Raw genomic sequence first — 56,279 nt, 5'->3', positions numbered from 1 at the left:
GCACCGGGCGGTCCTCGTCCGGCCAGGGCGCCACACACACCATGGCGTGCAGCCCGTCCGCGCCCGGCCCCAGCGCCGTACGCAGCGCGGCCACCGCCATGTCGCGCGGCCAGCCGCTCTCGGCGGTGAGCACCGCCCGGAACTCACGGGACAGCCCGGCGCCCGCCTGCGCCTCCTCGAACAGCAGGTCACCGATGCGGGCGGTCACCTCCATGGCCGCCGCCAGCCGGCTGTCGGTGGGGCCGGGGTCGGAGTCCAGCAGCCAGACATAGCCGTACACCGTGCCCCGATGGCGTACCGGCAGACAGATCCGGCCACGGAAGACCCCGGCCTCCGGCGCCGCGGGGATACGGACCGGGCCGGTGGCACGGGCGATGCCGAAGTCCTCGAACCAGGAGCGGACGGCCGGGGTGGAGCGCCGGGTGAGGATCGAGCGGGTGCGGACCGGGTCCATCTCGCTGTCGTCCTCGCTGTTGTGCGCCCCGAAAGCGATCAGCCCGAAATCCCGGTTCTCCAGGGTCGCGGGGGCGCCGAGCAGCGCCGAGATCTCGTCGGCCAGTTCCTGGTAGTCACCCTTCACCCTGGCATTCTCCCACCCCCTTCAGACATATGTCTGAGATCCAGTCCACGGATGCGTGACAGCTGTCGATGGCAGAACACCGGAGCGGTCCTTAAGTTTCGAAGTGGTTCTCCGTGCTGTACCGGTCCGATTCGGTCGTGCCGCTACGGTCCTCGTTCGTACTTCTGGTTTGGAGGTGCCCCGTGCTGGCTCCCGTGATCCTCGCCGCGGCGCGAAGTGACAAGATGCGCCGGTTCATTTCGGCCGCCCCGGGTACCAAGCAGGTCGTCGACCGCTTCATCGCCGGTGAGACGGTCGAACAGGTCGTCCCGGTCATCGAGGACGCCGCCGACAAGGGCCTTGAGGTCACCCTCGACGTGGTGGGTGAGGACATCACCACCCCCGCGCAGGCCACCGCCGCCCGCGACGCCTACCTGGAGCTGGTCGGCCGCCTCAAGGACCTCGGCCTGGGCGGGAAGGCCGAGGTGTCGGTCAAGCTGTCGATGTTCGGCCAGGGCCTGGAGGGCGGCCACGAGCTGGCGCTCGCCAACGTCCGCCGGGTCGTCGAGGCCGCCGCAGCCATCGGCACCACGGTTACGCTGGACGCAGAGGACCACACCACGCTCGACTCGATGTTCGCCATCCACGAGGAGCTGCGGAAGGACTTCCCGCAGACCGGCTGTGTCATCCAGGCATATCTGTTCCGTACCGAGGACGACGCCCGCAGGCTCGCGGCGGCCGGCAGCCGGGTCCGGATCGTGAAGGGCGCCTACAAGGAGCCCGCATCCGTCGCGTACCAGGTCAAGGCCGAGATCGACAAGGCGTACGTCCGGATCCTGAAGATCCTCATGGACGGCGACGGCTACCCGATGATCGGGTCCCACGACCCGCGTCTGATCGCCATCGGCCAGGAGCTGGCCCGCAGGGCCGGGCGCAAACTGGATGAGTACGAGTTCCAGATGCTGTACGGCATCCGCAGCGACGAGCACATCCGGCTCGCGGCCGAGGGCCACCGGATGCGCGTCTACACGGCGTACGGCACCGACTGGTACGGCTATTTCATGCGCCGCCTCGCGGAGAAGCCGGCCAACCTGCTGTTCTTCGGCCGCTCCGTGCTCACCAAGGGCTGACCTGCCCGGCTGACCACACCACCTCAGACACAAAGGAGACAAGGCACTCATGGACGCTGTGACCCAGGTCCCCGCGCCGGTCAACGAGCCGGTTCACTCCTACGCGCCGGGCTCCCCGGAGCGCGCGCGTCTCGAAGCCAAGCTCAAGGAACTGGCCGAGAACCCCATCGACCTCACCATGACCATCGCCGGTGAGAAGCGGATGGGCGGCGGCGAGCCGTTCACGGTCGTCCAGCCGCACGACCACCGGTCCGTCATCGGCACCGGTGCGCACGCCACGCAGGCCGACGCCCAGGACGCGATCGACGCCGCGCTGGCCGCCGCCCCCGCCTGGCGCGCGATGTCCTTCGACGACCGCGCCGCGATCATCCTGCGCGCCGCAGAGCTGCTCTCCGGCCCGTGGCGCGAGACGATGGCGGCCTCGACCATGCTCGGCCAGGGCAAGACGGCCCAGCAGGCCGAGATCGACACCCCCTGCGAGCTGGTCGACTTCTGGCGCTTCAACGTCAAGTACGCCCGTGACCTGCTGGCCGAGCAGCCCCCGGCCAACTCCGCGGGTGTCTGGAACCGGCTGGACCACCGGCCGCTCGAAGGCTTCGTCTACGCGATCACGCCGTTCAACTTCACGGCCATCGCGGGCAACCTGCCGACCGCCCCGGCCCTGATGGGCAACGTGGTCGTCTGGAAGCCGTCCCCGACGCAGACCCACGCGGCCGTCCTGCTGATGGAGCTGCTCACGGAGGCCGGCCTCCCCAAGGGCGTCATCAACCTGGTGACGGGCGACGGCATCGCGGTCTCCGAGGTCGCGCTGAACCACCGTGACCTCGCGGGCATCCACTTCACCGGTTCCACCCCCACCTTCCAGTACCTGTGGAAGACGGTCGGCGAGAACATCGGCAAGTACCGCACCTACCCGCGCCTTGTCGGTGAGACCGGCGGCAAGGACTTCGTGGTCGCGCACCCCAGCGCCGACCGCGCCGTGCTGAAGACCGCGCTGACCCGCGGCTCGTTCGAGTACCAGGGCCAGAAGTGCTCCGCGTCCTCGCGCGCGTACGTCCCGGCCTCGATCTGGAACAGCGGCTTCCGCGAGGAGTTCGCCGCCGAGGTCGACGGCATCGCCGTGGGCGACGTCACCGACCTGTCGAACTTCATGGGCGCCGTCATCGACGACCGGGCGTTCGCCAAGAACAAGGCCGCGATCGACCGGGCCAAGGCCGACCCGACCTGCACGGTCGTCGCGGGCGGTACGTACGACGACTCCGTCGGCTACTTCGTACGGCCCACGGTCATCGAGTGCACCGACCCGGCGAACGAGGTGTTCACGACCGAGTACTTCGGCCCGATCCTCGCCGTCCACGTCTACGACGACAGCCAGGACGGTTCGTACGACGCCATGCTGGAGCAGATGGAGTCGGCCTCCGACTACGCGCTGACCGGCTCGGTCATCGCCTCGGACCGCGCCGCTGCCGCGCACACGATGGAGAAGCTGCGCTACGCGGCGGGCAACTTCTACATCAACGACAAGTCGACCGGTGCCGTGGTCGGCCAGCAGCCCTTCGGCGGCGGCCGCGCTTCGGGCACCAACGACAAGGCCGGCGCCCCGCAGAACCTCCAGCGGTGGACCCTGACCCGGGCCATCAAGGAGACCCTGGTCCCGCCGACCGAGTACACGTACCCCCACCAGGGCTGATCACCGGCCCACCCTGAGACACCGCCCCCTCCCGGTCCCCCGCCGCGAGGGGGCGGTTCCATGCCGGGCGCCGGGTACCCCATGGACCTCCTGTGCCCGCCGGTCTGCAATCCGGTGGCCCGCACGGGCGGTGACGGCGCACTCTTGCGGCATGGCAGAACAGACGACAGGGCACCGCGACGCCACGATGCCCACCACGACACCGCACACCGCCGAGCCCCGTACCGGCGGGCCGCACACCGCCGAGCCCCTTACCGCCGGGCCGCCCGCCGACGAGCCGCACACCGCCGAGCCCCTTACCGCCGGTCCGCCCGCCGACGAGCCGAAGCACCGCATCCGGGCGCTGTACACCGAGTCGACGGTCACGGTCTACCAGGCGTACACCCCGGCGATCGGCATCCCGGCGGCCCGCGACGGGCGGTTCCCCGCGGCCTGGAAGCGGGACCGGATGACCTGGGTCAAGCCCTCGTTCCTGTGGATGATGTACCGCTGCGGCTGGGCGGCGAAGGAGGGCCAGGAGACCGTACTGGCCGTCGAGATCAGCCGGTCCGGGTTCGACTGGGCGCTGCGCCACGCCTGCCTCTCCTCGTACGAGCCGACCGTCCACGCCGACCAGGCCGTCTGGAAGCGGGAGTTGAAGCAGTCCCCGGCGCGGGTGCAGTGGGACCCCGAGCGGGACCTGCGGCTCCGGCCGCTGCCGCACCGCTCGCTGCAGCTCGGACTCTCCGGTGACGCCGCCCGCCGGTACGCCGACGAGTGGACCGTGTCGATCACCGATGTGACCCCGCTGGTCCACCGGATCCATGGGCTGGTCCTGGCCGGTGACGAGAGCGGTGCGGCCGCGCTGCTGCCCCCGGAGCGGCCCTATCCGTCGCACGGCGGGCTGCCGTCGGCGGTGCTTCCCGGCGGTGCGGACGGGGCCGGCGGTGCGCGCGGTCCGGGCGGGTCCGGTGTGCGTGGTGCGGGCGCCGATGGCGGTACGGACACCCCCGGCGCCCCCGCTCCGAGCGGCCGGTAGTCCCCAACAGGGGGCGTACGGTGAACCGTTCGGGGCGCGCGTGGCGTCCTTCACACCGGGCGCGCGCCCGCCGCATCCGGGCGCCCCGCCCGCCCGCCGGTCTGTCGGCCGGTGCGTCGCAGTCAGGGGGAGAACGCTGTGGAGCCCGCAACACTCGCCACCAAACTTGCCTCAAGTGTCGTCGTACCGCTGGTGAAGAAGCTCTTCGTCCAGGAGGGGCCGGGCGCGGGGGTGGTCGACCGTCCCGTACGGATCTCCGGCCTGGTCTCCTTCCGGGGCGAGAAGCGGACCCTCGGCCGCCGTGACCTCACCGCACTCGCGCAGACCCTGGTCGAACGCGCGCTGCAGTCCGCAGGCCCCGGGGAGCGGCCCATCGGCGCGGACGAGGAGCAGGCGGTCGCCGACGCGGTGTCCAGGACCCTGGGCGCACTCGGCACCATCGAGATCGACGACCTGCAGGCGGTGCGGCTGGGCACCAGGGAGTTCGCGGGGCTGCTCACCGCCGCCGAACCGGGGGCCGGCCGCGAGCTGTCCGCCGACGGAGCGCGGTTCCACGCGGCTCTCGTGGAGACCGCCTGCCTGCACATCCTGCACTTCTTCACCCAGCGCTCCACCTTCGTCGCGTCGTCGCTCGTGGAGCAGACCCGCCAACTGGGGCGGCTGAGCGAGCAGATGGGCGTGCTGACCCGGCGCTTTCCCGGCCGGTCGGCCGAGGACACCGCCTTCGAGGAGAGGTACGCGCGCGACATCATCGCGGGCCACAACCACCTGACCATCTTCGGGATAGAGCTCGCCCACTCGCCGGACAGCTGGCCGCTGGACACCGCCTACCTCAGCCTGGAGGCGGAGTTCGGCGCCACCGGGGCCGCCCCGCCGCAGCCCGCGCTCCCGGCCGAACAGGCGCTGTCCGGCCGGGACCGGGTGCTGCTGCGCGGGGTGGCGGGCTCCGGGAAGACGACCCTCGTGCAGTGGCTGGCGGTGGCGATCGCCCGGGACGCCCTGCCCGCGAAGCTGGCCGGGCTGCGCGGCCGGGTGCCTTTCGTGCTGCCCGTACGGCGGTTCGGCGACGGCGGGTTCCCGGTGCCCGACGAGTTCCTCTCCGCCGCCCGCTACCCCGGCGCGGGCTCCCAGCCGGCGGGCTGGGCCGACCACGTCATGTCCGACGGGCGTGGGCTGCTCCTGGTCGACGGCATAGACGAGTCGTCCGAGGAGGACCGCGAGCAGCTCCGCCACGAACTGCGCAGGCTGCTCGCCCTCTACCCGGGCAATGTCTGGCTGCTGACCTCGCGGCCCTCCGCCGTACGGGAGAACTGGCTGGCGTCCGAGGGCTTCACCGAACTGGTGCTCTCGCCGCTCAGCCGCGAGGGGGTCGCCGCGTTCATCCAGCGCTGGCACCGGGCGGCCCGGGAGGGGGCCACCGACCTCGACCGGCTGGAGAACTACGAGCAGACCCTGCTGGGCGCGGTCCGGCTCAACCGCGATCTGGGCCGGCTCGCCACCAACCCGCTGATGTGCGGGCTGATCTGCGCCCTGCACCGGGACCGCCGCGGCTATCTGCCGCGCGGCCGCAAGGCGCTGTACGACGCGGCCCTGTCCATGCTGCTCGAACGGCGCGACCGGGAACGCGACATGCACCCCACCGACGGCATCGACCTCACCCAGGAGCCGAAGGTCCAGCTGCTCCAGAAGCTCGCCCACTGGATGCTCGTCAACGGCCGCTCCGAGATGGACCGTTCGGTCGCGGTGGACACCCTCGCCCAGCATCTGCCGGCCATCCCGCACGCAGCCGAGCAGGGCGGTCCCGAGGAGATCTACCGCCATCTGCTCAACCGGACGGGGCTGCTGCGTGAGCCCACACCCGGCTCGGTGGACTTCGTGCACCGGACCTTCCAGGACTATCTGAGCGCCCGCGCCGCCGTGGAACGGCACGACTTCGACTTCCTGATCAACCACGCCCACCAGGACGACTGGGAGGAGGTGGTCCGGATGTCGGTGGCACTCGCCAGGCCCGACGAGTGCGCCTATCTGCTGGACGGACTGATCGCCGCACGCAAGGGCGCGCGCCCGGTGGAGTCCCGGCACCGCAAACTGCTCGCGGCGGCCAGCCTCGAACACGCGACGGAGCTCGACCCCGCCGTACGGGCCAGGGTGCACCGCTACACCCGGGACCTCGCCAGGCCGACCACGCTCGAAGGGGCCCGTGCGCTCGGCTGGATCGGGCCGATCGTCCTGGAGATGCTCCCCGACCCGGCCACGGTCTCCGACGACGAGGCGCACCGGCTCGCGGTCACCGCGACATCGGTGGCGGACGACCGGGCCATCGGCTATCTCGTGCGGATGCGGGACCGCTCGTCGTGGGCCGTGCGCTCCCAGTTGGCGGGGGCCTGGCGGCGCTATGACACCGACACGTACGCGGACGAGATCATCGCCCATCTCGACGAGGACGGGCTCGACTTCCCGGTGTCGGACCTGTCGGAGCTGCATGCGCTGCGGCGGCTGGGCGGACGGCCGCGGGTGCAGATCTCCGGGATGTTCACACCGGACCAACTGCTGGAGGAGATCGTCGCCGAACGGCTGACCGGGCTGTGGCTCGCGTACGACCTGGGGGTGGGCCTCGACTGGCTGAGCGCGTTCCCGCACCTCACCACGCTCCGGGTGAGCGAGGGGGTGGTGCGGAGCCTCGACGGCGTACCCGACGGGATCGAGACCGTCACGGTGTGAATGTGACCGTGAGGTGCCGCGATGGTGATGGTCCGGTGTTCACGCGCAACTTCGTTCACCTTTCGCGCATCCAAGTGTTGATACGCGTTCATGACCTCATACAGGAGAATCATTTTGCGTCACCGCATCAGCTCCGTGTCCGCCGTCGCGGCCGCTCTGCTTGCCGTAACCCTCGCACCGGCCGTCCAGGCGCAGGCCGCTGACGCGGCAGGCCCGTCCCTCGTGGTGTCCGAGCTGTCCAGCGATCCCTGGAAGCCGGGCGAGGTCCGGACGGACTCCCTGACCTTCACCAACCAGGGCGACGCACCCGCGGACGGTGTCACGATGCGCCTGCGGATCACGCGCGGTCTGGCCTTCCCCGAGCACGCCGCCGGCTGCACGTACTCCACCGACAGCGACCAGGTCTCCGTGGCCGTCTGCCACTACGACAAGGTGCTTGAGCCCGGTCAGCACTTCACGGCGCCCGTCGACTTCAAGGTGCTGCCGAAGGCGCTGCTGGAGAACGTGGAGTACGGCACGGGCACCGCGGGCGGCGACCCGGCGTCCGGGTCGACCGACACCAGCTACCGCTCGCTCCCGGTCACCGCCGACAACACGGCCGACCTCGCCGCGGTCGGCGACACCGCGAAGGGCAAGCCGGGCGACCAGGTCACCGTCACGGCCGGGCTGCGCAACGACGGCCCCGGCTGGATCGACGACAACACCAGCGACGACCAGCCCGCCGTGATGGTCGACATCCCCGAGGGCACGACGGCTGTCGAGGTCCCGAAGGACTGCATGCCCTTCGGTATCGACGGCCCGAGCGGGCCTTCCGCACCGGGCAAGCGGAAGTACGTCTGCCTGCCGCCCGAGCACATCTACGAGGTGGGCTCGCTCAACGCGTACAAGTTCGTGCTGCGGATCGAGAAGGGCGCGAAGGACACGTCGAGCGAGGTCAAGGCCACGTCGGTGTACGACATCCACCCGGCCTTCGACAAGAACCCCTCCAACGACAAGGCGAAGCTCACCCTCGACGTCACGGACCCCGCACCGGGCAACGGCTCGGGCTCCGGTTCGTCGAGCAGCACCAACGGCAGCTCGTCGACGGGCGGTTCGTCCTCGGGCACGACGACGGATGGTGCGCACACCGGAGGCACGGCCACACAGAGCGGAACCCACGCCCAGTCCACCGGCGGCACGGGCACCTCGGGCTCCACCTCCACCACGGGCGGCGCCACGACGGGCGGTGACGCGACCGGCACGATGGCGTCGACCGGCGCCTCCAGCAACACCCCGCTGCTCACGGGAGCCGGCGTGGCCGCGGTGGCGGCGGGCGGCGCCCTGGTGTTCGCCCTGCGCCGCAGGAACGCGGCCAAGGTGCAGTAGCCCGCACTTGGCGGGTCCTGAAGAGCGCAGGGTGACGAGTGGCGAGGGACGCCCCGGATTGCTCCGACAGCTATGCAAAGTCGGGGCGAGCCGGGGCGTTCTGGTGTCTGGGCGGCCCCTGTAACGAGGTGTCGGAGGGACATCGCCGCAGGTGCGTCCAGACAGGCGCATGGCTTCCTCGCGGGTGTGCGGCGGCAGCGCGCAGCTCACCTCAAGGAGGTCACGGAGGCCGAAGCCGACACCGAGCGGCGATTTCTCGCCGGGCGGATGGGCTGAGAGCCCCTGTGGCACGCCGGTACGAGTACGATCCTCTGACTCAAAGGACCCTCGCCTCACCGGGAGTTACGAGTGAACCGCAGTCATGTCCTGCCCGCCGTCGTCTCGCTCACGGCGGCCGCTGCGCTGTTGCTGACCGGATGCGGAGGCGGAAGCAAGGGGTCGGACAACGACAAGGGTGCGGGCGCGGATGACGGGGGAACGAAGAAGACGGCGGCGCCGAGTAAGCCTGAGGCGAGTAACGCTCCCGCTATCGACCGGCCGGATGTGAGCCTTCCTGGAGACGTCAAGTTTGTGTTCACCACACCCCGTCTGAAGGACCCGGTCCGGACCGCGGCTCTGGGAGACGCGGAGAACTTCATCCGTGCCGTCGAGCACGGAATCGTCAAGCAAAACAAGAACGACCCCGCGTACAAGTTCTACTCCGAATTCCAGAGTCCCGCCCAGGAGTATGCGCGGGATCAGATCACTCAGCATGCTGATGCGGGATGACTGTCACCGGGGAGCGGAAATACTACGACCCCAAGGTGCAGTCGGTCGGAGGCAAGAAGAGCCTTGTTGTTACTTTCTGCAGCGACGGATCGAAGCTCTACAGCAAGAACGTCAAGAGCGGAGAAGTCACCCGGACCACCAAGAGCGTCAAGGACTTCTACTTCTGGCAGATCGGCATGAGTGCTGCGGACGGCGTCACTGGCCTCTGGCGTGCCGAGGAGGTCAAGGTGCAGGGGGAGGCCGCGCAGTGCATGTGACGGGGATACGCAAGCCGGTCCTGGTCTGCTATCGGTAGCGCGCGGCTTTGGGTGATCGCTGTCCCTGCCCGTGCTGAAGACTCCAGCAATTCCGGTAAGGCGTCAGAGTGTCCGCCACCCATGACCCGGATCTCGCAATGATGTCCGGAAGGGAGAGCGGCAGATGCAGGTCCCAGGGATCAAGGTCAGTCTCGCCCCGGCCGGTGCCAGCAAGGTGAATCTGCCGACCTGGGCATGGCTGGACAAGGCCGACTTCAAGCCTGTCTCCGTCACCGCCTCGCTCGATGTCGCCGGCTTTCATGCCGAGGCCACCACCACGGCCGAGCCGGACGCGCTCCGTCTGGACCCCGGCGTCGACGACGCGCAGGTGCTTCCCGCGTCCGGTGAATGTGCCATGAAGAACGGCTCCATCGGTCAGCCGTATGCGCCGGGCAAGGCGAATCTGACTCCGCCGTGCGGCGTTGTCTACCAGCGCTCTTCGGGAGATGGCACCTTCAACCTGCGCCACCGCCACCTGGAAGATCAGCTGGACGGGGACCGGTGGTGCGGGAGGCACCCTGCCCGACGGTGAGTACGGCGACGATCAGCCCGTCAGGGTCCAGGAGATCCAGGCCGTCAACCGCTGAGCCCGCCGCGCGTCAACGGCCCGGGGAGAAGGGTGTTCGTTCCCGGCCCCTCAGTCCTCGATGCCCCGGATCACATCCCGTTTGACCCGGTGCCAGCCGAGGAAGCCGCCGATCGGTACCGCGATCGCGGCACCGATCAGGATCGGGAGTGCGGCGGCATCGGCGCCGAAGTGGATGACCGTGAACGTCGCCGCGCCCGAGACAGCCGCCGCCAGGCCCGCCTGTTTCAGTTTTCCGCGGGAGCGGTCACCGAAGAACAGGTGCTGGTCCGGGGGGCCCGGGGCGGCGTTCAGGGCGGCGTCCGGGCCCGCTTCGGCGGCCCTGGGGCGCTTGAAGTACATGAAGAAGAACCAGTGCCCGCACGGTTCCCAGCCGTCGGGTGCGAGGCCGGTCGTGAGGGTGTCGCGCTCCGCCGCGTTGTTCGCGGCCTCCCGCCGGTACTCCCAGCGCAGTGCCGCGTCCCGGTCGCGGCGGCAGACGAAACGGCCCAGCCGGTCCAGGCCTTCGACCTCCCAGCCCTGGTCCCCGTAGAAGTTCAGATGCCTGCGGTCCGTGTAGATGTCGCAGGTCCACTTCCAGGTCTCGGCTCCGGCTCCCGGTTCCCCCGTCCCGCCGCCCCCGGTGAGTCGTTCCGCGAAGAGTCCTGCCGGGCCGAACTCCTCCTCCGGGCCCCTGCCGGTCTCCGCGAGATAGCCCGAGAGGTCCGCGACGGTGGCCGCCACCTCTTCCCCGGGTCTGCCGTGCGAGCGCAGTGCGGCGGCGAGTTCGTCGAAGTATCGCGTCATGACATGTCCCCTGTTCCCCCTGGATACAGCGTGGCCTGCACGGCTCTGTGGAACTCCAGCCAGGAGGCGCTCTGTTCGGCAAGGGCCCGCCGGCCGGCCGCGGTGAGGCGGTAGTAGCGCCGCCCCGGCCCCCGCTCCGTGGCCCGGAACTCCCCGGAGGCCAGTCCGGCCTCTTCGAGCCTGTTCAGTACGGGATAGAGCGTCCCGCCCTTGATCTCGCCGAGCCCGGCGGAGGCAAGCGCCTTGGTGATCTCGTATCCGTAGCTCTCGCCGTTGGTGAGGCAGGAGAGAACGAGGAGGTCCAGAACGCCCTTGAGCCAGCTGGATCTGCGGTCGGCGGCCATACGAACAGTGGACCACTACCTAGATAGGTATGCAACCTAGATCGCCATGCCGGTTCATGATCGCGTCTCAGATAGTAGGAAGTCCGAGTAATTGTGGAGACAGGACGGCCCGGCTCCCCTAGCTTTATAGAAGCCGAACGTCTCGCTCGACCCAGCGACTGGCGGTCGTGAGCAGCGCCCCTGTGCAGGTAACCCCTGCGGCGCCCGCTCCCCGCCTCCTCCGGCGCATCGATATCCCCCTTGCTTCAAGGAGTCGATCCCCATGGCCGAGACGACAGTCCGCCGCGTCCGTCACACCGCCCGCGCAGCTCGTTCGGGCGAGTCCGACCGCAAGAACGCGGCAGCCGCCCTCCAGCGTGCACTCGACCGCCGTGACAACGGCGGCTCCACCGGGCACTGAAACCGCCCCGCGCCTTGCGGCGCAGGGCGGTTGCGAAGGTCCTCGCCGGAGCCGTTCGTAGAGCGTTCAGCGGCCCCGGCGGATCTCGAAGTGGTCGATGCGCTCGCCTGATTCGGCGAGCGCGCTGACCTTGAGCGCCGCCTGCCGGCCGGTCGTCACCTCTACCGCGAGGAACGAGTAGCCGGTGTAGCGCACCCGCGACCACTCCACGGTCTCGGTCGCCTTCGCGCCGCCCTTCACCCAGTGATAGGTGGGCACGCTCTCCTGCTCGTGGAGGTGGCCCTCGTAGCTGTCCGGCGCCGGGAAGTCGTACAGCGACTTGCCCGCACCGCCCGCGGTCACGTACACGATGCCGTCCCGCGTCGGGTCCGTCCGCTCGCCGACCGGCACCTTGCGCGCGACCTTGTTCCGCAGGATCGCGTCCGTGCGCTCGTACACATGGTTGTGGCCGTTGATGACCAGGTCCACCTGGTGCTTCTCGAAGAGCGGCACCCACTCGTCCCGCACCCCGCCCTCCGACGCGTGCGAGTTCGTCGTCGAGAACGCGCAGTGGTGGAAGAAGACCACGACGAAGTCGATGTCGCGGTTCGCGCGGAGTTCGGCCAGGCGGCGGTCAAGCCAGCGGGTCTGCTTGCCGCCGCTGATGCCGTAGTTGGCGGGGATCTCGTACGAGACGTCGTTGGCGTCCAGCGCCACGACCCCGACATTGCCGTGCACGAACGAGTACACACCGGGCTGGTTGACCGGGTCGGGGCCGTTGTCCGGCAGTGTCCAGCGGGCGTTCTGGCCGCCGTAGCCGTCGGGGGAGTACCAGGCTTCCATGTCGTGGTTGCCGGTGGTCACCATCCACGGCACCGTCTTCGCGACGGTCTCCGTCTGCGCCAGGAACTGGTCCCAGGTGCGGGCGTCGTAGGCGTCCGTCTCCTGGCCCGAGCCCGACGGGTCCGCGTAGCAGATGTCGCCCGCGTGCAGATGGAACGCCGGGTTCTGGCCCAGGAGCAGCTGGTCGTTGCCGAGCGCGTGGTAGCTGACGCCCTGGTCGCCGAAGGCCGTGAAGGTGAAGGACTCGGCGCGGGACGGCGCGGTGCGGAAGGTGCCGAGCGTGCCCAGATTGCGGCGGTCGGCCGGGTCGAAGCCGTCGTGCCCGACGCCGTAGTAGTACGTCGTCCCCGCCCGCAGCCGGTCGAGTCCGGCGTGTACGTAGAACTGCTCGGCTGCGGCGATCTTGCCGCCGTTCAGGCTGGGCGTCGTCAGGTGCCGCACCTCGGCGCTGATCTTCCGGCTCAGGTCCCAGGGCGATGTGCCGATCCGGATGTACGGCCGCTTCACCGCGAACGGGACCTGCCAGGAGACCCGCATCTGTGTCCTGGGGTCGGCGCCGTAGGCGAGGTGCCTGCCGAACGGTGCGACCAGCGAGCCGTCGACGGCCGGCGTGGAGTGGGCGGGGGCGTGCGCCGGAGCCGACCGCACGGGTGCGGCGTACGCGGACTGCGCGCCCAGCGCGGTGCCGGCACCGGCGACGGTGACCGCGGCACCCGCCGCTGTCGTACGGAGCACTCCGCGCCGGCTGAGCCGGGTGCGGAGGTACTCGTGCTGCTCGGCCATACTCATCCGGCCGGCGAGCTTCTCGGGGATACCGAAACGAGGTGTGTCCATGGCCGCCAAGGTGCCCGGTCCGGCTGTCGGGCTCCTGCCGCACGGGTGAACGGCGCCCGTACAGCAGATCACATGTCCGGATACTGGACATGTGATGTCATCCCCTGGGACGCGCAGTAGGGTGCCGTCATGTCTCGCAGCCTCAATCTCGCAGTGATCCCCGGTGACGGCATCGGCCAGGAAGTCGTGGCCCAGGGCCTCAAGGTCCTGAACGCGGTCCTTCCTCAGGATGTGAAGCTGGAGACCGAGGAGTACGACCTCGGCGCCCAGCGCTGGCACCGCACCGGTGAGACCCTCCCGGACGCCGAACTGGAGTCGCTGAAGCGGCACGACGCGATCCTGCTCGGCGCGATCGGTGACCCGTCGGTCCCGTCGGGCGTCCTGGAGCGCGGTCTGCTGCTCAAGCTCCGCTTCGCCTTCGACCACTTCGTCAACCTCCGCCCCTCGAAGCTGTTCCCGAACACCGCGACCCCGCTCGCCGGCCGCCCGGACATCGACTTCATCGTGGTCCGTGAGGGCACCGAGGGTCCGTACACCGGCAACGGCGGCAGCCTCCGTACCGGCACGCCCGCCGAGATCGCGACCGAGGTCAGCGTGAACACGGCGTACGGCGTCGAGCGCGTCGTCCGCGACGCGTTCGCCCGCGCCCAGGCACGTCCGCGCAAGAAGCTGACGCTGGTGCACAAGAACAACGTCCTCGTCTACGCCGGCCACATGTGGAAGAACATCTTCGACAAGGTGAGCCAGGAGTTCCCGGACGTCACCACCGACTATCTGCACGTCGACGCCGCGACGATCTTCTTCGTCACCCAGCCCGAGCGCTTCGACGTCATCGTCACCGACAACCTCTTCGGTGACATCCTGACCGACCTTGCCGCTGCCGTGACCGGCGGCATCGGCCTGGCGGCATCCGGCAACATCAACCCGACGGGTGCCTTCCCGTCGATGTTCGAGCCGGTGCACGGTTCGGCGCCCGACATCGCGGGCACCGGCAAGGCCGACCCGACGGCCACGATCCTCTCCGTCGCCCTGCTGCTGCGCCACCTCGGCCACGAGTCCGAGGCCGCCCGCATCGAGGAAGCGGTCTCCGCCGACCTGGCGGAGCGCGGTACCGAGCCGCGTACGACCGACGAGATCGGCGACGCGCTCGCGGTACGAGTAGCGGGCTGACCCGTCGACTGATACACCACAGCCGCCGGGTCTCCCAAGACACCCGGCGGCTGTGTTTTGCGGTCCCGGGTGCGACCATCGAAGCCTGGACCGCATTCACGCCTTTCATCCGCGGCCATCCACGAGCGATAATCGGACGTGGGGCCGCGGTATGTGGGGAAGCTCGGACGTCCTAGTAGTGGCGTGAGCGCGGTCCGTCACAAACAACCGGTGAAGGACATACCACTCATGACGACGCTCCCGATCGAGCTCAAGCCCTCTTCCAACCCGTTGTCCGACGCGGAGCGGGAGGCGCTGCTGGCCCATCCCGGATTCGGCCGCCATTTCACCGACCACATGGTCACCATCAAGTGGACCGAGGGACGCGGCTGGCACGACGCCCAGCTCGTTCCCTACGCGCCGCTCTCCCTGGACCCGGCGAACATGACCCTGCACTACGGGCAGGAGATCTTCGAGGGCCTCAAGGCATACCGCCAGCCCGACGGATCGGTGGCGACCTTCCGCCCCGAGGCCAATGCGAAGCGCTTCCAGCTCTCCGCGCGCCGTCTCGCCATGGCCGAGCTGCCGGTCGAGATCTTCCTCGACGCGTGCGACGCGCTGGTCCAGCAGGACAAGGCATGGGTCCCGCCGCACGGTGGCGAGGAGTCCCTCTACCTGCGTCCGTTCATGATCGCCACCGAGGTCGGTCTCGGGGTGAAGCCCGCCAACGAGTACCTCTTCATCGTGATCGCCTCGCCGGCCGGCGCCTACTTCGAGGGCGGCGTCAAGCCGGTCTCGATCTGGCTCTCCGAGGACCGGGTGCGTGCCGTGCCCGGCGGCATGGGCGAGGCCAAGACCGGCGGGAACTACGCCGCGTCCCTGCTGGCCCAGGCCGAGGCCGCCCGGCAGGGCTGCGACCAGGTCGCCTACCTCGACGCCGTCGAGCACAAGTGGGTCGAGGAGCTGGGCGGCATGAACCTGTGCTTCGTGTACGGGGGCGGCGAAGGCCGCAAGCCGAAGATCGTCACGCCGCGGCTCACCGGCTCGCTGCTGGCGGGTGTCACCCGTGACTCGCTGCTCTCCGTCGCCCGTGACCTCGGCTACGAGGCCGAGGAGGGCCGGGTCTCCATCGACCAGTGGCGCCGTGACACGGAGAACGGCTCGCTGACCGAGGTCTTCGCCTGCGGTACGGCCGCGGTCATCACGCCCGTCGGCACGGTGAAGTCGGCCAGTGGGGAGTGGACGCAGGGCGACGGTACGCCCGGTGAGGTCACGCTGGCTCTGCGGGCCGCGCTGCTCGACGTTCAGCGGGGGATCGGCGAGGACAAGCACGGGTGGATGCATCCGCTGGGCTGAGCGCTCTTGTTTCCGGGGCGCTGCCCCGGACCCCGCTCCCCGCGCTCCGCTGCCCGATTGCCGGAGGGGCTTGGTTGTGCGGCGCACTCCGGACCCCGCTTCCCGCGCTCCGCTGCCCGATTGCCGGAGGGGCTTGGTTGTGCGGCGCACTCCGGACCCCGCTCCCCGCGCTCCGCTGCCCGATTGCCGGAGGGGCTTGGTTGTGCCCCTCCGGCTTGGGTCATTCCTCCCCGAGCGCCGTCTCGATGGCCGCGCCCCAGGCCAGTACCCGCTCGTCGTCCCCCGCCGCGCCCACGCACTGGAGCCCCAGCGGCAGTCCGTTGCCCGCGTGGCCCGCGGGGAGGGTCAGGGACGGCAGGCCTGCGTTGCTCCAGGGCAGGCACATGACGGAGCTGCCCGTCGTCGTCAGTCCCAGCGGGGCCGGGCCCGTCGCCGACGGGGTGATCCACAGGTCGGCGCCGGCCATCGCCGCCGCCATCCGGTCCCGGAACACCACCCGCTCCCGCTGCGCCCTCACGTACTCCACCTCTGTGATCAGCCGGCCCTCCCGGATCGCCCGTACCGTCTCCGGCCGGTAGCGCTCCCCGTACTCGGCGAACCACTCCGCGTGCGTACGGGCCACCTCGTAGCGGTTCATCGTGAAGAGCTGGGCCCTGACCTGCTCGAAGTCGGCCATCACGGGGATCCGCCGCACCGTGAACCCGGCCGCGCGCAGCCGCTCAACCCGGGTCGCGAAGACATCGAGCGCCTCCGGTTCGGCGCGTTGCAGATACGGGCCTTCGGGGACCGCGAGCACCGGCAGGTCCGGTGAGCCGTGGGCCGGGTGCGCGGGCGGCTCGCGCGGGTGCCAGTTGTCGCAGACCACCGCCAGCGCGGGCAGCAGGCCCGCCACGTCCGCGGCGAAGAGGCCGAGGGTGTCGAAGCTCGGGGCGTTCGCGATGACGCCGTCCACCGGGATGCGCCCGTACGTCGGTTTGAAGGCGGTCACCCCGCAGTACGCCGCGGGGCGGATCATCGAGCCGACGGTCTGGGTCCCCACGGCCAGCGGCACCATCCCGGCCGCGACCGCCGCCGCCGAGCCGCTGCTCGAACCGCCGGGCGTGTGGGCGAGGTTGCGCGGGTTACGCGTCGGACCGGGGGCCAGTACCGCGAACTCGGCCGTCACCGTCTTGCCCGCGATCACCGCCCCCGCCGCGCGCAGCCGGTCGACGACGGTGGCCTGCCGTCCGGCGAGGGCCTCGGGCGGGAGGGCCGAACCCGCCCTGGTGGGCAGGGCGTCGACATGGATGATGTCCTTGATGCCGACCGGGACGCCGAAGAGCGGCGGCCGGTCCGTGGGGTCGGGCCAGCGGGCTGTGACTGCCGCCGTCTCGGCCGCGATCCGTTCGGTGCGGCCCGGTTCGGGGACGAAAGCCTGTATCTCACGCTCCATGGGCCACGACGCTACAACTCCGCGAGCGCTCCGGCAGGGGTCTCGGAAGGGTCGGAAGGGTCCGCCGTGCGGCTGCCGGCCGGGGCTGTGCGGGCGGTCAGGGCCGCGTGGACCAGCCCGCCGACCGCGCCGGAGAAGAGGAAGCTGCAGTCCACCCCGCCGGTGAGATGCAGCAGGGGGCCTTCGTAGAAGGGGGTGGAGACCGCGCACAGTCCGACGGCGGCGCCGGTCGCCCACGCCACGGACGCCCGGACGTTCCAGCCCGAGCGGTACCAGTAGATCCCGCCCACGGACCGGCGGTTGAAGACCTGGAGGGCCTCGGAGTCGTACTGGCCGCCGCACCGCACGTACCCGATGACGGTGATCACGGCCCAGGGCGTGCCGATGGCGGTGAGCAGCAGGACGAACGAGGTCATCGCCGACTGCGCGTCCCAGGCGAAGTGGCCGACGAAGACGAAGAAGGTGGCCACGGCGGCCACCACCAGGGTCGCCCGCGCCCGGGTGGCGCGGGGCAGGATCGCGTCCAGGTCGAGGCCCATCGAGTAGAGCATCAGCCCGGCGTTGCCGACCGAGCCGGCCGAAGCGGCGAGCAGCAGCGGGATCAGATACCAGAAGGGCGATGCGCTGACCAGCGGCCCCGCGAAGTCGACGGCCGAGCGGGCGGCGAGCGCGGTGTACGTGCCGAAGAGCTGCGGGACCAGCAGCCCGAGTACCAGGCCGCAACAGGTGGCGGTCAGGACGGCGCGGGAGGTGTGGCGGCGCGGTGAGACATAGCGGGTGTAGTCGCCGAGCAGGGTGATGAAGGCGATGGGGCCGCTGAGCCCGGCGGCGACGGTGGAGAGGAACCAGGTGGGCCAGAAGGAGCCGAGCAGATACCCGGTGTGCGGGGCGGCGGCCGTGGTGAAGTCCGGGGCGTACGCGAAGAGTCCGAGCACCAGCAGGACCGTCATCCCGATCGCGAGCGCCTTGCTGAGGCGCAGCAGGATCCGGTACCCGTACACCGCGCCGGTGACGGTCAGGGCGGCGAGCAGCGCGTAGACCACGGCGTGCATCAGACCGTTGTCCGGCAGCCCGGTGAGCCGGGACAGCGTCCCGATCATCACGTCGCCGCCGGTCCACAGGGTCAGCGCCGTGTAACCGAGCGAGAGCAGCAGTCCGACGATCGAGCCGATGAGCCGGCCGCGTACGCCGAACTGCGCGCCGCTGGATGTGGAGAGATTGGTGCCGGTCCGCAGCGACACCAGGGCGAGCGGCGCGGTGAGCAGCGTGCCGACGACCGTGCCGGAGACTACGGAGGTGACCGCCGGCCACAGTCCGAGGCCGAAGGAGACCGGCAGCCAGCCGAAGATGATCACTCCCAGGCAGAGGTTGGACCCCAGCAGGATGCTGATGAGATCGCGCGGACCGCTGGTGCGCTCCGCGTCCGGGATGGTGTCGACTCCGCGCTGTTCGATCGGCACGAGGTACCTCTCCGCTCGTCTGTTTGAGTGCCGCTCAATCTGATGTCCTCCGGTTTGGCGTGTCAATGGTTTCTGGTCTTTCTATAGCCGATGTTTAAAGTTAGAGTGGCGTTCTAATCGATGATCAATGGAAGCGAGTGGGCGTGAGACTGACCTCGACGGAGCGCGACCGGCTGCTGCTGTTCGGCGCCGCTGAGCTGGCGCGGGCGCGCCGGGCGCGCGGGCTGCTGCTCAATGTTCCGGAGGCGACCGCGCTGATCGCCGACACGGTCTGTGAGGCGGCCCGCGACGGGCGCCGCCTGGCCGAGGCGATCGAGGCGGCGCGCGCGGTGCTCGGCACCGATGACGTGCTGCCCGGTGTCGCCGATGTCGTCACCGAGGTGCATGTCGAGGCCGTCTTCGACGACGGTTCGCGGCTGGCCGTGGTCAGCGACCCCATCGGCGGCGGCTCCCTGGGCGATGAGGCACCCGGCGCCGTGGTGTCCGGGCCCGGCTACCCCGACCCCGTCCCCGAGGTGACGCTGACCGTGCGCAACACCGCGTCGGTGCCGGTCAGCGTCACCTCCCACTTCCACTTCTTCGAGGTCAACCCGCGGCTGGACTTCGACCGCGCCGCCGGTTACGGCATGCGGCTGTGCGTGCCCGCCGGCTCATCCGTACGGTTCGGGCCCGGCGAGAGCGCCGATGTGGAGCTGGTCCCCATCGGCGGAGACCGGATCGCGATCGGGTTCGCGGGTCTTGTCGACGGGGCGCTGGACGCGCCGGGCGCGAAGGAAGAGGCCCTGCGGCGCGCGGCGGCCTGCGGATATCTGGGAGCCGAACCGGGAGCCGGACGATGAGTGAGTACGCAGCCGTGCACGGCCCCAGGGCCGGTGACCTGGTCCGCCTCGGTGACTCCGGGCTGACCGTCCGCGTCGAGTCCGACGCGCAGCGCCCCGGCGACGAGTTCCTGGCCGGATTCGGCAAGACCGCCCGCGACGGGCTGCACCTCAAGGCGGCCGCCGTACGCGAGACCTGCGACGTCGTGATCAGCAACGTGCTGGTCATCGATGCGGTGCAGGGCATCCGCAAGGTCTCCATCGGCATCCGGGAGGGCCGGATCGCGGCGATCGGCCGGGCCGGCAACCCCGACACCCTGGACGGCGTCGACGTCGTGGTCGGCACCGGCACGTCGATCGTCTCGGGCGAGGGGCTGATCGCCACCGCCGGAGCCGTCGACGCGCATGTCCATCTGCTCTCGCCGCGCATCATGGAAGCCTCGCTCGCCTCCGGGGTGACGACGATCATCGGGCAGGAGTTCGGCCCGGTCTGGGGCGTCGGCGTCAACTCGCCCTGGGCGCTGCGCCACGCCTTCAACGCCTTCGACGCCTGGCCGGTCAACATCGGCTTCCTGGCCCGCGGTTCGTCGTCCGACCCGGCCCCACTGGTCGAAGCGCTCGCCGAGGGCGGTGCGTCCGGCTTCAAGGTGCACGAGGACATGGGCGCGCACACCCGCGCCCTGGACACCGCGCTGCGCGTCGCCGAGGAGTACGACGTCCAGGTCGCCCTGCACAGCGACGGCCTGAACGAGTGCCTGTCGGTCGAGGACACCCTGAGCGTCCTGGAGGGCCGCACGATCCACGCCTTCCACATCGAGGGGTGCGGCGGCGGCCATGTGCCGAACGTGCTGAAGATGGCAGGCGTCCCCAACGTCATCGGCTCGTCCACCAACCCGACGCTGCCGTTCGGCCGGGACGCGGTCGCCGAGCACTACGGGATGATCGTCTCCGTACACGACCTCAAGACCGACCTGCCCGGCGACGCGGCCATGGCCCGTGACCGGATCCGCGCCGGGACGATGGGCGCCGAGGACGTGCTGCACGACCTGGGCGCCATCGGGATCACCTCGTCGGACGCCCAGGGGATGGGCCGCGCGGGCGAGACCGTGCGCCGTACCTTCGCGATGGCCGGGAAGATGAAGGCCGAGCGCGGCGCGGAGGGCGACGACGACAACGCCCGGGTCCTGCGCTACATGGCGAAGCTGACCATCAACCCGGCCATCGCGCACGGCCTCGCCCATGAGATCGGCTCCATCGAGACCGGCAAGCTCGCCGACATCGTGCTGTGGCGGCCCGACTCCTTCGGCGCGAAGCCGCAGCTCGTCCTCAAGTCGGGCTTCCCGGCGTACGGAGTGACCGGCGACCCGAACGCCGCCACCGACACCTGCCAGCCGCTCATCCTGGGACCGCAGTTCGGCTCCTACGGGGCGACGGCGGCGGACCTCGGTGTCGCCTTCGTGGCGCAGGCCGCCATCGACCTGGGCAGCGATCACATGCCGACCCGCCGCAGGCGCGTCGCCGTGCGCGGCACCCGGGGTATCGGCCCCGCCGATCTGCGGCTCAACTCCCGTACGGGGCAGGTCGACGTGAACCAGCGGACGGGTCTGGTCACGCTCGACGGCGACCCGCTGGAGTCGCGGCCCGCCGAATCCGTCTCGCTCAACCGCCTGTACTTCCTGTGATCCGCCGAACCGCGCGCCGTTGAACCGCCGTCCGCTGAACCGCCGAACTGCGTGCCGCCGTACCGCGTGCCGCTGAACCGCTGTCCGCTGTCCGCCGAACCGCCGAACCGCCGAACCGCCGAACCGCCGAACCTCAGTCCGTGTCAGTAGTCCGTGTCAGTGCCCCTGCCGACCGATCTCCCGGAGGACCCATGTTCCGTATGCCGCCCGAGTGGGCCCCGCACGAGCGCACCTGGATGGCCTGGCCCGGCCCCAACCCGACCTTCGACGACGCGGACGGCCTGGCGCGGGCGCGCGAGGCGTGGGCGGCCGTGGCGCGTGCGGTCCGCCGCTTCGAGCCGGTGACGATGGTGACGGGGCCCGGGCAGTCCGCCGGCGCCCGTGCGCTGCTCGGCCCGGACATCGAGCTGGTGGAGCGCGAGCTCGACGATGCCTGGATGCGCGACATCGGCCCGACCTTCGTCACCGACGGCGAGCGGCTGGCCGCGGTGGACTGGACGTTCAACGGCTGGGGCGCCCAGTCCTGGGCCCGCTGGGGGCACGACGCCAAGATCGGCGCGTATGTCTCCGACCTGGCCGGGGCGCGTACCCACACATCCGAGCTGGTCAACGAGGGTGGTGCGATCCATGTCGACGGCGAGGGCACCGTCCTGCTGACCGAGACCGTCCAGCTCGGCGCCGAGCGCAACCCCGGCTGGACCCGGGAACAGGTCGAGGCCGAGATCCACGCCAGGCTCGGCACCACCAAGGCGATCTGGCTGCCGCGCGGACTCAGCGGTGACTACGGCGAGTTCGGGACCCGGGGACATGTCGACATCGTGGCCGCCTTCGCGCGCCCCGGTGTGGTCGTCGCCCACACCCAGCCCGACCCCGCCCACCCCGACCACGAGCTGTGCCGGGGGATCGTGGCCCAGCTGCGCGCGGAGACCGACGCGAAGGGCCGCCCCCTGGAGGTGGTGGAGGTCCAGGCCCCGACCGTCCTGGAGGCCGACGGCGGCTGGGCCGACTACTCGTACATCAACCACTACCTCTGCAACGGCGCGGTGGTGCTCTGCTCCTTCGACGACCCACGCGACGCCGAGGCGGCCGCGGTCTTCCAGCGGCTCTTCCCGGACCGCACCGTCGTCCAGGTCGACGCCCGGACGATCTTCGCGGGCGGCGGCGGCATCCACTGCATCACCCAGCAGCAGCCGCTGGCGGGCCGCAGCTAGGACGTCCCCGATGGACCAGGACGGGCCCGCGGTGGCCGCCGGCGCATCCCATACTCTGGGCGGCATGAACGAACCGGCGGCCCGCGCGCGCAAGAACGCCCCGCCCCGCGAGAGCCTGCTGGCCGCGGCCATGGCCAGCATCGCCGACGGCGGCCTGGAGAAGCTCACCATGGCGGGGCTCGGCCGCGAGGTCGGCATGAGCAGCGGACACCTGCTGTACTACTTCCGCACCAAGGACGAGCTCCTGCTCCAGACGCTCGAATGGAGCGAGGAGCTGCTCGGCATGGAGCGCCGCGCGGCGCTCGCCCGCCAGGTGCCGGTCCGTGAACGGCTCGACGCCTATGTCGACCTGTACATCCCCGCGGGCCCCCGCGACCCGCACTGGTCGCTCTGGCTCGAACTGTGGAACCGGGCGCACGGCGTCGACGACGACACCCGTGCCCGGCTGCTCGACATCGAGCTGTCCTGGCACCGCGATCTGGTCGCCCTGCTCGTCGAGGGGGCGTCACGCGGTGAGCTGCGGGCGGTCGACACCGAGCGGTTCGCGACGCGGATACGGGCGCTGCTGGACGGCTTCAGTACCCATGTGGCGATGGCGCTCCCCGGCTCGGGGCGGCCCGAAGTCCTCGCGCACGTCAGCGAGTTCATCGATGACGCGCTGGCCCCGCAGCGGTGAACGGGCCGGCCGGGGAACGCAACGTACACAAGTACGCGTGATCGTTGCGTGCGGCCCTCTTGTGGGCCGTCGGGCCCCTGCGCCACCGTGACTCCCCATGGGACGAGAGCAGTGGAAGAAGGTCTGGGTCGGCTCGGCCGGCAACATGGTCGAGTGGTTCGACTGGTTCGTGTACGCCACCTTCGCGGTGTACTTCGCCGACGCGTTCTTCCCGAAGGGGAACGAGACCGCGAACCTCATGAACACCATGGGCATCTTCGCCGTCGGTTTCTTCATGCGGCCCGTCGGCGGCTGGCTGCTCGGCCGGATCGGCGACCGCAGGGGACGCAAGGCCGCACTGACCCTGACCGTCACCCTGATGTCGGCGTCGGCGATCCTGATCGCGGTCGCCCCCACCTACGCGGTCGCCGGATACGGCGGTGTCGCCGTCCTGCTGGTCGCCCGGCTGCTCCAGGGGCTGTCCGTCGGCGGAGAGTACGCGGCGAGCGCCACCTATCTCACCGAGGCGTCCGCGCCCGACCGGCGCGGATTCGCCTCCAGCTTCCAGTACGTGTCGATGACCGCGGGCCAACTCGTGGGCCTGGGACTGCAGATCGTCCTCCAGCGCACCCTGTCCGATGACGCGCTGCACAGCTGGGGCTGGCGTATTCCGTTCATCGTGGGCGCTGTCGGCGCGGCCATCGTCTTCTATCTGCGGCGCTCGCTCCTGGAGACCGAGGTGTACGCGGAGTCCGGCGCGGCGGCCGACGAGAGCCGGGGCACGCTCAGGGCGCTCTGGGCGCACCGCAGGGAGGCGGTGCTGGTGATGGCCCTGACGATGGGCGGCACCGTCGCGTACTACACGTACACCACCTACCTCACCAAGTTCCTCTCCTCCAGCGCCGGTCTGCCGAAGTCGACCGCCTCGCTGGTCAGCTTCTGCGCGCTGTTCGTCTTCATGTGCGTCCAGCCGCTGGCGGGCATCCTCTCGGACCGGATCGGCCGCCGTCCGCTGCTGATCATGTTCGCGGTCGGCTCGACGTTCCTGACCGTGCCGATCATGACGATGCTCAAACACGCGGGCACGTTCTGGCCGGCCTTCGGCCTGGCGCTGCTCGCACTGCTCATCGTCACCGGCTACACCTCGATCAACGCGTGTGTGAAGGCGGAGCTCTTCCCGACCGGGATCCGCGCGCTGGGCGTGGCGCTGCCGTACGCGATCGCCAACGCGCTCTTCGGGGGGACCGCGGAGTATGTGGCGCTCTGGTTCAAGAAGGCCGGGGCCGAGTCGGGCTTCTACTGGTACGTGGCCGGGTGTGCGGCCGTCTCGCTGGTGGTGTATCTCACGATGCGGGAGACCCGGGACATCGATCTGAACCGGGGCTCCGTCGCCGGCCCGGCGGCCAAGACCCCGGAGGGCCTGGGAAAGACGAGCCCGTCGGCTCTGTGAGGGCCGGTTCCGCGGGGGCGCGGTCCGCGCCGCGCCCGCGCCGGAGCTTGACCGCATCGTGAGATTCCCTCTACGGGGAGTGGACGGTATGGCAGACTGCGACCGTGTCCTCGTTCGCCATGATTATCGGCAGCAGGCGCGCCGGTCCGCAGTGACCGCACCCGTACCAACCCGTACGGCGCGGCCATCGTGCCCCAGACCCGCGCGCTAACCCTTCGCACCCGCGAGGGGTTTTTTCGTTTCCAGGCCCCACCTCGGCCGGGAACGAGGCGCACGCGAAGATGGGGGCAAGTGGAGCCAGACATTCCGGATCCACCCATCCGACAGGAGTCAGATCAGCATGACGACAGAGGCCAAGGCCACGGACGACAGTTTCCATGTCTTCGACACGACGCTGCGCGACGGGGCACAGCGCGAAGGCATCAACCTCACCGTCTCGGACAAGCTGACGATCGCCCGGCACCTCGACGACTTCGGCGTGGGATTCATCGAGGGCGGCTGGCCCGGCGCCAACCCCCGCGACACGGAGTTCTTCGCCCGTGCGCAGCAGGAGATCGACCTCAAACACGCCCAGCTGGTGGCCTTCGGCGCCACCCGCAGGCCGAACACCCCAGCCGACGAGGACCCGCAGCTGAAAGCGCTGCTGGACTCCGGCGCCCCGGTGATCACCCTGGTGGCCAAGTCCCACGACCGCCATGTGGAACTGGCGCTGCGCACCACGCTCGAAGAGAACCTGGCGATGGTGCGCGACTCCGTCTCCTACCTCCGCGCGCAGGGCCGCCGCGTCTTCCTCGACTGCGAGCACTTCTTCGACGGGTACAAGGTCAACCCGGAGTACGCCAAGTCCGTCGTACGCGCGGCCGCCGAGGCCGGCGCCGACGTCGTCGTCCTCTGCGACACCAACGGCGGGATGCTGCCCGCCCAGGTGCAGGCCGTCGTGGCCACGGTCATCGCGGACACCGGCGCGCGCCTGGGCATCCACGCCCAGGACGACACCGGCTGCGCCGTCGCGAACACCCTGGCCGCCGTCGACGCGGGCGCCACGCATGTGCAGTGCACGGCGAACGGTTACGGCGAGCGCGTCGGCAACGCCAACCTCTTCCCGGTCGTCGCCGCCCTGGAGCTCAAGTACGGCAAGACCGTCGTCCCCGAGGGCGCGCTGCCCGAGATGACCCGTATCTCGCACGCCATCGCCGAGGTCGTCAACCTCACCCCCTCCACCCACCAGCCGTACGTGGGTGTCTCGGCCTTCGCGCACAAGGCGGGGCTGCACGCCTCCGCGATCAAGGTCGACCCGGACCTCTACCAGCACATCGCCCCCGAGCAGGTCGGCAACACCATGCGGATGCTGGTGTCCGACATGGCGGGCCGCGCCTCGATCGAACTCAAGGGCAAGGAGCTCGGCATCGACCTGGGCGGCGACCGCGAGCTGGTCGCCCGCGTCGTCGACCGCGTCAAGGAGCGCGAACTCCAGGGCTACACCTACGAGGCCGCCGACGCCTCCTTCGAACTGCTCCTCCGCGAGGAGGCGGAGGGCCGCGCCCGCCGCTACTTCCGGATCGAGTCCTGGCGCGCGATCGTGGAGAACCGCCCCGACGGCACCCACGCCAACGAGGCCACGGTGAAGCTGTGGGCCAAGAGCGAACGGATCGTCGCGACGGCGGAGGGCAACGGCCCGGTCAACGCGCTGGACCGGGCGCTGCGGGTGGGCCTGGAGCGGATCTACCCCCAGCTCGCGAAGCTGGAGCTGACGGACTACAAGGTCCGCATCCTGGAGGGCAGGCACGGCACGGACTCCACCACCCGCGTGCTGATCACCACCAGCGACGGCGAGGCGGAGTGGTCGACCGTGGGGGTCGCGGAGAACGTGATCGCGGCGTCCTGGCAGGCGCTGGAGGACGCGTACACCTACGGTCTGCTGCGGGCCGGGGTGGAACCGGCCGAGTAGGAACTCCGCGCGGGCCGGGCCCGGTTGCGGGCCCGGCCGGAGACCGCGGACCCACCAGGCCCGGGCGGCCGGGAGACTCTAGGCCGACATCCCGTGGCCCTGGTCCCCGGCACCGGCCCGGCCCTGTGCCGTGGTCTCCAGGGCGTGCCGGAATCCGGCGAGGCCATCGACCAGAGCCTGCCGGGCGGCGGCGGGCATGGCGGCGATGGACGCCAGCAGGGCTTCCTCCCGGCGGGCCCGCAGATCCCGCAGATAGGTCCGGCCCTGCGGGGTGAGCCTGAGCTCCAGTTCCCGCCGGCTCACCGGGCTGGGGGCGCGCTCCACGAACCCGAGCGCCTGGAGCCGGTCGCACAGCCGGCTGACGGACGAGGGCGCTGCGCCCAGCACTTCACCGAGCGACCGCTGGTTGATGCCTTCCTCCCGGTCCAGCGTGTAGAGCACTCTCAGCTGGGAGGTGGAGACGGGCGCGGGGGAGACGGCGTCCCGTCCGTGCTCCCAGAGCACCTCAAGCAGCTCGATGACCTCGGACGCCACGTCGGCGGCCTGCTGGGGCCGTGGGTCCGAGGCTTTACCGGGCAGAGCCATGGCGCCAGTGTTTCATGCGCCCCGACGCTCAGCGCAGAAGCTTCAGCAGACGCTCCCGCCGCGTCTGGGCGGGGGCCCGGGGCGAGGTCTCGTTCCCGGTGGCGGCGTGATGTGCGGGCGGAGCGGGGGACGGGGGAGTGGGGGGAGCGGCGGGGTAGGCCCGCTCCACGGGGTACGCCTGGTCCGTGGGATAAGCCTGCTCCGCGGGGTACGCCTGGTCCCTGGGATGAGCCTGGTCCGCGGAGTAAGCCTGGTCCGCCGGGTACGCCGGAGCGGCGGGGTAGGAGGAAGCCGTGGGGTAGGCGGCGGGGTACGAGGGAGCCGGTGGGTACGCGGGCGACGACGGAGGCCCGGGCGGGGCCGCCGGGCGGCGTTCACCGGTGAAGTACTCGGAGTCCTTGGGCCGCTCCCCGGGCGAGACACGCGGCCGCGGCGCCGGCTCCAGGTGGGGGATGTGCTTGGAGCAGTGGATGTACGCCTCTTCGACCGACAGATGGATCCACATCTGTGGCTGCCTGCCGGGCGCCGGGTCGGCGGGCAGATGCGGATACAGGGCGTAGTGGTCGTGCGCCGAGTACACCTGGGCCCGGCCGTTCACATGCAGCCCTATGTGGTGGTCGGTGAAATCGATGAAGAGCATCCCGAGGTGCGGGTTCTCGGTGATGTTGCCCGCGCTGGCCACCACACCGTTGCCGCGGTACTCGGGATAGGTCAGCGTGTGGTCGTCCAGCGAGACGACGAAACCGGGCGGCCCCGACCGGAAGCTCGCGTCGCACTCGCCGCGCGCGTCCGCCGTCGACAGGAACACCATGTACTGCCGTGCGATGAAGTCACGCATGGCCGGGGTGAGGCAGGGCCGCATCTGCCGCTCGTAGAATCCGGCGGCCCGGTCAGCCGTCCCGAGCGCTTCCTGCAGCAGCCGCTCCCCGGGGGAGCCGAACGTCTCGTCATAGGTCGTCACAGCTGATCGTCTTCCTCCTGGGCACGGGCGCGGGCGCGGCGCAGCGACGAGGCGAGTGCGGGTGCACCCCATGGGTCGTAGTGCAGCTTCCCCGGCGGGAGTCCGCGCCGGAGCAGGACATCGGCAGCCGCGGAGATCATCTGCTGGGGCCCGCTGAGATACGCCTCGTGCCGGTCCCAGGGGCCGAACTCGGCCAGTACCTGGGGAAGGGAGCCGGTACGGCCCACGATGTTCTGTTCGGAGACCGCCGCCCGGACGGTGAGCCACGGGTGGCGCTGGGACATCCGGAGCATGTCGTCGAGCCCGTACAGTTCCTCGGCCGTTCTGGCGCCGATGAACACATCCACACTGCGCCGGTGCGAGATGCCCTGCCGGGCCACCTCCTCGACCAGGGCCCGGATGGGGGCGAGTCCGGTGCCGCCCGCCACGAAGAGCAGGTCGTCGCGGGACGCGGGATCGATGGCCATGTCGCCCTGGGGCGGGCCGATCCGTACGTAGTCGCCGACCGTCGTGTGGTCGACCAGGGCCTGGCTGACCCGGCCGCCCGGAACCGACCGGATGTGGAAGGTGAGCATCGAGTCGTCCCGCGGCGCGTGGGAAGGGGAGTAGTGGCGCCACTCCTTGGGCCACCACGGCGACTCGACACTCAGATACTGGCCGGCGGTGTAGGTGTAGGGCTGGTCGGGCTGCACGGTGATTTCCGCGATGCCGCTGGGATGGCGCACATGGGCGATGACCCGGGCGTTCCAGGCCGCCGGGCTGTGCCGGGCGTTCTGCTCGGCCGCCCGCACCATGATGTCCGCGACGGCCCCGTACGCGCGCTCCCAGGCGCCGGCGATCTCCGGCGTCCAGGCCGGGCCAGCGAAACGGGCCAGCGCTTCGAGCAGGCACTCACCGACGGCCGGGTAATGGGCACTCTGCGTACCGAACTTGCGGTGGTCGCGGCCCAGATGTGAACAGAAACGCGTCAGGCTCTCGGGGTCGTCGACGAGTTCGACGATCCGCAGGAGCGCCCGCAGCAGCCGGTCGCGCTGTACATCCATGTTGGCGGGGAAGAGATCGCGAACCGTGGGATAACGGGCGAAGAGGATCGCGTAGAAGTAGACCGCGACTTCCTCGACCTGCGCCTCGATCACCCCGAGGCTGGCCCGGATCAGCGCGGTGTCCTGTGCGGCGTCGGGACCGGGTGCGGGACCCGGTTCGGGCGCCGGTGCGGGCGTCCACTGCGGGGCCGCGTACTGCGCGCCGGGCGGCGGGGGCGGCCCGGGGGCGGGCACGCTGTGCGCCTCGGGCTCGGGGGCGGTGGGGCCCCGGCGGAACCATTTGCCGCCGCTGGGCGGCGATTCCCTCACCGTGCGCCGGTTGTGTGCCGCGACGCCGACGGGCCTTCGGCCTCGTCGCGTATGCCGGTCGGACCAGGTCTGTCCTTCATGTGCTTCCGAACTCCTCGGTTCCGTGGTGGTCCTGCGGGGCTTGCCGACCGCAGGGCGGATCCAAGCAGCGACAGTTCCAGTTCCTTTGCGGCAGCCATTACAGCGAGGGCTTGATCGTGGCGCAAGCCGTGTACGGAGGCACGCCGTCCGCATAGTGGACACCATGCCTGTTCGCAGGGCGTTCGCCACAAGGGGCAGCTGGTCGCGCGTGTGTGCGATCATCACGACTGTGGACAGTTTCACAGCTGTGGAGCGCGAACTCCGCGCAGCGGCCCCGCACCTGCTGGTCGATGTCGTCACCGAAGCTCTCCGTGAGCGCTGCGGTGCCGTGAGTGTCGTGCTGCGCATGGCCGACTACGCCGTGACCTCACTGCAGGTGGTCGAGGCCGTCCCCCTCACCACACCGCCCGTGCCGGTCCACGACAGTCCGCAGGGCCGCGCGTTCGGCGCACAGGAGCCCTTCCTGGAGCGCGCAGGGGGCGGCGGACTGGTGGTGGTCCATCTGCCCGTCACTATTCGCGGTGACCGGATGGGAACGCTGTCGGTGAGCATCCCCCGCGACCGGTACGACGAGGCGGTGCTGCCGGGACTGGTGCACATCTGCGAAGCCCTCGGACACGAGATCCTCGTCGCGGAGCGCGACACCGATCTGTATCTGCTGGCCCGCCGCGCCACCCGGCTGACGCTCGCCGCCGAGGTGCAGTGGCAGCTGCTTCCCGGCCGGTCGCTCGACCGCCCCGAGTTCTCACTGGGCGCCCATCTGGAGCCCGCGTACGCCATCTTCGGCGACAACTACGACTGGACGGTCTCCGCCGACACCCTGACGCTCACCGTGACCAACGGCTGGGGCACCGGGATCGACGCGGCGCTGCTCACCAGCCTCGCGACCAACGCCCTGCGCAACGCGCGACGCGCGGGCGTGGGCCTCGCGGACCAGGCGTACCTGGCCGACCAGGCCGTCCACGCGCAGTACAGGGGCGAGGCGTATGTCGATGTGCTGCTGATGCGTTTCGACCTGGCGACGGGCGATGTGGAGGTCGTGGACGCCGGTTCGCCCCGGCTGTGGCGGATGCGCGGCCGCACCGTCGAACAGGTCTGTTTCGAGGCGCAGTTGCCGCTCGGCATGTTCGAGGACACCCACTACACCAGCGAGCACTTCCAGGTGCTGCCCGGTGACCGGCTGCTCTTCGGGAGCGACGGCGTCTACGACACCCGGTCGGCGGGCGGTGAGCCGTACGGGGAGAAGGCCCTGGCCCGCTCGATGAGTTCGACCCGGTTTCTGCCCCCGTCGCAGGTGCCGCGTGCCGTGCTGCGGGAACTGGCCGCGTACCGCAGCGATGTACCGCTCGCCGACGACGCGCTGGTGGTCTGCCTCGACTGGGCGGGCCGCGGCTGACCGGGCGGGAGGCGCTGACCGGGCGGAGGGCGGCGCCCTCCGCCCCCGCCGTTACGCGGAGAGCCCGGCCGGGGCCGGGAGGTGGCTGAGGCTCCGGTTGCGCAGGCGGGCGTAGCCGGGACGAATGGTCTGGTGGATCAGGGCGAGGCGCTCGTCGAAGGGGATGAAGGCGGACTTCATCGCGTTCACGGTGAACCACTCCATCTCGTCCAGGCCGTAGCCGAAGGTGTCGGCCAGGTGCTGGAACTCCTGCGACATCGTGGTGCCGCTGACCAGCCGGTTGTCGGTGTTGACGCAGACGCGGAACCGCAGCCGGCGCAGCAGGTCGATGGGGTGCCCGGCGTACGAGGAAGCCGCGCCCGTCTGGAGATTGGAGGTCGGGCAGACCTCGAGCGCGATGCGGTGATCCCGTACATACGTGGCGAGCCGGCCGAGCGTGACCGAGCCGTCGGCGGCGACGGCGATGTCGTCGGTGATCCGGACACCATGGCCGATGCGGTGGGCGCCGCAGCGCTGCACCGCCTCCTGGATGGACGGCAGGCCGACGACCTCGCCCGCGTGGATCGTGATGTGCGCTCCCGCGGCCCTGAGGTGGTCGAAAGCCTCGATGTGCCGCTCCGGCGGATTGCCGATCTCGGCCCCGGCGATGTCGAAGCCGACCACCCCCGAATCGCGGTGGGCGAGCGCAAGTCCGGCGATCTCCCGGGAGCGCTCGGCGTGCCGCATGGCGGTCAGCAGCGTGCCGACGCGGATGGCGCGGCCACGCGCGGCCGCGCGGCGCTCGCCCTCGCGGAAGCCGTCGTTCACCGCCTCGACGACCTGCTCCAGGCTCAGTCCGCCGTCGAGGTGCTGCTCGGGCGCGTAGCGGATCTCGGCGTAGACGACACCGTCGGCCGCCAGGTCCTCGGCCGCCTCGGCCGCGACGCGGTACAGCGCCTCGCGGCTCTGCAGGACGGCGCAGGTGTGCGCGAACGTCTCCAGATAGCGCTCCAGGGACCCGGAGTCGGCCGCGTCGCGGAACCAGCCGCCGAGCTGTGAGGCGTCGGTGGTGGGCAGCCCCGGGTAGCCCGCGTCACGGGCGAGTTCGACGACGGTGGCGGGGCGCAGGCCGCCGTCCAGGTGGTCGTGCAGAAGAACCTTCGGCGCCTGCCGTATCTGCTCCTGGCCGATGCTGCCGGTGCTGACACTGTGCGCGGTACGGGGGGACGTGTTGTCTGACAAGTGCATGGGAGGGGAGTGTAGCCGCGCCGCCCCGGAACGCGAACGCGGGCCGTCCGGGGGTGTATGACCCGGACGCGACCGGTCCCGGGGCCGTGACCGGTACCGCGCCCGGCGCCGGGACCGTCCCTCAGCGCGACTGCCAGACCGGCAGCGCCGGCGCCCCCGTGGGCAGCATGTACTTGGCGGCCAGGACGGGGGTGCGCCCGGCGTGGATCACCTGGGTCACCAGGACGGCCGGGGTGTCCGACGGCCGGCCGAACTGGGCGCCGCGACGGCTGCCCAGCATCGTGGCGACCATGGTGGACGACCCCTTCAGCGCCATGCCGCGCCCGGATTCCAGCAGCAGCTTGAGCATGGTCGACGGGGCGCCCGGTGCGGAGTCGAGCGCCTGCGCGGGGTCGAGGCCCAGACCGGTGAGGGTCTCCCCGGTGGCCGCCCACTCGTGGGCGAGGCAGGACGGCAGGGAGTTGACCTCGATCATGCTCTCCCAGAACCTGACCTCCCCGTGGGCGGGGAGCAGCAGATGCTGCGCGGAGAAGTCGGTCGGCTCCTCCAGGGTCTGCGCCAGCCGTACGGTACGGACCGCAGCGCCCGCGCCGAGCAGGTCCTCCATGGGCTTGAGGGTCTCGAAGCCGCGCTGTGGCGGGTGGTGGTTGACGGTGCGGCCCACTCCGCGCCGCACCGTGATGACCCCGTCCTCCTGGAGCAGGATCAGCGCCTCGCGCAGTGCGGGCCTGCTGACGCCCAGGTCGGCGGCGAGCCGGGGCTCGGTCGGCAGCTGTGACCCGGGCGGATAGACGCCCTGGTGGACCGCTTCCACGATCCGCTCGTACAGGACGACGACCGGACGCCGTTGCCGTTGTCTGTCAGCCATAGCCATCTCCCGGGGTGTGTGCGGGCTGCCGCCGCCCGGCCGCTCAGCCTACGCATAGCCGCTGTGCGCTGCGGTGTTACCGCTCGGCGGGGACGACCGGCGCGGCGGGCCCGGGGGTGCGGGCGGCGCTTGACAGCTCTCCGAGCGCGGGGGTAGACCAGACCTCCATCACTGCTTGTCTGACAAGTAATCGGAATCGTGTGACGGGCGTTCCTGGTGCGGTGCCACCGCCGCCCTGGGCGCCTGCCCGCCGTACCGCCGCACACATCGGCGGAACCGGCCGACGGCGAAGGACACCCGGGCATCCCCGGTGCTGCCGCTCGCTCGCGCCAGGCTCTCGCCGTACACCGACGGCCGGCTCAGACCGGGCCGGCCCTGGTCCTGCCCGGTCCGTCCCGGCCCGTCTGGTCCTTCCCGGTCCGCTCCGGTCCTCAGCCCCCGGTCCGCTCCGTACTGCCGCCCCGCCCCGCCTTCCCCCTCCAAGGAGCCCGCCATGCCGACGTGTGCCGACCACCCGGAGATGCCACGGTCCGACGGGTCAGGGTCCGCCCGGTCACGGTCCGACGGGTCACCGTCCGACCGGCGGCCCGGGATGCTGCCGGCCCTGGCACTGGCCGTGCTCGGCTATCAGCTCAACGCCACCATGCTCAGCCCGGCCCTCCCCGACGTCATGCACCGGCTGCACACCACCAGCGGGCTCGTCGGGCTCGCGCAGACCCTCTTCTTCCTGTTCGCCGCGATCGGCCAGGTCACGCTGGCCCGCCTCAGCGACTACCGGGGCCGCAAGCCGATGATGCTGCTGGGCTGCTTCCTGGTCATCGCGGGCGACATCGCCTGCGCGGCGGCCCCCGACATCGGGGTGTTCCTGGTCGGGCGGGTCCTCCAGGGCTTCTCCGCCGCCCTGTTCACCCTGGCGTTCCTCACCCTGGACGACACGCTCTCGGCCAAGGGCTTCGGCCGCGCGGCCGGCATCATCACCGCCGTCAACGGCGGATTCGCGGGCGTGGACGCGGTGTTCGGCGGGCGCCTGGCGGACACCGTCGGCTTCCGTGGCATCTTCCTGGCCGGTCTCGTGGTGTCGGTGGCCGGGACCATCGCCGTGCACCGGACCGTTCCCGCCACCCCGCCGACCGCGACGGGCCGCATGGACTGGCGCGGCACGTCCCTGCTGGCCCTCGGGCTGACGGGGGTGCTGATCGGCCTGGCGCAGGGCGAGTCCTGGGGCTGGCTGTCCGTGCCGACCGCGGTCTGTGTGCTGGGCGGCATCGGCTGTCTGGTCCTCTTCGCGCCGGCCGGCCGGGGCACCCGGGACGCCGTCATCGACACCGGGCTGCTCGTCTCGCGCCGCGCCTGGCCGCTGCTGGCCACGACCGTACTGACGCTGGCCGGTGCGTTCGGCGCGCTCACGCTCACCGTGCCGCTCTTCACCCAGGACCCGCAGGCCGGTTACGGCATGAGCGCGACGCACTCGGCACTGCTGTTCGCGACACCCGCCCAGGCCATCGGGGTGATCGGTGCCCCCATCGCGGGCATACTCGGCCCGCGGATCGGCTGGCGCCGCAGCGTGGTCATCGGCTCGGCGGGCTCGTTGATCGCCTTCGCCGTCGCGGTGCCGTTCATGACCCACCAGTGGATCTTCGCGGCCGCGCTCGCGGTGCTCGGCATCACGTACAACGGGCTGAGTGTGACCGCACTCAACGGCCTGGCCGTGCTCTCGTCCCCGGCGGAGCAGAAGGGCGCGCTGCCCGGTCTGAACGGCGCCTGCTTCGGCATCGGCGCCTCACTGGGGACGGCGCTCGCCTCCGCCCTGATCACGGTCGCGGCGAGCGGCGGCGCGCACGGCGCCGACCGGTACGCGCCCGCCCTGTGGGCCTCGGGCGGGCTGCTCGCCGCCGCGATGGTGACGACCGTGGTGATCAGGGCCGTACCGAAGGGCGCGGCGGATGCGGACGGCGGCCGGGTCACGGTGCCCGCCCTGCACGGGTGAACACGGCGCCGCGCCCCGGCAGTTCTCCGGCGGGCGGTTACGGCTACGCGTGGGCGCTGAGCACACCACCGGCGCTGAGCACCATGTAGATGCCGTTGGCGTCGAGCCCCTCGTCGTGCTCGTCGGCGTCCAGGGTGGCGGCCACCCCGTCATGCCCGATGATCTGGGCGCGGTAGTGGCTCTCGCCGGGCTTCGTGATCTTGACCTTCCAGTCGCCCGCGACGGTGAACGTGCCGGGGCCCTGGTGTCCGCCGCCCATCCAGGAGTGGAGCGAGCCGTCGATCCCGAGCACGATGAACATGTCGTTGAAGTCGAGCCCGGCGTCGGTGTCGTGGGTCTCCATCGAGCCCAGAACCGAACCGTGGCTGACGATGTCGGCGCGGTACTTCTGGGCACCCACCTGGTAGATCCTGGCCGTGCTGCCGTCGGGCAGGGTCCGGTTGTGGACCGGGGACGACCCCGCCTCGGCCGTCGTCCCGGCCTTGTCCGCGATGCTCTGGTCGCCGCCGGCCTCCGAACTGCCCGCCCGGGAACCGCTGGAGGAACTGCCGGTCCGGGAATCGCCGGACTTGGAGCCGCCGTCCTGCGAGCCGCCGGGCTTCGAGGCATCGGGCTTCGAGGCATCAGCCTTGGAGCCGCCGGCCGCACCGGCGTTCCCGGTGGAGTGGGACGCGGAGGAGGCGGCCGAGTCGTTCGTGCCGTGGCCTGAGGCGTCGCTGTCCCCGCTTCCGCAGGCGGTCAGCGAGAAGGCGGCAGCGGCGGCGACGGCCACCAGTCCGGCGGAACGGGCGGTACGTACGGTACGGCGTGCACGGTGAGTGGTGATCATGGAAAGTCCCCCCAAGGGCTGTGGTCAGAATCCGGATCCGGGGTCTCCGGCTGCCCCCGTGGGGCGGCCGTCCGGATCTCCCGTTCGCTACACCCTGTGTGATGGGGCCCCGGCGGCAGTTGTTCGCCTGGTTCTGTCCGCACTTGGTAACAGCCGACGCGAGGCCCCGCCCGCGTCGAGCGCACGGGGCGCCCGGGGGAGGGGCGTCAGCCCTCCTGGGGAACGCGGCGAAGGTCCAGCAGGTAACAGACCTTGTCGTAGCGGCTGGTGCCGACGGCGACGAAGCCGGGCAGACGGCCGTATTCGCTGAAGCCCAACGACCGGTAGAGGTGCTGGGCAGTGCTGTTGTCACCGCGGGCGTCCAGGGTGAGGACCTCGATTCCGGCCCGGCGGGCGTCGGCGATCAGGGCGGTGGTGAGCGCCCGGCCGATACCGCGGCCGTGGGCGGCTGCGTCCACCGCGATCTTCTCCACATCGGCGTGCGGGCGATGGGTCGGCCGCGCGTAGCGCAGCCAGTACCCCAGCCCGACCAGCCGACGGCCGAGGTACGCCGCGCGCAGGGCCCCGTCCCCGGCGCGCGCCGCGGAGATCACGTGGTCGAGGAGTTCCGACACCTCGTCGTGCGAGGGAGGTCCGACCCAGCCGATCGCGGCGCCTCCCCGCACCAGGTCCGCCAGAACCCGGTGGGCCGACTCCGCGAACCGGGCCCCGAGGTCCGGATCGGACGCCAGCTCCGCCGCGTCGAGGAGGATGACGGGCTCGCAGGCCCCGCTGCTGGTCGTAGGCGTAGTCATGATCAGCAGCCTAGGAGGTCGTTTCCTCGCGGTCCTTCCGGTGTTTCGCCGGACGGGGCTCAGGGGTGCATGACGATCTTTCCCACGTGGCCCCTGCGGGAGAGTTCCACCTGCGCCCGGGCGGCCTGCTCCAGGGGGAAGGCCGCGGCGACGACGGGCTGGACCTCGGCCCTGCGGGCCAGGTCCATGAGGAGTCCGAAGTGGGTGGGCGTGTGCATGGCCGACCCGATGACCTGGGCGTTGTGCAGGTAGAGACGGCGTACGTCGAAGGTCACGCCGTATCCGCCGAGTGCGCCCGCGATGACCCACCGGCCCCCTTCGCGCAACAGCGGCAGCCCCTCACCCACCAGCTCGCCTGCCACGACATCCAGCGCGACGTCGATGCCCTCGGGGGCGGCGGTGCGGAGCTGCCCGGCGACGTCCCCCGCGCGGTCGACGACTCCGTGCGCGCCTGCTTCGCGCACCGCGTCGAGCTTGGACCCGCTGCTGATGGCGACCACCCGTGCGCCGCGCGCGCGGGCGATCTGCACCAGCGCGAGGCCGACGCCGCCGGACGCCCCCGAGACCAGGGCGGTCTCGCCCTTCCGCAGCCGGCCGCGTTCGATCATGCCCAGCGCCGTGCCGTAGGCGGTCGGCAGCGCCGCGAGCTGGTCGTCCGTGAGCGGGGACCGCGTCACGTCGTGCACGCGCTCCACCGGCGCTGTCACGTACTCGGCGTATCCGCCGTCGCGTTCGCTCCCCATCAGGCCGACCGGGTTGGCGTCCGGCCCTTCACTGTCGTAGATCGCGGGGTCGACGACCACCCGGCGTCCGACGAGGCCGCTCTCCACTCCGGTCCCGACGTCCACGACCCGGCCGGCCACGTCGGCGCCCTGGATCCGCGGGAAGTCGACCGGGCCGCGCCAGCCCGACCTCGCCTCCGGGTCTCCGGGACGCCCGTAGGCGCCCTCGCGGGTCCACAGGTCGGTGTTGTTCAGGGCCACGGCGCTGACCTGGACCAGTACCTCTCCGGCTCGCGGCGCGGGGACGGCGACCTCCGCCGCCTCCAGAACCTCCGGCCCTCCGTGCCCTGTGATCCGCACCGCTCGCATGAACTGGGGCGCACTCATCGCTTGAACCTCCTCGCGGGTATACTGATCTGTGAACATCTCCACCGTACACCGATCAGTGAAGGGGCTCGCAGTGCAGGAAGCGCGGTCTGTGACACCGGCCGGCCGCCGCATCGTGGCGGCCGCGGAGGAACTGTTCTACAACCGTGGGATCACAGCGGTCGGCGTGGACCTGATCGCTGAGCACTCAGGGGTGACCAAGCGGACCCTGTACAACCAGTTCGGTTCGAAGGATCACCTCGTGGCGGCCTATCTCACGGGCCGCGACCAGCGCTGGCGCTCGCTCGTCCGTGCCGCCGTCGACGCATGTGACTCTCCCGCCGATGCGGTCACCGCCCCCTTCGAGGCGCTGCGGGCCTGGAGCAGAACCAACAGCCGCGGCTGCGCCTTCATCAACGCACTCGCCGAACTCCCGGACCCCTCGCATCCCGCCCACCGCATCGCCGCGAACCAGAAGCTCTGGCTGCTGAACCTGTTCGAGGAACTCGCCACCGCGGCGGGCTGCTCACACCCGGGGACCCTCGCCACCCGGCTCCTGGTGCTGCATGAGGGCGCTGTCGCCACCCAGCCCCTGTCGCTCGACACCCTTCCGGAGACCACCGGCCTGGCCCGGGCCCTGGTCCGGGCCGGTGCATCGCCCGGCCGCCAGGTGTTTTGATCCCGGGCGCGTTCCCGGGCGCGTTCCCGAGCGCGTTTTCGACAAGTTGCTTTGCCGCGTGGGCCCCGTTCAGCGCCCCTCGGAATCGATCGCTGAGGCATCTCGCTTCTCGTCCGCCGGTGCGGCGGCCCGCGCCGCGAGCAGGAGGGCCTCGGCGCGGGTGGCGGCTGTGCTGAAGATCCCGTTCACGCCGGTGACGTCGAACAGGCGCTGCACCTGCTGCTGTACCGGGCCCGCGAGGCAGAACGCCCCGCTGCTGTTGGCCCAGAGCAGCAGATTCAGCGCGCTGGAGTCGGCGAACGTAACCTGGGAGAGGTCGAGAACGACCGGCCTCCGGGCGTCGAAGGCGGCTGCGAGGGCCTCCCGGATCGGTGGGGCCGCGTCGATGTCGACGTCTCCGACCGGTACGACCACCGTGACGGCGCCCTCCTCGAAGCAGGACACATCCCTCGGCCGGCCACCCTGGCCCGGAGGCACGCTAACAGTTGTCATGCGGCAATGATCGCATGATCGCCCTGTCTTGGCGAGACTCGTCCGGCGGTGCCTCGATGGCCCCTCGGGCGGCGGGGCGGACGCTGTGACGCCCGCCCCGCCGGCGGGTGGTCAGCTCCTGCCGAGCATCTCGGCGGTGAGGACCGTGCCGCCCACACCCCAGCCTCCGTCGGGGACTTCGTCGATGACCACCAGGGTGGTGGCCCGGGCGCGCTCACCGTAGACATCGGCGTAGGCGTCGGTGACGGCGTCGATGAGCTTCTTCTTCGACTCCTGCGTCAGGGTGTCCGCGGGCACCTTGAGGTTGGCGAAAGGCATGGTGATTCCTGCTCTCTGGTGGGGTGTTGAACAAGCCGGGGGAGGCGTGAGGGCGACGACGGGCCCGGAGGGCGGCCGCCGACGGGTCAGGCGATCCCGCCGTTGGCGCGCAGGACCTGCCCGTTGACCCAGTGCCCTGCGGGGCCGGCCAGGAAGGTGACGACCTCGGCGATGTCCTCGGGGGTGCCGAGCCGCTCCAGCGGGGGCTGCTTGGCGAGGCGCTCGATCGTGGCCTCGTCCTTGCCCTCGAAGAACAATTCGGTGGCCGTGGGGCCGGGGGCGACCGCGTTGACCGTGATGTCGCGGCCCCTCAGTTCACGGGCGAGGATGAGCGTCATCGCCTCGACCGCGCCCTTGCTGGCGGCGTAGGCGCCGTACTGGGGGAATTGCAGACCCAGCACCGATGTGGACAGGTTGACGATGGCGCCCCCGTCACGCACGCGGCGCGCGGCCTCCCTGGCCACGACGAAGGTGCCGCGGATGTTGGTGCGGTACAGGTCGTCCAGGACGCTGAGATCGAGGTCCGCGATGGGCGAAAGGCCCATCCGGCCCGCGGAGTTCACTACGACGTCGACGCCGCCGAACTCCTTCTCCGCGGTGTCGAACGCGGCCGCGACCGCGTTCTCGTCGGCCACGTCGGCCTGCACCGGCATGGCCCGGCCTCCGGCGGCTGTGATGGTCTCGACCACCTCGCGGGCGGCGTCGGCCGACCCGGAGAATCCCACGGCGACGGCATGGCCGCGGGCGCCGAGGAGGATCGCCGTCGCCCGGCCGATACCGCGGGAACCACCAGTGACCACGGCGACACGCTGCTCTTGCATGACCATGACCCCTCCTTTCGTATCGCCGATATCGACTGTCGAAATCGGCGATAAGCCGAAGCTAACACGGACCCTTTATCGACGCTAGCCCTATCGCGTATCGTGGATTTCATGGATACGGACGCGACGATCCGCGCGGCGATGACCGAGGCCGCCCTGCGGCAACTGGCCGGCTCTTCGGACCATGACGTGGCCACCCGGGCGGTCTGCGAGGCGGTCGGCGTCACCCAGCCGGTGCTCTACCGGCTGTTCGGCGACAAGCGCGGACTGCTCGACGCGGTGGCCGACCACGGCTACGAGCGGTACGCCGCGCTCAAGGCCGCCCAGGAGCAGACCGGCGCCCCGGTGGCCGACCTGCTGGCGGGCTGGGACGGCCACATGGCCTTCGCGCGGGAGAACCCGGCGCTCTACCAGCTGATGTTCACGCCCCGGCCCTGGTCGCACTCCACCGCGAGGCAGCGGGTGTTCGACCTGCTCGTCGCCGCGCTCGTCCGGTGCGCGGCCATAGGGGCCCTCAAGGTCGAACCGAGGACCGCCGCCGAGCTGATCCTCTCGGCGAACGTCGGCATCGCGCTCCACCACATCGCGGTCCCGGAGCTGTTCAACGACGTGACGGTCTCGCATCTCATGCGCGATGCCGTGTTCTCCGGGGTGCTCACCCGGCCGGCCGGGCAGGACGAGGGCGACCCCCTGTACTCGGCCGCGCTGCGGATGCGGGCCCAGCTGGAGCTGACCGGTACGGAGGCCCTCGAAGCCGCGGAGACCGCCCTGCTGCTCCGCTGGCTCACCCGCATCACGGAGCCGGGCTCCCGGCAGGGCGGCTGAGGCCCCTGAAGGCGGGAGCGTTCTCTGAGGTTGTGGGTCAGAACGGGCCGACCGCGACCAGCTCACCGCCCGCGCGCTGGGCGAGGTCTTCGCGGCCCACGGCGCCGCCGCGTCAGCCGCGAACGGGCTGCTGCGGCGCCATGCCCCGGGGGTCCCTGCCCTCAGGCGCCGGCCCCGCCGTCCACCGGAAGCACCGCGCCGGTCACCATCGAGGCACGGTCGCTGAGCAGCCACGCGGCGGCCTCCGCGACCTCGCGCGGCTGCGCCATCCGCCCCAGCGGGACCGACGCGGTCACCTGCGCCTTGATGCCGGGAGTCGACGCCTCCCACGCGTCGATCATCTCGGTGTCGGTGCCGCCCGGGGTAATGCCGTTGACGCGGATACCGTCGCGAGCCCAGCTCACCGCGGCGGTCTCGGTGAGACTGTTGAGCGCCCGCTTCATCGCGCCGTACGCCGGCAGGGCCGGATTCGCGCGGCGGCTACCGATGCTCGATGTGTTGACGATGGCGCCACCGCCGCCACGCCGCATGAGGGCCGCCTGCGCGTTCATGGCCGTCCAGTGCGCGCGGAAGTTCACGGCGAACTGCTCGTCGACGTCTTCGTCGCTGGTCGTGTCGAGCGGGCCGGGACGCTGGACCGTCGCACCGTTGTTGAAGGCGCCGTCCAGCTTTCCGTGCAGCTCCTCGGCACGGTCGACGGCCGTGCGGATGCTCACGCGGTCGGCGAGGTCCATGGGGACGGCGTGGGCGACGCCGCCGTCAGCACGAATACCGGTGACGATCTCGTCGAGGGCGCTCGTCCCACGGGCCGCGAGGACCACGGCCGCCCCTTCGCGGGCGAAGAGCCTGGCCGCAGCGGCGCCGATGCCGCGGCTGGCGCCGGTGATGAAGACGACCTTGCCGGTGAGCAGGCCGATCGGGTCGAAGTCCTTGGTGTACGTCATGACAACAGTCTTGGACCGACGGCCGGACCGGATACAGGCACAAGCTGTACCAGGATGGGCCGCCGTACCCCGTGCACACTGGAGGCATGGACAAGCAGGAACTGGGCGCGTTCCTCCGCAGCCGTCGCGAGCGGCTCGCACCGCAGGACGTCGGTCTCCCCTCCGGACCGCGCCGGCGAACCCCCGGGCTCCGCCGTGAGGAAGCCGCGGTCCTCGCGCACATCTCCACGGAGTACTACATCCGTCTGGAACAGGGCCGCGCGCCCCGGCCGTCGGGCGAGGTCCTCGCCGGAATCGCGAGTGCGCTGCGGCTCACGGACCGCGAGACCGACCACCTCCACGTCCTCGCGGGCACCGCGCGGACCCCTGACCGGCGGCACCAGCGGGAAGTCCGGCCGAGCATCCTCGCACTCCTGGAGCGACTGCCGCAGACGGCGGGTCTGGTCGTGTCCGCCACGTTCGAGGTGCTCGCCTGGAACGGCCTCGCCGCGGCTCTCATGGAGGATTTCGCGGCCGTCCCCCGCGAGGAACGCAACCTGGCCCGCCTCGCGTTCCTCGGGAAGCGAGGGACCGGCCACACCATGTACGGGGTGTCCGACGCCTCAGAGTTCCGCCACAACGTCGTGAGGGAGCTGCGCGCCACCGCGGCCCGTTACCCGGCCGACCCCGATGTGACCGGCCTGGTCGATGAACTCCGTGAGGGCAGCCCGGACTTCGCCCGGCTGTGGGAGCGGCACGACGTGAAGGCCGCCCCGACGCTCACCAAGACCTTCCACCACCCCGTCGTCGGCGAGATCACCGTGACCTGCGACAACCTCGCTCTCACCGACAGTGACCAGCGTCTGGTGCTCTACAGCGCACCGCTGGGCTCACCCGACGCCGAGGCGCTGGCCCTGCTGAACGTGCTGGGCACCGAGGTCATCGACTACCAGCTATGACGAGTCCCCCAGCTTCCGGCGCCCTGGCGACCCGTAGGTGTGCACATCGCCAACGCGCCCGCGCCGGTGCGCCACCCGGGAGCGGGTCGCGGCGCACCGGCGCGGGCGGGGGGCGTCAACGGCCCTGTGATCAGGCGGTCTTGATCGCCGAGATGTCGAAGGCGAGCTTGACCTTGTCGCTGACCATGACGCCGCCGGTCTCCAGCGCGGCGTTCCAGGTCAGGCCCCAGTCGGAGCGCAGGATCTCGGCGCTGCCCTCGAAGCCGACGCGCTGGTTGCCGTAGACGTCGGTGGCCGAGCCGTTGAACTCCAGGTCGATGGAGAGCGGCTTCGTGACGTCCTTGATGGTCAGGTCGCCGACGATGCGGTACGTATCGCCGCCCAGCTGCTCGGCGTGCGTGGAGCGGAACGTCATGTGCGGGAACCGCTCGGCGTCGAAGAAGTCGCCGCCGCGCAGGTGCCCGTCGCGGTCCGCGATGCCGGTGTCGACGCTCTCGATCCGGATGTCGATGGCCGCGGTGGACTTCGCCGGGTCGGAGCCGTCCAGGTGCAGGGTGCCCTCGTGCTCGGCGAAGGAGCCGCGCACGTTGGTCACCATGGCGTGGCGCACGGTGAAGCTGATGGCGCTGTGTGCCGGGTCGATGCTGTAGTCGCCCGACAGGGCGGCCAGGGCGGGGTCCACCGGGAGAGCGGCGGTGGTGACCGGGGCAGCGGGGGACTTGCGGGTGAACAGAGCCATGGCTCCTCCTCGGGTGGGTGCTGGTGTGCGGGATCGCGGCACAGCGCGCATTCAAGGTTGTTTAACCTTCAACGAGATTCACTGTAGAGGCACCTGGTTCAAAATTCAACATTCTTGTCGGTCCCTCCGCCCGGTCGTGTGCGGTGTGTGCCGTCGGCCCTCTGGCGGACGCGCGTAGAACTGCGGCACTATCTGTCCCGCTCCACCTGCACAGCCGGCCCACAGACACCGCAGTCGGCACATCCGGCACAGCCGGCACGCCCGGCTCGGTCATCACGCTCATCACGGTCACCAGCAGGAGGGAATCCCCCACATGAGAACTCCATCGGTCCGTCCGGTGCTCGCCTCGCTCGCGCTCGTCCTCGGCGTGCTCTTCGCGCCGGGCGTCGGCGTCATCGGCGGCGCCACCGACGCCTCCGCCGCGACGAAGATCAGCCACGCGACGGCCACCTCCATGTTCAGCTCGTCCGGTATCACCTGGTCGTCGTCCGGCGGCTGTTCCGACCGGAACGTCGCGACCTGCACCTCCTTCGACCAGCTCAACCTGGCCACCGCGCAGGGCGCCCAGACCCTCAGGGGCGCGCTCGGCTGCGCCGTGAACATCACCGGAGGCACCGAGACGGGCCACGCCTCGGGTACGTACTCGCACTGGAACGGCTACAAGCTCGACATCGGCAAGACGACCTGTCTGACGAACTACGTCAAGAACACGTTCACCTACATCGGTCTGCGCGGTGACGGCTACCCGCAGTGGAAGTCCGGCGCGGGCAACGTCTACGCGGACGAGGGCAGCCACTGGGACATCACCTTCTACAACTGCGGCGGCTGCTGAGTCCGGCCCGCGAAGGCGGCGAAGGGTGCCGCCGACAGCCTGAGAAAGCGCTTGCTCCCGGTTCGGGATGATCCGGGAGCAAGCGCTTTCTGCTCATGTTGTCCAGACCATTGCCCAGCCTGTTGAGGCCCTGCTACACCAGCGGTCAGCAGATCCACGCCCCCTGTCTCCGGGAGTCTCCTGTGCCCTCACTGCCCCCTTGGTCCCGTCGAGCCTTTCTCGCCACCGCGGGCGCAGGTGCGCTCAGCCTGACGGCCGTGCCGTACGCGAACGCCGCCCCGTCGGCGCCGTCCGCCACCGGGACGGCAGCGACCACGGCTACGGCCACCGCCGCCGGTGCGGGCTCCGACGACGAGTTCGCGACGCTGCGCGGCCGCTGGCTGGATCTGGCGCTCGGCACCGGCTACGACGCGACCGCTGAGCCGTACGCGACCCAGCTCAAGGCGACCGGCCAACTCGCCGCGCAGTTCCGGGCGTCGATGGCCCCGGCCGACAAGTCCCTCTGGCCGGACAGCCCGTTCGACCCGCCGGCCGGTATCACCCAGAGCTACACCCGGCTGTGGACGATGACCGAGGCGTACCTCCAGGACGGCACCGGGCTCACCGGCGACGCCGGGCTGCTCGCCGATGTGATCACCGGTATCGACCATCTCTCCGCGAAGATCTACAACCCCGCCACGACCGTCTACGGCAACTGGTGGGAGTGGCAGATCGGCAGCCCCCGGCTGCTGATGGACCTGGTGGCGGCCCTCTACGACCACCTCACCGACACCCGGATCCAGGCCGCCTGCGCGGCTGTCGACCACTTCATCCCCGACTCGGTGCTCGCCGACTACTCCGGCACATCGACCGGCGCCAACCGGGTCGACCTCTGCCGCTCCGTCGCCATGCGCGGAGTGAACGGCCGCTCCGCGGAGAAGATCGCGCTGGCCCGCGACGCGCTCTCGCCCGTCTTCCCGTACGTCACCGCGAGCGACGGGCTCTACCCCGACGGCTCGTTCATCCAGCACACGACCATCGCCTACTCGGGCACCTACGGCCAGGTCATGCTGGACGGTCTCGGCCGGCTCTTCACCCTGCTCGCGGGCTCCACCTGGGACGTCACCGACCCCAACCGGCAGATCATCCTGGACAGCGTCGAGCACGCCTACGCGCCCATCATCTACAACGGCCTGGCCATGGACAGTGTCAACGGCCGTGCGGTCAGCCGCGGTTACCTCGCCGCCGACGACCAGCACGTGATGCGCAGCGACCACTTCCACGGCAAGGGGCTGATCGCCGCCATGGCGGTGATAGCCGGCGGTGCGTCCGACGCGGAGCGGCTGCGCTGGCAGGGGATGATCAAGGGCTGGATCGAGCGGGACACCACGGCGCCTGTGCTCACCTCGCCGCAGTTCGGCGTCGCCGACCTCGCCCGGCTCCGGGCGGTCGCCGACGCCCCGGTGGTCGCGGCCCCCGAACCGGTCGCCCACCGGCTCTTCGCCTCGATGGACCGCGCGGTGCACCGCCGCCCCGGCTGGGCGGCGAACATCTCGATGTCGTCCGAGCGGATCTCCTACTACGAGTGCGGCAACGGCGAGAATCTGCACGGCTGGCACACCGGCGCCGGAATGCTCTACTGGTGGCCGGGGCAGCAGGCGAACGACCAGTACACGGACTGGTTCTGGCCGACCGTCGACCCGTACCGGATGCCGGGAACCACCGTGTCGACCAAGCGACTTGCCGACAATGCGGGCGGCGAGTGGGGCGAGGCCAAGCCCGCCGTCCAGTGGGTGGGCGGAGCGAGCGACGGGGAGTTCGCGGCCGTCGGCCAGCACGTCAAGGGACTCCTCTCCACCCTCCAGGCCCACAAGTCCTGGTTCTGTGTGGCGGACACGGTGATCTGCCTGGGCGCGGGCATCACCGCCACCGACGGTGTCCCGGTCGAGACGGTGGTCGACAACCGCAACCTGGGGGCCGCCGCCAAGGGCGCGTTCACCCTGGACGACCGCCACCGGCCGCGCTGGGCCCACCTCGCCGGGCACGGCGGCTGGGTCTTCCCCGGCGGCACCGGCGCCCTGCACACCCTGCGCGAGGCCCGCACCGGGGCCTGGCACGACATCAACACCACCAGCTCCACCGAGCGGCAGACCCGGACCTTCCAGACCCTCTGGCTCGACCACGGCACGGACCCGGTGGACGCCTCGTACGCGTATCTGCTGATGCCCGGCGCCTCCCGCCGTACGCTCGCGGCCCGTGCGGCCGACCGCGGGTGGCTGGAGGTACTGGCCAATACGGCGTCGCGGCAGGCCGTCGCCGTCCGTTCGCTGGGACTGACCGCGGCGAACTTCTGGCAGCCGGGTACGGTGGGGCCGCTGACCGTCTCCGCCCCGGCGAGCGTGCTGGTGCGGCGCAAGCAGCGCACCGCCACCCTGCACATCAGCGAGCCGCCGCGGACCGGGAAGCCGGTGGAGATCGTCTGGAAGCAGCCGGTACGCCGGGTGACCGGCGCGGATCCCTCCGTGCAGGTGATCTCGGCCGGACGCTCTCTGCGGCTGCGGGTCACCCCGGGCACAGCGGGCGCCACCCACACCTGCGAGGTCGTCACCGGCTGACCGCCCGCCACCGGCCCGGCCCCGCGCCGCAGGCCCGGCCGCGCTCCCGCCCCGCCAGGGCGCCGCCCGAGGTGCTTGTGGGAAGTCCACAACCCAGGGTGGTCCTGGACTGGCACTTCGGCTGCGCTGCCGGGCCCTTCTGTCCAGGGCGACCAGGAAACTGGCCCGGAGACTGTGCGAAGTGCACTGCGCGTTTTCTTGGTGGAGTTCGTAGGGTCGGAACATGACCGTTTTGGACGAGACCACGGGCGAGCCCACCGACGCACGTGGACGGGTGGCCGAGCTGCTGGCACTGCGCGAGCAGGCCAGGCGTGGGCCCAGTGAGCGAGCGACCGAGGCCCAGCACGCGAAGGGCAAGCTGACCGCGCGCGAGCGCATCGAGCTGCTGGTGGACCCGGGCTCGTTCAAGGAGGTCGAGCAGTTGCGCCGGCACCGGGCGACCGGGTTCGGCCTGGAGGAGAAGAAGCCGTACACCGACGGTGTGATCACCGGCTGGGGCACGGTCGAGGGCCGTACGGTCTTCGTCTACGCGCACGACTTCCGGATCTTCGGCGGCGCCCTGGGCGAGGCCCACGCCACGAAGATCCACAAGATCATGGACATGGCGATCTCGGCGGGTGCCCCGCTGGTGTCGCTGAACGACGGCGCCGGAGCCCGCATCCAGGAGGGCGTCTCGGCGCTCGCCGGATACGGCGGCATCTTCCAGCGCAACACCCACGCCTCCGGCGTCATCCCGCAGATCAGCGTGATGCTCGGCCCGTGCGCGGGCGGCGCCGCCTACTCCCCGGCGCTCACCGACTTCGTGTTCATGGTCCGCGAGACCTCGCAGATGTTCATTACAGGCCCGGACGTGGTCCGCGCGGTGACGGGTGAGGAGATCACCCAGAACGGGCTCGGCGGCGCCGATGTGCACGCCGAGACCTCGGGCGTCGCGCACTTCGCGTACGACGACGAGGAGACCTGCATCGCCGAGGTCCGCTACCTCATCTCGATGCTGCCGTCGAACAACCGGGAGAACCCGCCCTCGCACCCCAGCGACGACCCGGCGGAGCGTCGCTCCGACGCGCTTCTCGACCTGGTTCCCGCGGACGGCAACCGCCCCTACGACATGCACCAGGTCATCGAGGAGCTCGTCGACGACGGCGACTTCCTGGAGATCCACGAGCGCTGGGCGCGCAACATCATCTGCGCCCTGGCCCGGATGGACGGCCAGGTCGTCGGCATCGTGGCGAACCAGCCGCAGGCCCTGGCGGGCGTCCTGGACATCGAGGCGTCCGAGAAGGCGGCCCGCTTCGTCCAGATGTGCGACGCGTTCAACATCCCCATCATCACGCTCCTCGACGTGCCCGGGTTCCTGCCGGGCGTGGACCAGGAGCACGGCGGGATCATCCGGCACGGCGCGAAGCTGCTGTACGCGTACTGCAACGCGACCGTGCCGCGGATCTCGCTGATCCTGCGCAAGGCCTACGGCGGCGCCTACATCGTCATGGACTCCCAGTCCATCGGCGCCGACCTCACCTACGCCTGGCCCACCAACGAGATCGCGGTGATGGGCGCCGAAGGCGCGGCCAACGTCATCTTCCGCAAGCAGATCGCCGAGGCCGAGGACCCCGACGCCATGCGCGCCCGCATGGTCAAGGAGTACAAGGCCGAACTGATGCACCCCTACTACGCGGCCGAACGCGGACTCGTGGACGACGTCATCGACCCGGCCGAAACCCGCGAGGTCCTCATCGCGTCACTGGCGATGCTGCGCACGAAACACGCCGACCTGCCCTCGCGCAAGCACGGCAACCCGCCGCAGTGAGCCGCAGCACGTCCGCGTACGACTCCCGGCACATCTCCGAGCACGTCTCAGTAAGGGAAAAGACCTTGAGCACTCCCACCGCCGCATCGCTGCTCCGCGTCGAGAAGGGGCACGCGGAGCCGGAGGAACTGGCCGCGATCACCGCGATCCTGCTGGCCCGCGCCGGCAACCAGCCCGACGCACCGGCGCACACACCCCGCTCCACGGCCGGCTGGCGCCGCCTGGAGCGCACCCCGGGCTTCCGGGCCCCGCACTCCTGGCAGGGCTGAACCGAAGGGCCCCAGGCCCCGCCTGCGGCCTCGCCGCGGCATCCCGCACAGCACAGCGAAAGGCCCGCACCCTCTCCGGAGGGTGCGGGCCTTTCGCCGTACGCCGGAGAACCGGCCTGGTCCGCCGGACAGCCCCTAACGCAGACGTGCCATCAGCGCGTGCTCGACGAGCGTGATCAGTGCGCTCTTGGCGTCCGCGCGGTGGCGTGCGTCGGTGGTGAGGATGGGGGTGTCGGGGCCGATCTGGAGGGCTTCGCGTACTTCGTCGGGGGTGTAGGGCTGGTGTCCGTCGAAGCCGTTGAGGGCGATGACGAAGGGGAGTCCCGAGTTCTCGAAGTAGTCCACCGCCGGGAAGCAGTCCGACAGCCTGCGGGTGTCGACCAGGACGACGGCGCCGATGGCGCCGCGTACGAGGTCGTCCCACATGAACCAGAAGCGGTCCTGTCCGGGGGTGCCGAACAGGTAGAGGATCAGGTCCTGGTCCAGGGTGATGCGTCCGAAGTCCATGGCCACCGTGGTGGTGGTCTTGTCCCCGGTGTGTGTGAGGTCGTCGATGCCCGCTGAAGCGGACGTCATGACTGCCTCGGTACGCAGCGGGTTGATCTCCGAGACGGCGCCGACGAACGTGGTCTTGCCCACGCCGAAGCCCCCTGCCACCACGATCTTCGCGGAGGTAGTGGAGCGGGCTGCACCGCCGCTAGAGCTTGCGAAGTCCACTGAGCACCCTTTCGAGCAGTGTCACGTCTGGCTGGCCGCCGGCGGCATCGTCGCCGCCGGGCTGATGAATGGCGACAAGCCCGGCCTCCGCCAGATCGGCGACGAGGATCCGGGCGACGCCGAGAGGAATCGTAAGGAGTGCCGAGATCTCGGCAACAGACTTGATCTCGACACAGAGCCGGCAGATCCGCTGGTGCTCGGGCAACTGCCCTTGCAGCTGTGACGGTTCTGCCGTCGTACTGACCAGCGCCTCGATGGCGAGCTGGTAACGCGGCCTGGTCCGGCCGCCGGTCATGGCGTACGGGCGTACGAGGGGATTGCGGTCCTGAGCCGGAGCCGGGTCGGCCTTCGGCTTCCAGTGCGGCTGCACCGGCTGGATGCGCGGCGGCTCGTCGTACGGCGACGGGGGCTGCGGCTGCTGGTGGGGCTGCCTGCCGTGTCTGCCGGGCGTGGAGGGAAAGTCGAAACGGTTCTGGTCGAACTCGCCCGGAACCTGCTGACCACCGTAGTAAGGGTGACCGCCTGGGGGTGTTGCCACGTTTCCTCCTCCGACTGCCCGTCGCTGTTCCTGTGGAGCCGCGCCACCGCACCTTATGGCGCGGTGGCGAGAAACGCACTGTCTGTTTGCTAGTTGAGAAGACTGCCCTGCAGTTCGGCACGGAGATCCGGGGTCAGGACGCTGCCCGCGCGGTCCACCAGAAGAGCCATCTCGTACCCCACCAGACCGATATCGGCCTCGGGGTGAGCGAGGACGGCCAGCGAGGAACCGTCCGAGACGGACATGATGAAGAGGAAGCCGCGCTCCATCTCCACGACGGTCTGGTTGACATGACCGCCCTCGAAGATCCGGGACGCCCCCGCGGTGAGCGAGGTCAGCCCGGAAGCTACGGCCGCCAGCTGGTCGGCACGGTCACGCGGGAAACCCTCGGACATCGCCAGAAGGAGTCCGTCGGCGGAGACCACCACTGTGTGGGACACCCCGGGGGTGTTGTCCACGAAGTTGGTGATCAACCAGTTCAGGTTCTGCGCCGCCTGGCTCATCGGGCTCACACTAACGCTCCTGGTTGTAGGTGCTGTCAGGACCGCCGTGGTTCCCGGTGGCCTGACTGTTCGTGTCACTACCTTCGTTGCGCCCCCGCAGGACTCCGCGGCGCAGGTTGCTCAACCTGACCCCGACGTCCTCGGGTGCACGGGAGACCTGGGGGCCGCCCTGCGGGGTCTGCTCGGCCTTGCCCTCGACCAGGTTGGCCTTGGGCACCCGCCGGGGGAGACCGGAGGGAGTGACCCCGCCGGCCTTCGGCTCGCGCAGCCCTTCCGCCCGCTGCCAGCGCTCGTCGTTCGACGAACGCCAGTCGTCCGGCAGGAGGTTGCTGTCCCCGCTCTCTTCCCCGTCGTTCTGCTCCTCAGGATTCTGCTGTCCGGCCTGGGGCTGACCGGAATTCTGCTGACCGGACTGATGTGCTCCGGGGGCCGGCTTCGGGGCCTGCTGCGGACCGCCGCGGCGGGGAAGGCCGGCATCGGTCAGTTCGTGTGAGGTGCTCGGAGACGGTCCCGGACGGTCGAAGCCTACGCGTTCGGGAGCTGCTGCGGGAGCGCCCTGTGCAGATTCCGCCGCCGGCTGGTAAGCCGTCCGGAAACCGTCCTGGTACGTGGCCTGACCTGCCCACTCTTCCTGCCGGCCGGAAGCGTCGAACGCGCTGTCGTACCCCTGCTGACGGCCGTCGGACACCGGGTGGCCGGAGGCCGGGCGGGCCCCGTCCCGGTAGCCGTCCTGAGCTCCGTGCGCCGCGTAGCCGTTCTGGTCGTACGACGTCTGCTGCGGCTCCTGGCCGTACTGCGCGTAGCCGTTGTCCTGCTGCTGCCCGGAATACTCCTGCTGCGGGTACTGCTGGCCCGGCGCCTGATGCTGACGCTGCGCCGGCGCCTCGTCGCGGAACAGCGGCCTGCCGTCGTCGTGGTGCGTGCCGTCGAGCGCCGCACGGCGGTCGTCACGCATCAGCGAGCGGTTCACCGGGTCGAGACGGCGCGGCTCGCTCTCGCCGTAACGGGTGTCGTCGAAGCCGAGTTCGGCGGCCGTCCGCTGCGGGGTCTGCGGGAAGGACTGCTGCTCCCGCGGCTGCTGCTCCGGGATGATCGAGGAGACGCTGAAGTCGTCGGCGGGCAGCTGGTCGCCGCCACCGCCGTGCGTGATCGCGTCCGGGAGCATGACCAGCGACGTGGTGCCCGCCTGCTCACCCGACGGCCGCAGCTGGACGCGTACGCCGTGCCGGTCGGCGAGGCGGCCGACCACGAACAGCCCCATGCGCTGCGAGATCGCCGCGTCCACGGTCGGCGGGTTGGCCAGCTTGTGGTTGATGTCCGCGAAGTCCTCGGCGGTCAGGCCGATGCCCTTGTCGTGGATCTCGATCATCACCCGGCCGTCCGGCAGCCGGGTCGCCGTGACGCGCACCTTGGTCTGCGGCGAGGAGAACGTCGTCGCGTTCTCCAGCAGCTCGGCGAGCAGATGCACCAGGTCGGTGACGGACTGCCCGTGGATGTCGGTCTCGGGCACCCCGGTCAGCTCGATGCGCTCGTACGACTCCACCTCGGACGAGGCGGCCCTGAGCACATCGACCAGCGGGACCGGCTGGTTCCAGCGCCGGCCCGGTTCCTCGCCCGCCAGCACGAGCAGGTTCTCGCCGTTGCGGCGCATCCGGGTCGCGAGGTGGTCGAGCTTGAAGAGGCTCTCCAGCTGCTCGGGCTCGGCCTCGTTGTTCTCCAGGTCGGTGATCAGCGTCAGCTGGCCCTCGATGAGCGACTGGTTGCGCCGCGAGAGGTTGGTGAAGATCGCGTTGACGTTGCCCCGCAGCATGGCCTGCTCGGACGCCAGCCTGACCGCCTCGCGGTGCACCTGGTCGAAGGCGCGGGCCACCTCGCCGATCTCGTCCTGGGTGTGGATCGGGATGGGCTCGACCCGGGTGTCCACCCGGCCGGGCTCCGTACGCGAGAGCTGGTCCACGAGCATCGGCAGCCGCTGCTCGGCCACCCCGAAGGCGGCGGTGCGCAGCCGGCGCATCGCCCGGCTCATCTGGCGGGCCATCATCCCGGCCAGGATGAAGGCGATGAGCAGGGCCACGAGGACCACGGCGCCGTTGGTGATGGCGTCGTTCCTGGCGTTGTGCGAGATGGCCGCCGCGTCCCCGACCGCCTTGTCGATCAGGTGGTTCTCGACCGTGCTGTAGCCGTTGAACTTGGTGCCGGCCGCGATGGACCAGGACTCGGAGTCGATGCCCATGGCCTTCAGCGCCGCAGGCGTCCGGCCCTTGCCGATCTCGGCCGCGATGCCGTCGAACATCGACCCGCCCTTGGCCGGCGGGGTCACATAGCGCTTCTTGTCCGCCTTGGCCGTCTCCTTGTCGCGGGAGACATAGCTCCTGGCGCTGGCGGCCTGGGCGGCCATTTCCTTCTTCAGCGCGGCCGCGTCCGCGTCGGTGCCGCCGGAGACGTACTCCTGGAGGGCGATCTGCTCCAGGTAGTTGTACGAGTTGAACGCGACGACCTGCGCCTGGAAGGTCGTGGGGTCCTGGCTCGGGCGTACCAGCAGATGTGTGCCGATGGAGCGCTGAAGCGATTCTGCTGCCTGGGCCAGCTGGATCGCGTAGACCGTGCGGCCGTAGCTGGTGATGTTGCCGGTGCCGAGGCCGAGTTCATTGGAGAACTCCATCAGCGAGTGCTGGACCTTGACGTAGCCCTCTTCGGTCTTCACCGGGTCCATCGCCTCGGCGTACGCGGTCTTGCGCAGCGTGGCGAGGGAGGGCTCATCGGCGCGGAAGAGCTGGAGGCGGCGCTGGAGGCCCTTGGTCTTCGGCAGCTGCTTCACCGCGGTGTCGAAGGACTTCGCGGCGGCGTCGGTGTGGCTGTAGGCATCCTTGACGTTGAAGTTGCCGGTGCGCTTGTTCTGCAGCAGCGGCTCCGCGCTGATGTCGCGCTCCTCCAGCAGTGCCTGGCTGTACGCCGAAGCCGATCGCACGACAAGTGCAACCCGTTCGGCGTCCTGTGCGTCATTCCAGGTAGTGATCGAACTCTTGACCTGGAATCCGCCCATGACGAGACCGACGATCACGGGGATCAGCAGAATGGCGTTGAGCTTGGTGGGCACACGCCAGTTGCGCGGCGCCAGCCGGCTGCCGCCACCGGCGGCTGCGGAGCGGCCGGCAGGAGACGTCGCCGACTGCGGCGGCGGCGTGAAGTTCCCCCGCGTCTGCTCCGCCGCGGAGCTCTTCCTGCTTCGCCTCACTCGACCAACAACCTCTCGGCGTCGGCACCCACGGTGTGCCGTCTATCGTTCAGAGCCGTACTCGGACCGGCCGTCGAACGTTGCCGGTCCTACTCGGGAGTTCGCCGAATTCCAGCACGTCGGGCGGCGTGGCTCCAAACAGCTGGAACCCGCCGCTCCGAGTGGCGTATGCCTCAGATAAAACGGTCAAAAAGAGCGAGGCGCGCCAAAAGCAGGGACTGATGTGAGCGGAGCGGCACCAGGCGGATGCAACGGGTGTCCGCGGTCGATGAATTCTCTGTCGAAACGTTATGAACACGGGGGCGGATCGTGTCAAAGACCACAGTCCGCCCCAGAACGGGCTACGACAACTGCCGTAGTGGGACGACTACTTGAGACGTGCCATCAGCGCGTGCTCGACGAGCGTGATGAGTCCGCTCTTGGCGTCCGCGCGGTGGCGTGCGTCGGTGGTGAGGATGGGGGTGTCGGGGCCGATCTGGAGGGCTTCGCGTACTTCGTCGGGGGTGTAGGGCTGGTGTCCGTCGAAGCCGTTGAGGGCGATGACGAAGGGGAGTCCCGAGTTCTCGAAGTAGTCCACCGCCGGGAAGCAGTCCGACAGCCTGCGGGTGTCGACCAGGACGACGGCGCCGATGGCGCCGCGTACGAGGTCGTCCCACATGAACCAGAAGCGGTCCTGTCCGGGGGTGCCGAACAGGTAGAGGATCAGGTCCTGGTCCAGGGTGATGCGTCCGAAGTCCATGGCCACCGTGGTGGTGGTCTTGTCCCCGGTGTGTGTGAGGTCGTCGATGCCCGCTGAAGCGGACGTCATGACTGCCTCGGTACGCAGCGGGTTGATCTCCGAGACGGCGCCGACGAACGTGGTCTTGCCCACGCCGAAGCCCCCCGCCACCACGATCTTCGCCGAGGTGGTCGATCTGGCCGCCCCGCCGCTAGAGCTTGCGAAGTCCACTGAGCACCCTTTCGAGCAGTGTCACGTCCGGCGTGCCGCCGGCCTCTCCGTTGCCCGGCTGGTGGATGGCCACCATGCCGGCCTCCGCCAGGTCGGCCACGAGGATCCGGGCCACACCCAGCGGCATCGAGAGCAGCGCCGACACCTCGGCCACCGACTTGACCTCACGGCACAGGTGGCATATCCGCTGGTGCTCGGGGAGCAGGCCCGCGAGGTGCACCGGGTCGGCCGTGGTGCTCACCAGCGCCTCGATGGCGAGCTGGTAACGCGGCCTGGTCCGGCCGCCGGTCATGGCGTACGGACGTACCAGTGGCTGGTCGCCCTCACTGTCGTACGACGCGTCGTGCAGCACGCCGTACGGATCGTGCGAGGCGGGGGGCGGGGTCATGGATCCTCCGGGCGTGACAGCAGTTGGTCGGAGTGCCGTCTGATGTGGCCGGTGGGGGGCGGGATGCGGCCGGACGGTTGGTGATGAACGTACGGGCTGAACCTGTGGGGGGCTTGTCTAGTGGAGCAGGCTCCCCTGGAGTTCGGCGCGCAGGTCCGGGGTGAGGACGCTGCCCGCACGGTCGACGAGCAGAGCCATCTCGTATCCGACCAGGCCGATGTCGCAGTCCGGGTGGGAGAGCACGGCCAGCGACGAGCCGTCCGACACCGACATGAGGAAGAGGAAGCCCCGCTCCATCTCCACCACCGTCTGGGCGACTTCGCCGCCCTCGAAGATCCGGGAGGCACCCGCGGTGAGGGAGGTCAGCCCGGAGGCGACGGCCGCCAGCTGATCGGCACGGTCGCGCGGGAAACCTTCGGACATGGCCAGCAGAAGTCCGTCGGCGGAGACCACCACTGTGTGGGACACCCCTGGGGTGTTGTCCACGAAGTTCGTGATCAACCAGTTCAGATTCTGCGCCGCCTGGCTCATCGGACTCAACTAGTGCTCCTGCTGGTGAGAGGGGCCGGTTCCGGCCTGGCGACCCTGTTGGATGCCACGCCGGAGATTGGTCAGCCGGCCGCGTACGTCGTCGGGTGCACGCGAAACCTGCGGACCGGCCTGGTGGGCCTGCTGCTGTGCGGTGCCGGGCACCAGATTGGCACGCGGTACGCGTCGGGGCAGACCGGATGTGGTGACACCACCGGCAGCGGGCTTCTTCGCCCGCTCGGCCTGCCGTACGAGTTCGTCGTTGGGCGATGCCCGCCAGTTGCTGCCGGGGGCAGTCTGGGCCATGGGGTCGCGGGTCGGCGCCGCGGGAGCGGCCGGCTCGGGCTGCTGGGGAGCGTCCGGTTGCTGCGGCTCCGCGGTCCTCCCGGACTGCGGGCCGTGGAACCAGTTGGTCTCCAGGGTGTCGTAGAGCGGGGTGCGCCCGTCGCCCGGGTCGGCGGCCGGGGGCAGCGCGTCGTACTGCGGCTGCGCGGGCAGGCTCTGCGGCGCGGGCG

General features: G+C 70.6%; 48 protein-coding genes and 5 pseudogenes. 26 read left to right on the top strand and 27 right to left on the bottom strand.

The features are described 5' to 3' along the window. Positions 1–580 (bottom strand): annotated as a pseudogene (locus tag G3I19_RS05495) (PucR family transcriptional regulator); the annotation flags it as partial. A gap of 182 nt (positions 581–762) precedes the next feature. Here G3I19_RS05495 and G3I19_RS05490 point away from each other — a divergent pair. From G3I19_RS05490 to G3I19_RS05455, 8 genes and pseudogenes are all read left to right on the top strand, one after another. Further along, positions 763–1,689: a proline dehydrogenase family protein gene (locus tag G3I19_RS05490; protein ID WP_164260058.1), complete on the top strand. Its 927-nt coding sequence runs from the start codon at positions 763–765 to the stop codon at positions 1,687–1,689. A 49-nt stretch (positions 1,690–1,738) separates the two neighbouring features. Further along, positions 1,739–3,379, top strand: a complete 1,641-nt coding sequence (gene pruA / locus G3I19_RS05485) for an L-glutamate gamma-semialdehyde dehydrogenase (RefSeq protein WP_164260055.1) — start codon at positions 1,739–1,741, stop codon at positions 3,377–3,379. Between the two features lie 334 nt (positions 3,380–3,713). Then, positions 3,714–4,253 (top strand): annotated as a pseudogene (locus G3I19_RS37280) (DUF4291 domain-containing protein); the annotation flags it as partial. A gap of 282 nt (positions 4,254–4,535) precedes the next feature. Next, positions 4,536–7,118, top strand: coding sequence for an NACHT domain-containing protein (locus G3I19_RS05475; RefSeq protein ID WP_164260053.1), 2,583 nt, complete (start codon positions 4,536–4,538; stop codon positions 7,116–7,118). Positions 7,119–7,232: 114 nt separating this feature from the next. Then, on the top strand, positions 7,233–8,483 hold the full coding sequence (locus G3I19_RS05470) for an LAETG motif-containing sortase-dependent surface protein (RefSeq protein WP_164260051.1): 1,251 nt from the start codon (positions 7,233–7,235) through the stop codon (positions 8,481–8,483). A gap of 348 nt (positions 8,484–8,831) precedes the next feature. Then, a complete protein-coding gene (locus tag G3I19_RS05465; RefSeq protein ID WP_164260050.1) occupies positions 8,832–9,251 on the top strand; it encodes a hypothetical protein in 420 nt (139 codons plus the stop codon). A gap of 35 nt (positions 9,252–9,286) precedes the next feature. Continuing rightward, the gene (locus tag G3I19_RS05460) at positions 9,287–9,508 is read left to right on the top strand and encodes a hypothetical protein (RefSeq protein ID WP_164260048.1); all 222 of its coding nucleotides are present in this window, start codon (positions 9,287–9,289) and stop codon (positions 9,506–9,508) included. 160 nt (positions 9,509–9,668) lie between these two features. After that, positions 9,669–10,134 (top strand): annotated as a pseudogene (locus G3I19_RS05455) (hypothetical protein); the annotation flags it as partial. A 50-nt stretch (positions 10,135–10,184) separates the two neighbouring features. Here G3I19_RS05455 and G3I19_RS05450 read toward each other — a convergent pair. Then, positions 10,185–10,919: a hypothetical protein gene (locus tag G3I19_RS05450; protein ID WP_164260044.1), complete on the bottom strand. Its 735-nt coding sequence runs from the start codon at positions 10,917–10,919 to the stop codon at positions 10,185–10,187. Beyond that, on the bottom strand, positions 10,916–11,263 hold the full coding sequence (locus G3I19_RS05445; protein ID WP_164260042.1) for a helix-turn-helix transcriptional regulator: 348 nt from the start codon (positions 11,261–11,263) through the stop codon (positions 10,916–10,918). Before G3I19_RS05445 ends, G3I19_RS05450 begins: the two co-directional genes overlap by 4 nt. A 262-nt stretch (positions 11,264–11,525) precedes the next feature. Here G3I19_RS05445 and G3I19_RS36800 point away from each other — a divergent pair, with 262 nt between their 5' ends. After that, positions 11,526–11,663, top strand: a complete 138-nt coding sequence (locus G3I19_RS36800; RefSeq protein ID WP_203599203.1) for a hypothetical protein — start codon at positions 11,526–11,528, stop codon at positions 11,661–11,663. Positions 11,664–11,729: 66 nt separating this feature from the next. On the opposite strand, the gene G3I19_RS05440 is transcribed toward G3I19_RS36800, so the two are convergent. Further along, entirely contained in the window at positions 11,730–13,319 is a 1,590-nt protein-coding gene (locus G3I19_RS05440; RefSeq protein WP_164260040.1) for a metallophosphoesterase family protein, read from the bottom strand. 129 nt (positions 13,320–13,448) lie between these two features. Here G3I19_RS05440 and G3I19_RS05435 point away from each other — a divergent pair, with 129 nt between their 5' ends. After that, the gene (locus G3I19_RS05435) at positions 13,449–14,489 is read left to right on the top strand and encodes a 3-isopropylmalate dehydrogenase (RefSeq protein ID WP_164260039.1); all 1,041 of its coding nucleotides are present in this window, start codon (positions 13,449–13,451) and stop codon (positions 14,487–14,489) included. 228 nt (positions 14,490–14,717) lie between these two features. Then, a complete protein-coding gene (locus tag G3I19_RS05430) occupies positions 14,718–15,824 on the top strand; it encodes a branched-chain amino acid aminotransferase (RefSeq protein ID WP_164260037.1) in 1,107 nt (368 codons plus the stop codon). A gap of 220 nt (positions 15,825–16,044) precedes the next feature. Here the strand turns inward: G3I19_RS05430 and G3I19_RS05425 are convergent, their stop codons facing one another. Both G3I19_RS05425 and G3I19_RS05420 read right to left on the bottom strand, forming a co-directional pair. Further along, entirely contained in the window at positions 16,045–17,256 is a 1,212-nt protein-coding gene (locus tag G3I19_RS05425) for an amidase (protein ID WP_164260035.1), read from the bottom strand. 11 nt (positions 17,257–17,267) lie between these two features. Beyond that, positions 17,268–18,716 (bottom strand): cytosine permease, encoded by a 1,449-nt coding sequence (locus G3I19_RS05420; protein ID WP_164260033.1) that lies wholly within the window; start codon positions 18,714–18,716, stop codon positions 17,268–17,270. 143 nt (positions 18,717–18,859) lie between these two features. Here G3I19_RS05420 and ureA point away from each other — a divergent pair, with 143 nt between their 5' ends. From ureA to cimA, 6 genes are all read left to right on the top strand, one after another. Then, positions 18,860–19,555, top strand: a complete 696-nt coding sequence (gene ureA, locus G3I19_RS05415) for an urease subunit gamma (RefSeq protein WP_164260031.1) — start codon at positions 18,860–18,862, stop codon at positions 19,553–19,555. Beyond that, entirely contained in the window at positions 19,552–21,216 is a 1,665-nt protein-coding gene (locus G3I19_RS05410) for an urease subunit alpha (RefSeq protein ID WP_164260028.1), read from the top strand. The genes ureA and G3I19_RS05410 overlap by 4 nt, the downstream gene beginning before the upstream one ends. 191 nt (positions 21,217–21,407) lie before the next feature. After that, positions 21,408–22,427, top strand: coding sequence for an agmatine deiminase family protein (locus tag G3I19_RS05405; RefSeq protein WP_164260027.1), 1,020 nt, complete (start codon positions 21,408–21,410; stop codon positions 22,425–22,427). A gap of 64 nt (positions 22,428–22,491) precedes the next feature. Then, complete coding sequence (locus tag G3I19_RS05400; protein ID WP_164260024.1) at positions 22,492–23,103, top strand: TetR/AcrR family transcriptional regulator; 612 nt, start codon at positions 22,492–22,494, stop codon at positions 23,101–23,103. Positions 23,104–23,200: 97 nt separating this feature from the next. Next, positions 23,201–24,532 (top strand): MFS transporter, encoded by a 1,332-nt coding sequence (locus G3I19_RS05395; protein WP_164260022.1) that lies wholly within the window; start codon positions 23,201–23,203, stop codon positions 24,530–24,532. Positions 24,533–24,872: 340 nt separating this feature from the next. After that, positions 24,873–26,480 (top strand): citramalate synthase, encoded by a 1,608-nt coding sequence (cimA, locus tag G3I19_RS05390; protein ID WP_164260020.1) that lies wholly within the window; start codon positions 24,873–24,875, stop codon positions 26,478–26,480. A gap of 78 nt (positions 26,481–26,558) precedes the next feature. Here cimA and G3I19_RS05385 read toward each other — a convergent pair whose 3' ends face one another. The 3 genes and pseudogenes from G3I19_RS05385 to G3I19_RS05375 form a co-directional block, all read right to left on the bottom strand. Next, a complete protein-coding gene (locus tag G3I19_RS05385; protein WP_164260018.1) occupies positions 26,559–27,065 on the bottom strand; it encodes a MarR family transcriptional regulator in 507 nt (168 codons plus the stop codon). Positions 27,066–27,447: 382 nt separating this feature from the next. After that, a pseudogene (locus G3I19_RS05380) lies at positions 27,448–28,026 on the bottom strand (pyridoxamine 5'-phosphate oxidase family protein); the annotation flags it as partial. After that, positions 28,023–29,303, bottom strand: a complete 1,281-nt coding sequence (locus G3I19_RS05375; RefSeq protein WP_343234991.1) for a globin domain-containing protein — start codon at positions 29,301–29,303, stop codon at positions 28,023–28,025. The pseudogene G3I19_RS05380 and the gene G3I19_RS05375, both read right to left, overlap by 4 nt. Positions 29,304–29,688: 385 nt before the next feature. Here G3I19_RS05375 and G3I19_RS05370 point away from each other — a divergent pair, with 385 nt between their 5' ends. Then, positions 29,689–30,855, top strand: a complete 1,167-nt coding sequence (locus tag G3I19_RS05370; protein ID WP_343234990.1) for a PP2C family protein-serine/threonine phosphatase — start codon at positions 29,689–29,691, stop codon at positions 30,853–30,855. A 51-nt stretch (positions 30,856–30,906) separates the two neighbouring features. Here G3I19_RS05370 and G3I19_RS05365 read toward each other — a convergent pair whose 3' ends face one another. Beyond that, complete coding sequence (locus tag G3I19_RS05365) at positions 30,907–32,082, bottom strand: adenosine deaminase (protein ID WP_164260014.1); 1,176 nt, start codon at positions 32,080–32,082, stop codon at positions 30,907–30,909. A 121-nt stretch (positions 32,083–32,203) separates the two neighbouring features. Then, a complete protein-coding gene (locus G3I19_RS05360) occupies positions 32,204–32,950 on the bottom strand; it encodes a GntR family transcriptional regulator (protein WP_164260012.1) in 747 nt (248 codons plus the stop codon). A 493-nt stretch (positions 32,951–33,443) separates the two neighbouring features. On the opposite strand from G3I19_RS05360, the gene G3I19_RS05355 reads away from it, so the two are divergent. Then, entirely contained in the window at positions 33,444–34,937 is a 1,494-nt protein-coding gene (locus G3I19_RS05355) for an MFS transporter (protein ID WP_239073985.1), read from the top strand. 43 nt (positions 34,938–34,980) lie between these two features. On the opposite strand, the gene G3I19_RS05350 is transcribed toward G3I19_RS05355, so the two are convergent. From G3I19_RS05350 to G3I19_RS05340, 3 genes are all read right to left on the bottom strand, one after another. After that, on the bottom strand, positions 34,981–35,766 hold the full coding sequence (locus G3I19_RS05350; RefSeq protein WP_203599201.1) for a hypothetical protein: 786 nt from the start codon (positions 35,764–35,766) through the stop codon (positions 34,981–34,983). Positions 35,767–35,972: 206 nt separating this feature from the next. After that, the gene (locus G3I19_RS05345) at positions 35,973–36,560 is read right to left on the bottom strand and encodes an N-acetyltransferase (RefSeq protein WP_164260010.1); all 588 of its coding nucleotides are present in this window, start codon (positions 36,558–36,560) and stop codon (positions 35,973–35,975) included. A 59-nt stretch (positions 36,561–36,619) separates the two neighbouring features. After that, positions 36,620–37,669 carry a zinc-binding dehydrogenase gene (locus G3I19_RS05340; RefSeq protein ID WP_164260008.1) on the bottom strand — a complete coding sequence of 350 codons (1,050 nt, stop codon included), beginning with the start codon at positions 37,667–37,669 and terminating at the stop codon, positions 36,620–36,622. Between the two features lie 91 nt (positions 37,670–37,760). On the opposite strand from G3I19_RS05340, the gene G3I19_RS05335 reads away from it, so the two are divergent. Continuing rightward, entirely contained in the window at positions 37,761–38,327 is a 567-nt protein-coding gene (locus tag G3I19_RS05335; RefSeq protein WP_343234989.1) for a TetR/AcrR family transcriptional regulator, read from the top strand. A gap of 69 nt (positions 38,328–38,396) precedes the next feature. On the opposite strand, the gene G3I19_RS05330 is transcribed toward G3I19_RS05335, so the two are convergent. From G3I19_RS05330 to G3I19_RS05320, 3 genes are all read right to left on the bottom strand, one after another. Further along, positions 38,397–38,819, bottom strand: coding sequence for an STAS domain-containing protein (locus tag G3I19_RS05330; RefSeq protein ID WP_164260004.1), 423 nt, complete (start codon positions 38,817–38,819; stop codon positions 38,397–38,399). A 111-nt stretch (positions 38,820–38,930) separates the two neighbouring features. After that, entirely contained in the window at positions 38,931–39,137 is a 207-nt protein-coding gene (locus G3I19_RS05325; protein WP_164260002.1) for a 4-oxalocrotonate tautomerase family protein, read from the bottom strand. A gap of 86 nt (positions 39,138–39,223) precedes the next feature. Further along, a complete protein-coding gene (locus G3I19_RS05320; protein ID WP_203599200.1) occupies positions 39,224–39,964 on the bottom strand; it encodes an SDR family oxidoreductase in 741 nt (246 codons plus the stop codon). Positions 39,965–40,069: 105 nt separating this feature from the next. On the opposite strand from G3I19_RS05320, the gene G3I19_RS05315 reads away from it, so the two are divergent. Beyond that, positions 40,070–40,783 carry a TetR/AcrR family transcriptional regulator gene (locus G3I19_RS05315; protein WP_164260000.1) on the top strand — a complete coding sequence of 238 codons (714 nt, stop codon included), beginning with the start codon at positions 40,070–40,072 and terminating at the stop codon, positions 40,781–40,783. A 161-nt stretch (positions 40,784–40,944) separates the two neighbouring features. On the opposite strand, the gene G3I19_RS05310 is transcribed toward G3I19_RS05315, so the two are convergent. Next, entirely contained in the window at positions 40,945–41,727 is a 783-nt protein-coding gene (locus tag G3I19_RS05310; RefSeq protein WP_164259999.1) for an SDR family oxidoreductase, read from the bottom strand. Positions 41,728–41,813: 86 nt separating this feature from the next. Between G3I19_RS05310 and G3I19_RS05305 the strand changes: the two genes are divergently transcribed. Continuing rightward, positions 41,814–42,665 (top strand): helix-turn-helix transcriptional regulator, encoded by an 852-nt coding sequence (locus G3I19_RS05305; RefSeq protein WP_164259997.1) that lies wholly within the window; start codon positions 41,814–41,816, stop codon positions 42,663–42,665. 130 nt (positions 42,666–42,795) lie between these two features. Here G3I19_RS05305 and G3I19_RS05300 read toward each other — a convergent pair whose 3' ends face one another. After that, on the bottom strand, positions 42,796–43,404 hold the full coding sequence (locus tag G3I19_RS05300) for a YceI family protein (protein ID WP_164259994.1): 609 nt from the start codon (positions 43,402–43,404) through the stop codon (positions 42,796–42,798). A 313-nt stretch (positions 43,405–43,717) separates the two neighbouring features. On the opposite strand from G3I19_RS05300, the gene G3I19_RS05295 reads away from it, so the two are divergent. The 4 genes from G3I19_RS05295 to G3I19_RS05280 all read left to right on the top strand — a co-directional run bounded on the left by G3I19_RS05295 (position 43,718) and on the right by G3I19_RS05280 (position 48,906). Next, positions 43,718–44,236 (top strand): hypothetical protein, encoded by a 519-nt coding sequence (locus G3I19_RS05295; protein WP_164259992.1) that lies wholly within the window; start codon positions 43,718–43,720, stop codon positions 44,234–44,236. Positions 44,237–44,493: 257 nt separating this feature from the next. Next, entirely contained in the window at positions 44,494–46,830 is a 2,337-nt protein-coding gene (locus G3I19_RS05290; RefSeq protein ID WP_343234988.1) for a polysaccharide lyase 8 family protein, read from the top strand. A gap of 223 nt (positions 46,831–47,053) precedes the next feature. Then, positions 47,054–48,637, top strand: coding sequence for an acyl-CoA carboxylase subunit beta (locus tag G3I19_RS05285; protein WP_164259988.1), 1,584 nt, complete (start codon positions 47,054–47,056; stop codon positions 48,635–48,637). 65 nt (positions 48,638–48,702) lie between these two features. Then, a complete protein-coding gene (locus G3I19_RS05280) occupies positions 48,703–48,906 on the top strand; it encodes an acyl-CoA carboxylase subunit epsilon (protein WP_164259986.1) in 204 nt (67 codons plus the stop codon). Positions 48,907–49,041: 135 nt separating this feature from the next. On the opposite strand, the gene G3I19_RS05275 is transcribed toward G3I19_RS05280, so the two are convergent. The 8 genes and pseudogenes from G3I19_RS05275 to G3I19_RS05240 all read right to left on the bottom strand — a co-directional run. Then, entirely contained in the window at positions 49,042–49,623 is a 582-nt protein-coding gene (locus tag G3I19_RS05275) for an ATP/GTP-binding protein (RefSeq protein ID WP_164259984.1), read from the bottom strand. Then, complete coding sequence (locus G3I19_RS05270; protein ID WP_164259982.1) at positions 49,604–50,161, bottom strand: DUF742 domain-containing protein; 558 nt, start codon at positions 50,159–50,161, stop codon at positions 49,604–49,606. Before G3I19_RS05270 ends, G3I19_RS05275 begins: the two co-directional genes overlap by 20 nt. 89 nt (positions 50,162–50,250) lie before the next feature. Beyond that, positions 50,251–50,664 carry a roadblock/LC7 domain-containing protein gene (locus tag G3I19_RS05265; RefSeq protein WP_164260062.1) on the bottom strand — a complete coding sequence of 138 codons (414 nt, stop codon included), beginning with the start codon at positions 50,662–50,664 and terminating at the stop codon, positions 50,251–50,253. A gap of 10 nt (positions 50,665–50,674) precedes the next feature. Further along, positions 50,675–53,899 carry a nitrate- and nitrite sensing domain-containing protein gene (locus G3I19_RS05260; protein WP_164259980.1) on the bottom strand — a complete coding sequence of 1,075 codons (3,225 nt, stop codon included), beginning with the start codon at positions 53,897–53,899 and terminating at the stop codon, positions 50,675–50,677. A 367-nt stretch (positions 53,900–54,266) separates the two neighbouring features. Further along, positions 54,267–54,848: an ATP/GTP-binding protein gene (locus tag G3I19_RS05255; protein ID WP_164259978.1), complete on the bottom strand. Its 582-nt coding sequence runs from the start codon at positions 54,846–54,848 to the stop codon at positions 54,267–54,269. Further along, positions 54,829–55,236, bottom strand: coding sequence for a DUF742 domain-containing protein (locus G3I19_RS05250; RefSeq protein WP_164259976.1), 408 nt, complete (start codon positions 55,234–55,236; stop codon positions 54,829–54,831). Before G3I19_RS05250 ends, G3I19_RS05255 begins: the two co-directional genes overlap by 20 nt. A 117-nt stretch (positions 55,237–55,353) precedes the next feature. Next, the gene (locus G3I19_RS05245) at positions 55,354–55,767 is read right to left on the bottom strand and encodes a roadblock/LC7 domain-containing protein (RefSeq protein WP_164260060.1); all 414 of its coding nucleotides are present in this window, start codon (positions 55,765–55,767) and stop codon (positions 55,354–55,356) included. Between the two features lie 9 nt (positions 55,768–55,776). Next, a pseudogene (locus G3I19_RS05240) lies at positions 55,777–56,279 on the bottom strand (histidine kinase); the annotation flags it as partial.

It is taken from the genome of Streptomyces sp. SID10853, from assembly GCF_010548145.1.
In the GTDB taxonomy this organism is placed as follows: Bacteria; Actinomycetota; Actinomycetes; order Streptomycetales; family Streptomycetaceae; genus Streptomyces.
This window is presented reverse-complemented; position numbering and strand designations above follow the sequence as displayed.

Bases quoted from the DNA above. Each gene is read 5' to 3' on its own strand.
- G3I19_RS05315 (WP_164260000.1), top strand. From the start codon at position 40,070: ATGGATACGGACGCGACGATCCGCGCGGCGATGACCGAGGCCGCCCTG.
- G3I19_RS05320 (WP_203599200.1), bottom strand. From the start codon at position 39,964: ATGGTCATGCAAGAGCAGCGTGTCGCCGTGGTCACTGGTGGTTCCCGC.
- G3I19_RS05345 (WP_164260010.1), bottom strand. From the start codon at position 36,560: ATGACTACGCCTACGACCAGCAGCGGGGCCTGCGAGCCCGTCATCCTC.
- G3I19_RS05435 (WP_164260039.1), top strand. From the start codon at position 13,449: ATGTCTCGCAGCCTCAATCTCGCAGTGATCCCCGGTGACGGCATCGGC.
- G3I19_RS05245 (WP_164260060.1), bottom strand. From the start codon at position 55,767: ATGAGCCAGGCGGCGCAGAATCTGAACTGGTTGATCACGAACTTCGTG.
- G3I19_RS36800 (WP_203599203.1), top strand. From the start codon at position 11,526: ATGGCCGAGACGACAGTCCGCCGCGTCCGTCACACCGCCCGCGCAGCT.
- G3I19_RS05395 (WP_164260022.1), top strand. From the start codon at position 23,201: ATGGGACGAGAGCAGTGGAAGAAGGTCTGGGTCGGCTCGGCCGGCAAC.
- G3I19_RS05295 (WP_164259992.1), top strand. From the start codon at position 43,718: ATGAGAACTCCATCGGTCCGTCCGGTGCTCGCCTCGCTCGCGCTCGTC.
- G3I19_RS05300 (WP_164259994.1), bottom strand. From the start codon at position 43,404: ATGGCTCTGTTCACCCGCAAGTCCCCCGCTGCCCCGGTCACCACCGCC.
- G3I19_RS05355 (WP_239073985.1), top strand. From the start codon at position 33,444: ATGCCGACGTGTGCCGACCACCCGGAGATGCCACGGTCCGACGGGTCA.
- cimA (WP_164260020.1), top strand. From the start codon at position 24,873: ATGACGACAGAGGCCAAGGCCACGGACGACAGTTTCCATGTCTTCGAC.
- G3I19_RS05310 (WP_164259999.1), bottom strand. From the start codon at position 41,727: ATGACGTACACCAAGGACTTCGACCCGATCGGCCTGCTCACCGGCAAG.
- G3I19_RS05325 (WP_164260002.1), bottom strand. From the start codon at position 39,137: ATGCCTTTCGCCAACCTCAAGGTGCCCGCGGACACCCTGACGCAGGAG.
- G3I19_RS05425 (WP_164260035.1), bottom strand. From the start codon at position 17,256: ATGGAGCGTGAGATACAGGCTTTCGTCCCCGAACCGGGCCGCACCGAA.
- G3I19_RS05285 (WP_164259988.1), top strand. From the start codon at position 47,054: ATGACCGTTTTGGACGAGACCACGGGCGAGCCCACCGACGCACGTGGA.
- G3I19_RS05400 (WP_164260024.1), top strand. From the start codon at position 22,492: ATGAACGAACCGGCGGCCCGCGCGCGCAAGAACGCCCCGCCCCGCGAG.
- G3I19_RS05250 (WP_164259976.1), bottom strand. From the start codon at position 55,236: ATGACCCCGCCCCCCGCCTCGCACGATCCGTACGGCGTGCTGCACGAC.
- G3I19_RS05360 (WP_164260012.1), bottom strand. From the start codon at position 32,950: ATGGCTGACAGACAACGGCAACGGCGTCCGGTCGTCGTCCTGTACGAG.
- G3I19_RS05340 (WP_164260008.1), bottom strand. From the start codon at position 37,669: ATGAGTGCGCCCCAGTTCATGCGAGCGGTGCGGATCACAGGGCACGGA.
- G3I19_RS05450 (WP_164260044.1), bottom strand. From the start codon at position 10,919: ATGACGCGATACTTCGACGAACTCGCCGCCGCACTGCGCTCGCACGGC.
- G3I19_RS05330 (WP_164260004.1), bottom strand. From the start codon at position 38,819: ATGACAACTGTTAGCGTGCCTCCGGGCCAGGGTGGCCGGCCGAGGGAT.
- G3I19_RS05440 (WP_164260040.1), bottom strand. From the start codon at position 13,319: ATGGACACACCTCGTTTCGGTATCCCCGAGAAGCTCGCCGGCCGGATG.
- G3I19_RS05350 (WP_203599201.1), bottom strand. From the start codon at position 35,766: ATGATCACCACTCACCGTGCACGCCGTACCGTACGTACCGCCCGTTCC.
- G3I19_RS05410 (WP_164260028.1), top strand. From the start codon at position 19,552: ATGAGTGAGTACGCAGCCGTGCACGGCCCCAGGGCCGGTGACCTGGTC.
- pruA (WP_164260055.1), top strand. From the start codon at position 1,739: ATGGACGCTGTGACCCAGGTCCCCGCGCCGGTCAACGAGCCGGTTCAC.
- G3I19_RS05365 (WP_164260014.1), bottom strand. From the start codon at position 32,082: ATGCACTTGTCAGACAACACGTCCCCCCGTACCGCGCACAGTGTCAGC.
- G3I19_RS05445 (WP_164260042.1), bottom strand. From the start codon at position 11,263: ATGGCCGCCGACCGCAGATCCAGCTGGCTCAAGGGCGTTCTGGACCTC.
- G3I19_RS05430 (WP_164260037.1), top strand. From the start codon at position 14,718: ATGACGACGCTCCCGATCGAGCTCAAGCCCTCTTCCAACCCGTTGTCC.
- G3I19_RS05405 (WP_164260027.1), top strand. From the start codon at position 21,408: ATGTTCCGTATGCCGCCCGAGTGGGCCCCGCACGAGCGCACCTGGATG.
- G3I19_RS05265 (WP_164260062.1), bottom strand. From the start codon at position 50,664: ATGAGCCAGGCGGCGCAGAACCTGAACTGGTTGATCACCAACTTCGTG.
- G3I19_RS05305 (WP_164259997.1), top strand. From the start codon at position 41,814: ATGGACAAGCAGGAACTGGGCGCGTTCCTCCGCAGCCGTCGCGAGCGG.
- G3I19_RS05385 (WP_164260018.1), bottom strand. From the start codon at position 27,065: ATGGCTCTGCCCGGTAAAGCCTCGGACCCACGGCCCCAGCAGGCCGCC.